The 56,157-nt window shown below is 37.1% G+C and carries 67 protein-coding genes, 1 tRNA gene and 1 other RNA gene (1 of these 69 cut by a window edge); 40 read left to right on the top strand and 29 right to left on the bottom strand.

What is annotated here, in order from left to right:
• Window positions 1-1,154: the 5' portion of a translational GTPase TypA gene (typA, locus tag ACU8DI_RS11530; RefSeq protein WP_447112934.1), read on the bottom strand. Its footprint begins 646 nt before the window's first position; 1,154 of the gene's 1,800 nt are visible here — the first part of the coding sequence; it begins with the start codon at window positions 1,152-1,154; the stop codon falls past the left edge of the window.
• A gap of 311 nt (window positions 1,155-1,465) precedes the next feature.
• On the opposite strand from typA, the gene ACU8DI_RS11525 reads away from it, so the two are divergent.
• The 3 genes from ACU8DI_RS11525 to ACU8DI_RS11515 are packed head-to-tail and all read left to right on the top strand — an operon-like array spanning window position 1,466 to window position 3,159.
• A complete protein-coding gene (locus ACU8DI_RS11525) occupies window positions 1,466-1,825 on the top strand; it encodes a hypothetical protein (RefSeq protein WP_447112933.1) in 360 nt (119 codons plus the stop codon).
• 38 nt (window positions 1,826-1,863) lie between these two features.
• Window positions 1,864-2,682: a 3-deoxy-8-phosphooctulonate synthase gene (gene kdsA / locus ACU8DI_RS11520; protein ID WP_447112932.1), complete on the top strand. Its 819-nt coding sequence runs from the start codon at window positions 1,864-1,866 to the stop codon at window positions 2,680-2,682.
• Window positions 2,683-2,685: 3 nt separating this feature from the next.
• On the top strand, window positions 2,686-3,159 hold the full coding sequence (locus ACU8DI_RS11515) for a GNAT family N-acetyltransferase (protein ID WP_447112931.1): 474 nt from the start codon (window positions 2,686-2,688) through the stop codon (window positions 3,157-3,159).
• Window positions 3,160-3,161: 2 nt separating this feature from the next.
• Here the strand turns inward: ACU8DI_RS11515 and ACU8DI_RS11510 are convergent, their stop codons facing one another.
• Entirely contained in the window at window positions 3,162-3,521 is a 360-nt protein-coding gene (locus ACU8DI_RS11510) for a DUF1801 domain-containing protein (protein WP_447112930.1), read from the bottom strand.
• 90 nt (window positions 3,522-3,611) lie between these two features.
• On the opposite strand from ACU8DI_RS11510, the gene ACU8DI_RS11505 reads away from it, so the two are divergent.
• The 8 genes from ACU8DI_RS11505 to ACU8DI_RS11470 are packed head-to-tail and all read left to right on the top strand — an operon-like array spanning window position 3,612 to window position 8,375.
• On the top strand, window positions 3,612-4,220 hold the full coding sequence (locus tag ACU8DI_RS11505; protein WP_447112929.1) for a hypothetical protein: 609 nt from the start codon (window positions 3,612-3,614) through the stop codon (window positions 4,218-4,220).
• A gap of 50 nt (window positions 4,221-4,270) precedes the next feature.
• Entirely contained in the window at window positions 4,271-4,528 is a 258-nt protein-coding gene (locus ACU8DI_RS11500; RefSeq protein ID WP_447112928.1) for a hypothetical protein, read from the top strand.
• A 59-nt stretch (window positions 4,529-4,587) separates the two neighbouring features.
• Window positions 4,588-4,881, top strand: a complete 294-nt coding sequence (locus ACU8DI_RS11495; RefSeq protein WP_447112927.1) for a winged helix-turn-helix domain-containing protein — start codon at window positions 4,588-4,590, stop codon at window positions 4,879-4,881.
• A 55-nt stretch (window positions 4,882-4,936) separates the two neighbouring features.
• Window positions 4,937-6,343, top strand: coding sequence for a DUF4153 domain-containing protein (locus ACU8DI_RS11490; RefSeq protein ID WP_447112926.1), 1,407 nt, complete (start codon window positions 4,937-4,939; stop codon window positions 6,341-6,343).
• Window positions 6,340-6,723 carry a hypothetical protein gene (locus ACU8DI_RS11485; RefSeq protein WP_447112925.1) on the top strand — a complete coding sequence of 128 codons (384 nt, stop codon included), beginning with the start codon at window positions 6,340-6,342 and terminating at the stop codon, window positions 6,721-6,723. The genes ACU8DI_RS11490 and ACU8DI_RS11485 overlap by 4 nt, the downstream gene beginning before the upstream one ends.
• The gene (locus ACU8DI_RS11480) at window positions 6,710-7,351 is read left to right on the top strand and encodes a SanA/YdcF family protein (protein WP_447112924.1); all 642 of its coding nucleotides are present in this window, start codon (window positions 6,710-6,712) and stop codon (window positions 7,349-7,351) included. The genes ACU8DI_RS11485 and ACU8DI_RS11480 overlap by 14 nt, the downstream gene beginning before the upstream one ends.
• The gene (locus ACU8DI_RS11475; RefSeq protein ID WP_447112923.1) at window positions 7,348-7,731 is read left to right on the top strand and encodes a ribosomal maturation YjgA family protein; all 384 of its coding nucleotides are present in this window, start codon (window positions 7,348-7,350) and stop codon (window positions 7,729-7,731) included. Before ACU8DI_RS11480 ends, ACU8DI_RS11475 begins: the two co-directional genes overlap by 4 nt.
• Window positions 7,719-8,375: a DUF1361 domain-containing protein gene (locus ACU8DI_RS11470; RefSeq protein WP_447112922.1), complete on the top strand. Its 657-nt coding sequence runs from the start codon at window positions 7,719-7,721 to the stop codon at window positions 8,373-8,375. Before ACU8DI_RS11475 ends, ACU8DI_RS11470 begins: the two co-directional genes overlap by 13 nt.
• A gap of 14 nt (window positions 8,376-8,389) precedes the next feature.
• On the opposite strand, the gene ACU8DI_RS11465 is transcribed toward ACU8DI_RS11470, so the two are convergent.
• The gene (locus tag ACU8DI_RS11465; RefSeq protein WP_447112921.1) at window positions 8,390-9,595 is read right to left on the bottom strand and encodes an NAD(P)-dependent oxidoreductase; all 1,206 of its coding nucleotides are present in this window, start codon (window positions 9,593-9,595) and stop codon (window positions 8,390-8,392) included.
• Window positions 9,596-9,656: 61 nt separating this feature from the next.
• Complete coding sequence (locus ACU8DI_RS11460; protein ID WP_447113080.1) at window positions 9,657-9,869, bottom strand: DUF2945 domain-containing protein; 213 nt, start codon at window positions 9,867-9,869, stop codon at window positions 9,657-9,659.
• Between the two features lie 238 nt (window positions 9,870-10,107).
• Between ACU8DI_RS11460 and ssrA the strand changes: the two genes are divergently transcribed.
• Window positions 10,108-10,503, top strand: a transfer-messenger RNA (tmRNA) gene (ssrA, locus tag ACU8DI_RS11455).
• Between the two features lie 164 nt (window positions 10,504-10,667).
• Here ssrA and ACU8DI_RS11450 read toward each other — a convergent pair.
• From ACU8DI_RS11450 to ACU8DI_RS11430, 5 genes are all read right to left on the bottom strand, one after another.
• The gene (locus ACU8DI_RS11450; protein WP_447112920.1) at window positions 10,668-11,195 is read right to left on the bottom strand and encodes a hypothetical protein; all 528 of its coding nucleotides are present in this window, start codon (window positions 11,193-11,195) and stop codon (window positions 10,668-10,670) included.
• 214 nt (window positions 11,196-11,409) lie between these two features.
• Window positions 11,410-12,045, bottom strand: coding sequence for a DUF1444 family protein (locus tag ACU8DI_RS11445; RefSeq protein WP_447112919.1), 636 nt, complete (start codon window positions 12,043-12,045; stop codon window positions 11,410-11,412).
• 119 nt (window positions 12,046-12,164) lie between these two features.
• Window positions 12,165-13,013: a hypothetical protein gene (locus ACU8DI_RS11440; protein WP_447112918.1), complete on the bottom strand. Its 849-nt coding sequence runs from the start codon at window positions 13,011-13,013 to the stop codon at window positions 12,165-12,167.
• Window positions 13,014-13,246: 233 nt separating this feature from the next.
• Window positions 13,247-13,702, bottom strand: a complete 456-nt coding sequence (locus ACU8DI_RS11435) for an SRPBCC family protein (protein WP_447112917.1) — start codon at window positions 13,700-13,702, stop codon at window positions 13,247-13,249.
• The gene (locus tag ACU8DI_RS11430) at window positions 13,699-14,025 is read right to left on the bottom strand and encodes an ArsR/SmtB family transcription factor (RefSeq protein ID WP_447112916.1); all 327 of its coding nucleotides are present in this window, start codon (window positions 14,023-14,025) and stop codon (window positions 13,699-13,701) included. The genes ACU8DI_RS11435 and ACU8DI_RS11430 overlap by 4 nt, the downstream gene beginning before the upstream one ends.
• A gap of 482 nt (window positions 14,026-14,507) precedes the next feature.
• Between ACU8DI_RS11430 and ACU8DI_RS11425 the strand changes: the two genes are divergently transcribed.
• Window positions 14,508-17,402: a zinc-dependent metalloprotease gene (locus tag ACU8DI_RS11425; RefSeq protein WP_447112915.1), complete on the top strand. Its 2,895-nt coding sequence runs from the start codon at window positions 14,508-14,510 to the stop codon at window positions 17,400-17,402.
• Between the two features lie 86 nt (window positions 17,403-17,488).
• On the opposite strand, the gene ACU8DI_RS11420 is transcribed toward ACU8DI_RS11425, so the two are convergent.
• The 3 genes from ACU8DI_RS11420 to ACU8DI_RS11410 all read right to left on the bottom strand — a co-directional run bounded on the left by ACU8DI_RS11420 (window position 17,489) and on the right by ACU8DI_RS11410 (window position 19,793).
• Window positions 17,489-18,361, bottom strand: coding sequence for a mechanosensitive ion channel family protein (locus ACU8DI_RS11420; RefSeq protein ID WP_447112914.1), 873 nt, complete (start codon window positions 18,359-18,361; stop codon window positions 17,489-17,491).
• A gap of 91 nt (window positions 18,362-18,452) precedes the next feature.
• A complete protein-coding gene (locus ACU8DI_RS11415) occupies window positions 18,453-19,169 on the bottom strand; it encodes a DUF6090 family protein (RefSeq protein ID WP_447112913.1) in 717 nt (238 codons plus the stop codon).
• A 192-nt stretch (window positions 19,170-19,361) separates the two neighbouring features.
• Window positions 19,362-19,793 (bottom strand): nuclear transport factor 2 family protein, encoded by a 432-nt coding sequence (locus tag ACU8DI_RS11410; protein WP_447112912.1) that lies wholly within the window; start codon window positions 19,791-19,793, stop codon window positions 19,362-19,364.
• 354 nt (window positions 19,794-20,147) lie between these two features.
• Between ACU8DI_RS11410 and ACU8DI_RS11405 the strand changes: the two genes are divergently transcribed.
• A complete protein-coding gene (locus ACU8DI_RS11405) occupies window positions 20,148-21,596 on the top strand; it encodes a BLUF domain-containing protein (protein ID WP_447112911.1) in 1,449 nt (482 codons plus the stop codon).
• A 54-nt stretch (window positions 21,597-21,650) separates the two neighbouring features.
• Here ACU8DI_RS11405 and ACU8DI_RS11400 read toward each other — a convergent pair whose 3' ends face one another.
• Window positions 21,651-23,957, bottom strand: coding sequence for a transglycosylase domain-containing protein (locus ACU8DI_RS11400; protein WP_447112910.1), 2,307 nt, complete (start codon window positions 23,955-23,957; stop codon window positions 21,651-21,653).
• A gap of 119 nt (window positions 23,958-24,076) precedes the next feature.
• Between ACU8DI_RS11400 and ACU8DI_RS11395 the strand changes: the two genes are divergently transcribed.
• The 3 genes from ACU8DI_RS11395 (at window position 24,077) to msrA (ending at window position 25,405) form a co-directional block, all read left to right on the top strand.
• The gene (locus ACU8DI_RS11395; RefSeq protein ID WP_447112909.1) at window positions 24,077-24,319 is read left to right on the top strand and encodes a DUF7672 family protein; all 243 of its coding nucleotides are present in this window, start codon (window positions 24,077-24,079) and stop codon (window positions 24,317-24,319) included.
• A gap of 66 nt (window positions 24,320-24,385) precedes the next feature.
• Entirely contained in the window at window positions 24,386-24,844 is a 459-nt protein-coding gene (gene msrB, locus ACU8DI_RS11390; RefSeq protein WP_447112908.1) for a peptide-methionine (R)-S-oxide reductase MsrB, read from the top strand.
• 3 nt (window positions 24,845-24,847) lie between these two features.
• Entirely contained in the window at window positions 24,848-25,405 is a 558-nt protein-coding gene (msrA, locus tag ACU8DI_RS11385) for a peptide-methionine (S)-S-oxide reductase MsrA (RefSeq protein ID WP_447112907.1), read from the top strand.
• Window positions 25,406-25,457: 52 nt separating this feature from the next.
• On the opposite strand, the gene ACU8DI_RS11380 is transcribed toward msrA, so the two are convergent.
• The 5 genes from ACU8DI_RS11380 to ACU8DI_RS11360 form a co-directional block, all read right to left on the bottom strand.
• Window positions 25,458-27,869, bottom strand: a complete 2,412-nt coding sequence (locus ACU8DI_RS11380; protein WP_447112906.1) for a cytochrome c biogenesis protein CcdA — start codon at window positions 27,867-27,869, stop codon at window positions 25,458-25,460.
• A 208-nt stretch (window positions 27,870-28,077) separates the two neighbouring features.
• Window positions 28,078-28,476, bottom strand: coding sequence for a rhodanese-like domain-containing protein (locus tag ACU8DI_RS11375; RefSeq protein WP_447112905.1), 399 nt, complete (start codon window positions 28,474-28,476; stop codon window positions 28,078-28,080).
• A 12-nt stretch (window positions 28,477-28,488) separates the two neighbouring features.
• Window positions 28,489-28,803, bottom strand: a complete 315-nt coding sequence (locus tag ACU8DI_RS11370; RefSeq protein ID WP_447112904.1) for a rhodanese-like domain-containing protein — start codon at window positions 28,801-28,803, stop codon at window positions 28,489-28,491.
• A 108-nt stretch (window positions 28,804-28,911) separates the two neighbouring features.
• The gene (locus ACU8DI_RS11365) at window positions 28,912-29,520 is read right to left on the bottom strand and encodes a thioredoxin family protein (RefSeq protein WP_447112903.1); all 609 of its coding nucleotides are present in this window, start codon (window positions 29,518-29,520) and stop codon (window positions 28,912-28,914) included.
• Between the two features lie 7 nt (window positions 29,521-29,527).
• Window positions 29,528-30,052 carry a TlpA family protein disulfide reductase gene (locus ACU8DI_RS11360; protein ID WP_447112902.1) on the bottom strand — a complete coding sequence of 175 codons (525 nt, stop codon included), beginning with the start codon at window positions 30,050-30,052 and terminating at the stop codon, window positions 29,528-29,530.
• Between the two features lie 102 nt (window positions 30,053-30,154).
• On the opposite strand from ACU8DI_RS11360, the gene ACU8DI_RS11355 reads away from it, so the two are divergent.
• The 14 genes from ACU8DI_RS11355 (at window position 30,155) to ACU8DI_RS11290 (ending at window position 40,297) form a co-directional block, all read left to right on the top strand.
• Complete coding sequence (locus ACU8DI_RS11355) at window positions 30,155-30,610, top strand: MarR family winged helix-turn-helix transcriptional regulator (protein WP_447112901.1); 456 nt, start codon at window positions 30,155-30,157, stop codon at window positions 30,608-30,610.
• A gap of 56 nt (window positions 30,611-30,666) precedes the next feature.
• Window positions 30,667-31,299, top strand: coding sequence for an NAD(P)H-dependent oxidoreductase (locus ACU8DI_RS11350; protein ID WP_447112900.1), 633 nt, complete (start codon window positions 30,667-30,669; stop codon window positions 31,297-31,299).
• Between the two features lie 19 nt (window positions 31,300-31,318).
• Window positions 31,319-31,891 (top strand): YceI family protein, encoded by a 573-nt coding sequence (locus tag ACU8DI_RS11345; RefSeq protein ID WP_447112899.1) that lies wholly within the window; start codon window positions 31,319-31,321, stop codon window positions 31,889-31,891.
• A 280-nt stretch (window positions 31,892-32,171) separates the two neighbouring features.
• Complete coding sequence (locus tag ACU8DI_RS11340) at window positions 32,172-33,572, top strand: anthranilate synthase component I family protein (RefSeq protein WP_447112898.1); 1,401 nt, start codon at window positions 32,172-32,174, stop codon at window positions 33,570-33,572.
• Window positions 33,569-34,132: an anthranilate synthase component II gene (locus ACU8DI_RS11335; RefSeq protein ID WP_447112897.1), complete on the top strand. Its 564-nt coding sequence runs from the start codon at window positions 33,569-33,571 to the stop codon at window positions 34,130-34,132. Before ACU8DI_RS11340 ends, ACU8DI_RS11335 begins: the two co-directional genes overlap by 4 nt.
• Window position 34,133: 1 nt before the next feature.
• Entirely contained in the window at window positions 34,134-35,126 is a 993-nt protein-coding gene (gene trpD / locus ACU8DI_RS11330) for an anthranilate phosphoribosyltransferase (protein WP_447112896.1), read from the top strand.
• Window positions 35,126-35,911, top strand: a complete 786-nt coding sequence (gene trpC, locus ACU8DI_RS11325) for an indole-3-glycerol phosphate synthase TrpC (protein ID WP_447112895.1) — start codon at window positions 35,126-35,128, stop codon at window positions 35,909-35,911. The genes trpD and trpC overlap by 1 nt, the downstream gene beginning before the upstream one ends.
• Window positions 35,908-36,522 (top strand): phosphoribosylanthranilate isomerase, encoded by a 615-nt coding sequence (locus tag ACU8DI_RS11320; RefSeq protein WP_447112894.1) that lies wholly within the window; start codon window positions 35,908-35,910, stop codon window positions 36,520-36,522. Before trpC ends, ACU8DI_RS11320 begins: the two co-directional genes overlap by 4 nt.
• Window positions 36,512-37,693: a tryptophan synthase subunit beta gene (gene trpB, locus ACU8DI_RS11315; protein ID WP_447112893.1), complete on the top strand. Its 1,182-nt coding sequence runs from the start codon at window positions 36,512-36,514 to the stop codon at window positions 37,691-37,693. Before ACU8DI_RS11320 ends, trpB begins: the two co-directional genes overlap by 11 nt.
• Before the next feature lie 98 nt (window positions 37,694-37,791).
• Window positions 37,792-38,556, top strand: coding sequence for a tryptophan synthase subunit alpha (trpA, locus tag ACU8DI_RS11310; protein WP_447112892.1), 765 nt, complete (start codon window positions 37,792-37,794; stop codon window positions 38,554-38,556).
• 44 nt (window positions 38,557-38,600) lie between these two features.
• The gene (locus ACU8DI_RS11305) at window positions 38,601-39,011 is read left to right on the top strand and encodes a DUF805 domain-containing protein (protein WP_447112891.1); all 411 of its coding nucleotides are present in this window, start codon (window positions 38,601-38,603) and stop codon (window positions 39,009-39,011) included.
• A 100-nt stretch (window positions 39,012-39,111) separates the two neighbouring features.
• On the top strand, window positions 39,112-39,255 hold the full coding sequence (locus ACU8DI_RS11300) for a hypothetical protein (protein ID WP_447112890.1): 144 nt from the start codon (window positions 39,112-39,114) through the stop codon (window positions 39,253-39,255).
• 78 nt (window positions 39,256-39,333) lie between these two features.
• On the top strand, window positions 39,334-39,840 hold the full coding sequence (locus tag ACU8DI_RS11295) for a hypothetical protein (protein ID WP_447112889.1): 507 nt from the start codon (window positions 39,334-39,336) through the stop codon (window positions 39,838-39,840).
• Between the two features lies 1 nt (window position 39,841).
• The gene (locus ACU8DI_RS11290) at window positions 39,842-40,297 is read left to right on the top strand and encodes a tRNA (cytidine(34)-2'-O)-methyltransferase (RefSeq protein ID WP_447112888.1); all 456 of its coding nucleotides are present in this window, start codon (window positions 39,842-39,844) and stop codon (window positions 40,295-40,297) included.
• On the opposite strand, the gene ACU8DI_RS11285 is transcribed toward ACU8DI_RS11290, so the two are convergent.
• The 3 genes from ACU8DI_RS11285 to ACU8DI_RS11275 form a co-directional block, all read right to left on the bottom strand.
• The gene (locus tag ACU8DI_RS11285; protein ID WP_447112887.1) at window positions 40,294-40,518 is read right to left on the bottom strand and encodes a VF530 family protein; all 225 of its coding nucleotides are present in this window, start codon (window positions 40,516-40,518) and stop codon (window positions 40,294-40,296) included. The two genes, ACU8DI_RS11290 and ACU8DI_RS11285, sit on opposite strands and share 4 nt — an antisense overlap.
• Before the next feature lie 9 nt (window positions 40,519-40,527).
• Window positions 40,528-41,814, bottom strand: a complete 1,287-nt coding sequence (locus ACU8DI_RS11280; RefSeq protein ID WP_447112886.1) for a DEAD/DEAH box helicase — start codon at window positions 41,812-41,814, stop codon at window positions 40,528-40,530.
• Window positions 41,815-41,923: 109 nt separating this feature from the next.
• A complete protein-coding gene (locus tag ACU8DI_RS11275) occupies window positions 41,924-42,604 on the bottom strand; it encodes a M15 family metallopeptidase (RefSeq protein ID WP_447112885.1) in 681 nt (226 codons plus the stop codon).
• A 30-nt stretch (window positions 42,605-42,634) separates the two neighbouring features.
• Between ACU8DI_RS11275 and ACU8DI_RS11270 the strand changes: the two genes are divergently transcribed.
• From ACU8DI_RS11270 to ACU8DI_RS11230, 9 genes are all read left to right on the top strand, one after another.
• Window positions 42,635-43,234, top strand: coding sequence for an alpha-ketoglutarate-dependent dioxygenase AlkB family protein (locus ACU8DI_RS11270; protein ID WP_447112884.1), 600 nt, complete (start codon window positions 42,635-42,637; stop codon window positions 43,232-43,234).
• A 377-nt stretch (window positions 43,235-43,611) separates the two neighbouring features.
• Complete coding sequence (locus ACU8DI_RS11265) at window positions 43,612-44,538, top strand: alpha/beta hydrolase (protein ID WP_447112883.1); 927 nt, start codon at window positions 43,612-43,614, stop codon at window positions 44,536-44,538.
• Window positions 44,539-44,792: 254 nt separating this feature from the next.
• Window positions 44,793-45,653, top strand: coding sequence for an SPFH domain-containing protein (locus ACU8DI_RS11260; RefSeq protein ID WP_447112882.1), 861 nt, complete (start codon window positions 44,793-44,795; stop codon window positions 45,651-45,653).
• Window positions 45,654-45,655: 2 nt separating this feature from the next.
• Window positions 45,656-45,853 (top strand): hypothetical protein, encoded by a 198-nt coding sequence (locus ACU8DI_RS11255; protein ID WP_447112881.1) that lies wholly within the window; start codon window positions 45,656-45,658, stop codon window positions 45,851-45,853.
• Window positions 45,850-46,008, top strand: a complete 159-nt coding sequence (locus tag ACU8DI_RS11250) for a DUF4177 domain-containing protein (RefSeq protein ID WP_447112880.1) — start codon at window positions 45,850-45,852, stop codon at window positions 46,006-46,008. Before ACU8DI_RS11255 ends, ACU8DI_RS11250 begins: the two co-directional genes overlap by 4 nt.
• Before the next feature lie 2 nt (window positions 46,009-46,010).
• On the top strand, window positions 46,011-46,520 hold the full coding sequence (locus ACU8DI_RS11245; protein WP_447112879.1) for a DUF1648 domain-containing protein: 510 nt from the start codon (window positions 46,011-46,013) through the stop codon (window positions 46,518-46,520).
• 66 nt (window positions 46,521-46,586) lie between these two features.
• A complete protein-coding gene (locus ACU8DI_RS11240; protein WP_447112878.1) occupies window positions 46,587-46,766 on the top strand; it encodes an Arc family DNA binding domain-containing protein in 180 nt (59 codons plus the stop codon).
• Window positions 46,767-46,830: 64 nt separating this feature from the next.
• On the top strand, window positions 46,831-48,141 hold the full coding sequence (locus ACU8DI_RS11235; RefSeq protein WP_447112877.1) for a DUF819 family protein: 1,311 nt from the start codon (window positions 46,831-46,833) through the stop codon (window positions 48,139-48,141).
• 50 nt (window positions 48,142-48,191) lie between these two features.
• On the top strand, window positions 48,192-48,887 hold the full coding sequence (locus ACU8DI_RS11230) for a DUF4369 domain-containing protein (protein ID WP_447112876.1): 696 nt from the start codon (window positions 48,192-48,194) through the stop codon (window positions 48,885-48,887).
• A gap of 52 nt (window positions 48,888-48,939) precedes the next feature.
• Here the strand turns inward: ACU8DI_RS11230 and ACU8DI_RS11225 are convergent.
• The 8 genes from ACU8DI_RS11225 to ACU8DI_RS11190 all read right to left on the bottom strand — a co-directional run.
• A tRNA-Thr gene (locus ACU8DI_RS11225) sits at window positions 48,940-49,013 on the bottom strand.
• A gap of 60 nt (window positions 49,014-49,073) precedes the next feature.
• Window positions 49,074-49,343: a hypothetical protein gene (locus ACU8DI_RS11220; protein WP_447112875.1), complete on the bottom strand. Its 270-nt coding sequence runs from the start codon at window positions 49,341-49,343 to the stop codon at window positions 49,074-49,076.
• 27 nt (window positions 49,344-49,370) lie between these two features.
• The gene (locus ACU8DI_RS11215; protein ID WP_447112874.1) at window positions 49,371-50,342 is read right to left on the bottom strand and encodes a type I phosphomannose isomerase catalytic subunit; all 972 of its coding nucleotides are present in this window, start codon (window positions 50,340-50,342) and stop codon (window positions 49,371-49,373) included.
• Window positions 50,343-50,384: 42 nt separating this feature from the next.
• A complete protein-coding gene (locus ACU8DI_RS11210; RefSeq protein WP_447112873.1) occupies window positions 50,385-50,795 on the bottom strand; it encodes a 6-pyruvoyl trahydropterin synthase family protein in 411 nt (136 codons plus the stop codon).
• Entirely contained in the window at window positions 50,786-51,319 is a 534-nt protein-coding gene (idi, locus tag ACU8DI_RS11205) for an isopentenyl-diphosphate Delta-isomerase (RefSeq protein ID WP_447112872.1), read from the bottom strand. The genes ACU8DI_RS11210 and idi overlap by 10 nt, the downstream gene beginning before the upstream one ends.
• Before the next feature lie 107 nt (window positions 51,320-51,426).
• A complete protein-coding gene (locus tag ACU8DI_RS11200) occupies window positions 51,427-53,400 on the bottom strand; it encodes an OmpA family protein (protein ID WP_447112871.1) in 1,974 nt (657 codons plus the stop codon).
• Window positions 53,401-53,410: 10 nt separating this feature from the next.
• A complete protein-coding gene (locus ACU8DI_RS11195) occupies window positions 53,411-54,343 on the bottom strand; it encodes a PorP/SprF family type IX secretion system membrane protein (RefSeq protein WP_447112870.1) in 933 nt (310 codons plus the stop codon).
• Between the two features lie 29 nt (window positions 54,344-54,372).
• On the bottom strand, window positions 54,373-56,157 hold a 1,785-nt coding region (locus tag ACU8DI_RS11190), incomplete at its 5' end, for a DUF7507 domain-containing protein (RefSeq protein WP_447112869.1).

Here is a 56,157-nt window from a genome sequence, read left to right as displayed (position 1 = left end):
ACTTGTGGTTGTCCAATTTGAAGCTCATAACCTTCACGTCTCATGGTTTCAATTAACACCGATAAATGCAAAACACCACGTCCGTACACCATAAATTTATCGGCACTATTGGTGTCTTCAACTCTGAGCGCTAGATTTTTCTCTAATTCTTTAGTCAAACGTTCCTTGATATGTCTCGACGTCACATATTTACCGTCTTTTCCGAAGAACGGTGAATCATTAATTGTAAACAGCATACTCATCGTTGGTTCATCTATGGCAATCGTTTTTAAACCTTCAGGGTTTTCCCAATCCGCCACAGTGTCACCAATTTCGAAACCTTCTAATCCAACAATCGCACAAATATCACCAGCTTGAACTTCGTCCACTTTTAAACGTCCGAGACCTTCAAAAACATGAAGCTCCTTTATTTTCGATTTCACAATCTTGCCATCTCGTTTTACTAACGAAATATTTTGTCCGACTTTCAACTCGCCTCGCGTTAATCTTCCGATAGCAATACGACCCGTAAATGATGAGAAATCTAAGGATGTAATCAACATTTGCGTCGTGCCTTCTTCAATTTTTGGTTCAGGAATATGTTCAATCACCATATCCAAAAGTGGCTCTATATTTTCAGTTTCGTTTTGCCAATCGTCACTCATCCAATTGTTTTTCGCCGAACCATAAACGGTTGGAAAATCCAATTGCCATTCTTCAGCGCCTAATTCAAACATCAAATCAAACACCTTTTCATGAACTTCATCAGGCGTACAATTTTCTTTGTCGACTTTGTTTATCACCACACAAGGTTTTAATCCAAGATCAATTGCTTTTTGCAATACAAATCGTGTTTGAGGCATTGGTCCTTCAAACGCATCTACTAATAATAAAACACCATCAGCCATATTAAGAACACGTTCCACTTCACCTCCAAAATCGGCGTGACCAGGTGTATCGATAATATTAATTTTTGTGTCTTTATAAACCACAGAAACGTTTTTAGACGTGATAGTAATACCGCGTTCTCTTTCCAAATCATTATTATCGAGAATTAAATCTCCTGTGTTTTCGTTTTCACGAAACAACTGACAATGATACATGATTTTATCAACCAAGGTTGTTTTACCGTGGTCTACGTGTGCAATAATTGCAATGTTTTTAATATTAGCCATAATGATGCCTTAATTTAAGCGTGCAAAGGTACGTTAAATTCTGTTTAAATATCGATTCTACTGAAAATAAAACCAGACAGCATTTAAAATTTAAAAATTCTCTGGTTAATTAGCTGGATATCAAGAACTCATTGCCGTTAAAAGAACAAGCTAAATAGCACTAAATTGCAGCAATTAGTTAATTAAATGTTATAACTATAATTCAACATAATTTTGAATCGCCAACAACGTTATCTTTATGATTGATTAATAGTAAATAGCCAAAGAACCAACCTATTTAATAGGCCATTTACATCTGAAACTACAGACAGATGGAACGATTTAACACCTACTCAAAATTTGTGCCTTACCTCTATTTTTTGGTGGTCATAGCCTACTGGTTCACCGACCTCAATAAAAGTGAAGGCATTAAAGCATATCCTATTTTATTATTTGGAATCCCATTTTTGTGGCAACTCATAAAACCCAATAACAAGCTTAATTTCACCTTGGGAATGACCTTTGTATGTCTCTCTTCTTATATGATTTTGGCTTATCTTTCAGATGTGTTTAACATCGTGAACTTGTCAATTCAAACTAAGCAATTTGTGTTTTATGGTGGGCTATTTGTTGTGGCAAATTTCATTATGGCACTTTGGATGATAAGAAATAGTCTTAATAGAAGCTTTTAATATGTATCTTTGCTGCTGAAATTGAAAATTCAAGCCAAATGCAGTTATCAGAGGTTCCTAAATTAAAACACACCAATTCCAACAACTTTTTTCTTTTATGTGGTCCATGTGCTATTGAAAGCGAAGATATGGCTTTGCGTATTGCAGAAAAAGTTATGAGCATTACCGACAAGCTCGAAATTCCCTATGTTTTCAAAGGTAGTTTTAAAAAAGCCAATCGTAGTAGAATTGATAGTTTTACAGGAATTGGTGATGAAAAAGCTTTAAAGATTCTGCAGAAAGTTTCACAGACGTTTGACATTCCAACAGTGACAGATATCCATGAAGTTTCGGATGCTGAAAAAGCCGCGGTATACGTTGATGTCCTTCAAATACCTGCGTTTTTAGTACGTCAAACTGATTTGGTGGTTGCTGCAGCGAAAACACATAAAGTGGTCAACCTAAAAAAAGGACAGTTTATGAGTCCGGAAGCCATGAAACATGCCGTGCAAAAGGTAAAAGATTCAGGTAGTGATAAGGCATGGATTACAGACAGAGGCACGATGTTTGGCTATCAAGATATGATTGTAGATTTCAGAGGTATTCCAACCATGCGTGCATATGCTCCCACTATTTTGGATGTTACCCATTCGTTACAACAGCCAAATCAAAGTGTTGGTGTGACAGGTGGCCGACCAGAAATGATTGAAACGATTGCCAGAGCAGGTGTAGTAAATCATGTAGATGGTTTGTTTATCGAAACGCATTTTGATCCAGCCAATGCGAAAAGTGATGGAGCCAATATGTTACACTTAGATAATCTAGAACGATTATTAACCAATTTGGTGGCTATCAGAAACACCGTAAATCAGTTATAAACAATGTTGGATCACATGGAAATCAGGGAAGCCACTTTAGAGGATATTCCTGAAATAACGGCTTTATTTCGGGACACCATCCGAACGGTGAATAGACAGCACTACTCCGAAAAACAAATAGAAATTTGGTCATCAGGTGCTGACGACATTGACAAATGGAAAGATCGCATCTCAAACTTATATTTTATTGTAGCGGAAGTAGATGGGCAAATTGTGGGATTCGCCTATTTAAAAAATGGCAATTACTTAGATGGTTTGTTTGTACATAAGGATTTCCAGCGTCAAACCATTGCGTCCAAATTACTGCGCATTATGGAATCTCGAGTGTCCATCAATGGATTTGACATGATCAAATCTGATGTTAGTATTACAGCCTTGGATTTCTTCGATTCTCATTTCTATGAAGTAGAAAAAAAGCAGAAAAAATCTTTTAAGGGGATGGTTTTTGAGAACTATATTGTGTACAAAGAATTGTAATTTTATTTTAAAAAGGATGTGTTTGGATGCTTTGCCACCTCTCGCATCACGGCAATAAAAAGCTCGTCATCGATATCTGATAGAGATTTGTAACGTAACGATCTTACTACTTTCCTATTTTCTGACACTAAATGTTCTTCGTAGGCTGTTAGATGAGAGGCATGCCAAATACCAACATCCACGAAATCCTTACTTTGATTGAAATAGCATATAGGTCTGCCCTCTACATAAAAACAAGGAATTCGCCATTTGTATAACATTTCAGCTTGTGGAAACGTATAAGACATCAGCATTTGCAAATGCAACAAAATGGATTTATAGGGTTCCGGTTGCTTTAATATATACGATTCCGCTGGCTTCATAAGAGCGATGTTTAAGAATATAAAATTAACAAAAAATTAGTGGTGAAAATTCAATTAAATTTATTTACTTTGTAATTCAAAGTACTTTTTATGGAATCAAAAAACTATTTAGAAGATATCAACGAGATTAAAAACATGATGAATCGATCGTCACGTTTTATATCTCTAAGTGGTCTATCTGGCATTCTTGCCGGAATTTATGCGCTTATTGGTGCTTTTGTAGCCTATTATTTGGTGACCAATTCCGTGCGAGGTTATCTCATATTAGATGGGAGCATTTTTAGAATTTGTGTCGCTATTCTTATCGGCGTGGCTGTGCTGAGTGTTGGTACGGGAATTTATATGACCACCAAAAAAGCCAAGAAAAACGGTGAAAAAATTTGGGATAGTTCCTCCAAGCGATTGCTCATTAATTTTTTGATACCCTTAGTAACGGGTGGCTTGTATATTCTAATCATTTTAAATCAAGAACGCTATGGGCATACTGCTGCATTGATGTTGATTTTTTACGGATTAGCATTAATCAACGCTTCAAAATATAGTTTAGGTGATATTAGGTATCTTGGCTACACTGAGGTGATATTGGGCTTAATTTGCGCTTTAATTCCTAGCTATGGCTTTTGGTTCTGGGTCCTAGGATTCGGCATCATGCATATTGTGTATGGCAGCATCATGCATTTTAAATATGACGTCAAATAAAACTAAACATCGAAATTATGTACATACAAAATAAACGTTTATACAGTCTCTTGGGAGTCGCAGTATTCGTACTTTTAATACCTTTGGTTGGGATGCAATTTTCTGAAGCTGTCCGTTGGACGCTATCTGATTTTGTCCTAGCCGCAATCTTGTTAATTGGAACCGCCATTAGTGTGGAATTGATATTAAGGACCATTAAAACACGTCAAAGTCGGATCCTTTTGGTACTGAGTCTTTTGACGGTGTTAGCACTGATATGGATCGAACTCGCTGTTGGTATATTTGGCAGCCCATGGGCAGGTAGTTAAAGCATCGAAGATCAACTTATCAAAGTCACCTTTTACCAAGTTAAAACAGAACACGCATTTTGAGCATCATCAACAACATCAATAAAGTATTTGACCATCGTATCCGATTGGGAATCATGTCGATTCTTATGGTGAATGAATATGCCGATTTTAATATGCTCAAAGAATTATTAGGTGCGACTGATGGCAACTTAGCAAGCCATACCAAAGCTCTCGAAAAAGCAGAGTACATCAGCGTTGAAAAACAGTTTATAGGTAGAAAGCCGAATACGCGTTACGCGACGACCAAATCAGGAAGAGCAGCCTTTAAAAGTCATATAGAAGCACTAGAAAAATTAATCAATAAACAATAAATCATTTTTTTTACACGTTTACTTTGAAATACAAAGTACTTTAAAACCATTCATCATGAAACAAGCCATTCTTATTCTTGCCTCCTTTCTCTTTAGTATTTTATTCTTTGAAAAATCTATCGGATTGAACCTATCCATTTTTTCCATCTGTACTATTGGTATTTTAATTGCTCATAATCCCAAAATATTTCGACATAAGTCGCTTATTTTTTTAAGCTTCACTTATGCCCTTACGGCTGTTGTCGTATTTGTGCAAGGTTCGAGCTTGTCTATCATCGCTAACTGCATTGTCTTTTTTACGTTAGTGGGCGCCACTTCACAGCAACACACCTCTGTATATGTGACTTGGCTCAATGGTTTGTACAGTACCATTGCAGGATTTTTCCATAGGAATTTCGAAGTAAATGAGACGGATGAAAAGGTCAAAATAAAAAAAGACATCGATGTTTTGCACTTGGTAAAATTGATTGGCATTCCGCTCATCTTTATAATCACTTTCACTTTGCTCTACAAAAATGGCAACCCTATGTTCAGTGATTTTATCTCTAAGATTGACTTTAGTTTTATCAATCTTCAATGGCTACTATTCACAGTATTAGGCTATTTTCTCTTTCAAAACATTTCCAAACCTGTTCGTGTGGAACCAGCCACCTCACAGGATCAAAACACATCCAACGACTTACGTCCACCAAATCATATTTCAGAAGAAAAGCTAAGAAAAGAAAAACAAATTGGCACCACACTCCTCATGCTTTTAAACACGCTTCTCGTGTTTTATATAGTCACCGACATTACCTATTTATTCACAGCTGAAATTACCCGTGCTTCTGAGCTTTCAAATCAAGTTCACACTGGTATAAACACACTCATTGCCTCGATCGTTATTGCCATTTTAATTATCCTATATTATTTTAGAGGTGACCTGAATTTCTACAGTAAAAATCGGAATTTAAAGCGTTTAACTTACTTATGGATTATCTTAAATATCTCACTTATTGTATTGATAGCCATCAAAAACCACAACTATATTACGGCTTTTGGTCTCACCTATAAACGCATTGGCGTTCATGTTTATTTGTTCTTGGCTTTAGTAGGTTTAGTCACAACATTTTTCAAAGTGCTTCAACTAAAAAACCTCGCTTATTTATTCAGAATGAATACCAAAATAGCATTCGCGGTTCTAGTCATTTCTAGTGCTTTAAATTGGGATAAACTCATAACAGACTATAATATCAATGTCGCTGAGTCTTTCGATATTCATTACCTCCTCAACCTCTCTAATCGCAATGCAAACCTGCTATATCACTATAAAGATAAGATGGACATACCTGAATCTACCAAAAATAGAATCGCCACGAAATATCGAAATAACCTACGTGAACACCTACAGTACGATTGGCAGGAATATTCATTGGAAACCTTTCAACTGGAGTCTCAACAACAAACCACGACCGCGCCATGAATTTTCCTACTGTCATAGCAAAATCATGCTTATTAGCCGCTGTAATTCTTTGGCTCATCATAGCAACCGAAGGCATAGATATACAAACTATCCCAATAATGTTCTTAACATTAATACCTGTATTTATGGTAAGTACGCTTTGTATCTTAACCACTATATGTCCGTTTTTTTGGATGGGCAAAAAGAAAGGATTTGACAAGCGACATATCTTTAAGATCTATTATCCTTTTTATGCGATAATGACTTTCGGGATAAGCGCCTTTGGAATCATTTCGTCAAATTTTGATGTGTATTCTATTGCCTTTTTCACATCAGCCTTTATAACTTCCAATCAAGCCTGGGTTTGGTTGTCAAAAACAAAAGTAAATGAAACGTCTTAAAAAATTAGTGAAAATGTCCCTATTACTTGGCGCATTGCTCCTAGTCGGATTAATCATTACGAATAAAATGATTAGCCATCAGGCCGAAAGCTACGTTTATGATAGAGTCTCTGATATTCCTAAAAACAAGGTAGGATTACTTTTAGGAACCATTAAATATTTGCCCAATGGTCAAATTAACCTTTATTACCGCTATCGTATAGATGCCACAGTCAAACTATTCAATGCGGGAAAAATCGATTATGTATTAGTGAGTGGTGACAACGGTCGTAAGACTTATGATGAGCCTACAACATTCAAAAAGGATCTTATGGCGCATGGCATCCCTGAAGATCGCATCATACTCGATTATGCAGGTTTTAGAACTTTAGATTCTGTGATTCGATCAGAGGCAATTTTCGGACAAGATTCCATTACTATTATCTCACAAAAGTTTCACAATGAACGCGCCGTCTATTTGGCCAAACATCACGATATTAGTGCCATTGCTTATAATGCTCAAGCCATCGTTGGAAGCTATGGATTAAAGGTACAACTTCGAGAATACTTAGCGAGAGCGAAAGCATCTTTAGATGTCTTGTTTGATGTCCAACCAAAATATTTAGGTGATACAATTGATATTCCATGAGTTTAAAGTTTCATAAAACATTTTTCGTAGCGAGCCTTCTCTTATTTCTAGTTGAAGTAGCCATCGCCATTTGGCTTAAAGACGGTTTTATCAGACATACCTTTGGCGATTATCTGGTCGTCATCCTGATGTATTGTGCCATCCGTAGTATAATTGAAACGACACCTATTGTGGTTGCCATCGTGGTTCTAGGTATTGCCTTTGCGATTGAATTTCTACAACTTGCCAACCTATTAGACTATTTACATTTGAGAGATCATCAGCTAGCTGTGCTTCTTTTAGGTAGCACTTTTGAAATTTCCGACCTTATCGCCTACTTCTTAGGCGTCATCACTATTTTCTTAATTGACACAAAAATCAAAATTATATGGACACCATAAAAACACTCATTCTCAACCGGTTTAAGATCTTATCCTTATTAACTGTATCTATGGCTCTAAGCATCATTTTATTGATGGTTAGAATGAAAATTCATCAATCCTTTTACTTATTATTTCTAGTATGGAACCTATTTTTAGCCATCATCCCATTCGCTATTACCACCTTACTTTCTAGCAAAATAAAATTACATAAGCTAACCTTATTCATCAGCTTTGGTGTGTGGTTGCTATTTTTACCGAACGCACCTTACATTGTGACCGACTTATTGCATTTAACACGTACCAATCAACATTTTTTATGGTTAGATATTTTGGTGATTATGTCCTTTGCTTTTAACGGATTACTCCTATTTTTTCTATCCCTTTTTGATATGGAAACGCTATTAAAACAACACCTTCACCCAAAGCTTATGACGCCATTAATGCTAGGTATTTTTGGGCTATCTGCTTTTGGCGTTTACTTAGGACGCTTTTTACGTTACAATTCTTGGGAAATTTTGCATCAACCGTTAGACATTATTGTAGATGCTGTTTTACTTATTATAGAGCCAAACCTTGAAGCCTGGGTTTTCACCTTGACTTTTGCCTCCTTTTTAGCTGTTTCCTACTGGCTCGTCAAGGCCTTATCGCATCGAATTATTTAAACGGAATCTGACATTTACTTGCCATCCACGTAGTCTTGCAGGTATTTAAAACGTTCGGTGAGTTGCCCATTGTTGGTAGTGATTTTTGCACGTTTTAAAATCCCGCGTTCATCGTCATTAAAAAAGGCAGGAATCACGCTTTCTAAAAACATCTCACCAAAACCTTCACTCGCATCTTTGGGAAGCTCACAAGGTAAATTGTCAACAGCCATGACAGTTATGGCCTTATCCGCATCATAAGCCACCTCACTTTCGGTAGTTGGATCATAACCATAAAACGGATCGGCTATGGTGGATGGCCGAATCGTTGAAGCTACGGGTCCGTCGATATCGCAGGAAATATCAGCTACCAAATTAATTCTAAAATCAAGGTGTTTAGCATCGGCTCTCGTAAATAAGTAAGGCGCATTATTACCATAAAAATGGCCAGCTATAAAGTAGTCGGTTTGTTTGGCATACGGCATAAAGTTGCTTTCGTAGCCACTCGGATCTTTATAAAATGCCCACTTATCGCCTACTTTACCGTCTTTTCGTTTATTGTACTCCATAACGTCAATCATGCAATAGACAGGTTCTGAAAATTGCGAGGTCAAATACAAGGCATCACTCACCTCTTTGATCTTAAGATGATCTAATATCTCTTTGGCACCCATGGCGACTTTCCCGGTTCCTGATAATACAATTTTGATATTCGGTATGGTAATTTTATCCAATTCGCGTTTTACCGCTTCTAAATCGGTAAGCGTTTCCACCTTTGGCAATTGAAAGAGTCCGTCTCTTAATCCCAACGCTCGAAACCCATTATAAGCGCCTACCAATCCTGCATAGCGACCAAAACCAATTAATCGCGCACCACTTTTTTTAACGATGGTCTCATGGTCATACATTTCGATATGCTTATCGAGCATGGCCTTGAGTAATTTCCGGTTATAGGGTTGCTTTTTAATGGTATGTGAAAAATAGAAATACTTTTTATTCGGAATCAAGGCGTCGACAGGGACTTCTTTCACACCAATCATGACATCGGCATCCGACACATCATCGGTCACTGTAAATCCCTTTTCGCGATAGGCATCATCTGAAAACACACGAATATCAGAAGACTCCACAACAAATTCTGCCTGAGGAAATGCCAGTTGGGCTTCTACTAGTTTTTCGGGTGAAAAGACCACGCGTCGGTCTGGTGGGTTTTTACGTTCTTTTATAATTGCGAATTTCATGACTGATAATTTTGCACGAAAATAAGCGGATTTTATGGCTTTAGCAAGTGGTGTTTAAGAATCAGTTGGTACGTGTGACTTCACTTTCGCTTTTAAGGACATGCGTCCCATCCTCCTGCTCAATATACAAGGCTTTATTACCTGCTTCGCCGTGCCTCGTCACCTCGTTTCCCTTGATGGTTTTAGTCACTTTTTGCGTATAACTTTCTTTAACTTTTCCCGAGGCTGTGCCGTTGCCCCATTGCCATTGTACTTTTGTCCCTTCTTTGATCATAATGCTTTGTTTTACTTTAAAAATAAGGGTTTGTACTGACATATTTTCTTAAAATACTATTAAAACCAGCTTGGTATGGGTTTTGCACTAGTATTTTTGTAAATTCGCAATCCTTAAAACGTTTGTGCGTTTTTTGGAAGTGTTAGCGTTAAGGATGGAGGCATTGTTGGAGCTCCTCAAAGAGAGCGACTGCCGAGAGCCTGACCTGAAAGGGAACGCCAGCATGATTACCTAAAATGGGGTCGACTGGTTTTGACAGCGAGACTCATTAAACGGTAAGCACGTCGTGTAACGACCATGAGACACGTAAAAGGCTAGGTCAACTTTTTAAACGGCGAGAATAACTACGCTTTAGCTGCGTAATCTGAATTACAGTAAGATTGTGCTAGTTCCTACTAGGTAGGAAGGCTAAATGTCTCCAGAAAGCCTTGGTTAGTGGCGTTCTATTTAGAGGCATCGTAAAAATTAACTAAGATCGTATAGCGCTTTGATGTACGGTCGAGATTTAAAAGCTAAGTGTTAGGTAGGTTGTCTTTTGCCAGCCTGACATCTAAAAAACAAGGAAAGACTAAACGTGTAGAAAGCTCTTTAATAGCTTGTTTGGACGAGAGTTCGATTCTCTCCGACTCCACTTTTCAAAACCTCAACTAATTGTGAATCAATTTTTTGAGGTTTTTTGTTCGTCAAAATTTAGTCAACAAACAGTAAAAAGCGGCTATAATCAGACTAAATGATTCTTTGGGCAATTTAAAATTATCAGCGAAGTAATTAATTATATGCGGTGTTGTACTCAGTTTTTTATTTTTTCAGATACCAAGACCTGTCTTTTAATTCAGTCAAATCATTTGCAGGAATACCATTCAATTCAGTCATCTTATTACAAATCTGTTCGAAGCTCCCTCCGTTAAAAGCAATTTCTCCAATGTGGTCAGTTTCTCCAAATCCGCCTGCACCAATTAATATTTCATCCGATGACCTAAATTCATTACATAATTCCAAAAGAATTTTAAACAACTCTCTTGATACGTTTTTATCATTAATATACAAACTTGAAAATCGTTCTATTGCACCAATACATATTGTTTTATCGTAAATGTCAATACTAAAAATATCTCCTTCTCCTGTAATATATTCAGGATTTCCATTTTCGGCAGGAATAAGACTAATCCACCACTCACTATTTACGTTTTCCTTAAAAGTTCCGTGCTTTTCCAAATGTAAATATTCAGATTTTAGTCTGTCAAAAACACTTTTTAGTTTTTCTTTTACTTCTTCAATCGAATAATTATTTTCTTTCGGAATGAAACAGTCTATATGTGTACCCATAGTTTGTTTTCAAATTAACCTCAACTTAATTGTGTATGAATAGTGGCGTGTTCCAGCACCTATTTTAGCAAATACAAACCAAATAGACACGAGCGAAGCGAACTGTGCGTAGCAAAAATCCGCGAGACACGAGCATGCAGTGTGAACTGTGCGTTGGCAAATTTTAGTAATTAGGCTAGAACGAGCAATTAATCATAGACATTGTTGGGCACAGCTATTTTTTTTCTTCAATAATTCCGTTTTCATAAGTGAATAATTTTTTCGAAAGTAACCTTTCTCCGTCTTTGTGGATTTCCTCAATCATTGATTTTAGTCCCTCAACACTTTGTTCATTACTTGATTCCACAAACACTATTAAGTCTTTTGCTGGTACAGCAAAGACAATAGATTCACCTAATTTTTCATTAATCATACTCCAAATTTCTGGAAGGGTCATAAGGGATGCTTCGTGGTCTCCGCCACAAGAAAATCCAATTCCACCGAATGAAGTATTATGTATCTGTGTTTTGTCGGCAACAAATTTTATCAAATTATCGTGAGCAAATTGGTCAAGTTCTTCAATTCCGATATTTTCGGGCATTTGTCGTTTTTGTAATAGTTCAAAATGACTGCCTTTGTCAATTCCATAAAAACAAAGAAGGTCGCCAGCAATCGTTTTAAAAACAGGTTGGTCATCGCCTATAAATTCAAAATCAGCCTCTTTATGATTTTCGGAAGTTGCTACTTTAATGACAGGGAAAATTTTGGAACTTATGCTTTTAAATTCTTTATCGACTTTTGATTTTTCTTGTCCAAATAGATTAAACATTGTGAAAGTAATTAATGTTAGTGTAATCCATTTAATTTTCATAATTCAGTTTTTTGTAATTACACACTACGGGTTTGTTTATGGATCGTAACGTGCAAATTAGCGATAACTTTTCGGTAAGCAACTGATTAGCTAAGAGCTATATACGTTGTTAGCATTTGTTATTTTATCAGAGTGTAATTGATTAGTTCATTATTTTTTTCGTCAACTAAACTCAAACTTCCATCTTCGCCATAGACATACTTCCAGCCAAATGGTTCGTTTACAATTCTGTATTCTTTCGATGACTTCTTTGTCTTAAGTAGTTCAAGTTTTTGAATTCTCCCGTATTTTTTTAAATATAAATTATTATCAGACATTTTTATAATGGAAAATTCGCCTTCGTCAATTCGTTCTTTGGATGATTGTGGATACCATCTATTAAGGACTGCAATCTCACTCAATTTCCGCAATTCATTTTGGTTTTGAAACGATTTTAGAAGTTCATCAATGATATCTAAAGTTTCTATCTCACTTAATTTACTGACAAGAATTGGATATTTTTTTTCTTGATTGAATAGTGAATAATTGTAAAAAGTTTGCGACACACTTTCAAGTTGATATGCAGGGTATTTTCCACCAAAACTTTCTATAGCTCCTCCAATTTCTGCGCACTTTTCAATTATAGGCCAATAAGCTATTTGACTTTGACCAATGTAGTTATGAGAAAGATTGAGTATTGGTAAAAAACCACTATAACCTTTAGAGTTATATCCTTTAGTTCCATGAATATCGAAAATTAAAGCTGACTTAATCATATTCGATATCGAAATACTGTCAGCAATTTTTAAATCGCTTGTGTTGACCAAAATTTCTTGGTCAATTTTATGCAAGTCATGCCAGTATTCGTTTACTTGTGTATCTGTTTTCAGCTGTTCAATTTCCGCACGATATTCTTGAATTGGGATTTGCGAGAAGCCTAAACTTACTGAAAGCAGAATTGTTAATAAAATGGCAATGCTCTTTTTCATAATAAATGCTAACGTAATTGTGTATGATTAGTTGCGGAATTTCAGCCGAAGCGCTTTGCGCTCGGATGAGCCGTTTACGGCGAAAATTCCGCGGGACAAAAAGTGCGAGGCTGAGCCAGCAATTCTTTCCGAGTTTTAAAGATAGTGAATTATGTGAGAATTTTTCCTCGTCTTAAACACCTACCGCAATTAATTATACACGGTGTTAGCAACAGTTATTTCATTTCAAATTTTTATTCTTTCAAATTCTTTAGCACATTTTCCAATCTTTCGAAAGCCGAACCCCAACCATTATAGAACCCCATTTCTTCTTGTTGTTTACAATATTCAGGTGTTGCGTGAATAACATTAAATGTGAACTTGGTTTTATCTCCATCTGCTTTAAAGTAAGTTTGTAGTTCTACGTTTTCGGTCATAGGTTTAAAGTCCGCAGAAGTAATTATTTTCTTAAATTCTTCAATTTCTTTATATGTCCCCTCTGATATAAATTTGTTTCCGTCTGGCATCGGCATTGAATATTTCCACTTTCCACCAACTTTAAAATCGTGCTGAATTACTTTAATTTCCATTCCGTTTGGAGCCCACCATTTTAGAATGTGTTCAGATTGCGTCCAAGCATTCCAAACTAATTCTACTGGTGCATTAAATGTTTTCTCAATTGTTAGTGTTCTGTTTACTAAATCGCTCATTTTTTATCGGTTTTTGTTTGAATTTGATTAACGTAATTTTCAAAGGAATCTATTCTTTCTTCCCATAGTTTATTGTATTGTTTTATCCATAAAAAAGCAGGAATCAATTTTTGAGGCTGGATTAAACACATACGCTCTCTTCCAATTTGGTTAAATTGGATTATCCCACATTCGTTTAATATTTTCAAGTGTTTAGAAATTGCAGGTCTACTTATCTCAAACTTTTCTGCAACTTCATTTACGCTTAAAGTTTCAGTAGCAAGCAATTCAATAATGTCTCGTCTAACTGGGTCTGCAATTGCTTGAAAAACATCTCTTCTCATAATTTATGTAACTAATCGGTTACAAATATATGTGTAACTATTCGGTTACGCAAATGATTTTAAAAAAATTAGGTATTTAGGTCGTGAGTTTGAGTGGTAATTGTTGCTAACTCCTATTATAGCAACTAAAGATACTGTTATCCCCTTTTATGATCGAATAAGTATATCTTTTTATACATATTGACAACCATAAAGTTACTAATATCTATGAACGTATGTATACGTAGTGCTACGTATTTTTCACTTAAAGTAATGCTATTGAACAGTCTCCACAGCAACCTGTAACAATCGCCTCAAACACTAGGAATATCAGTAGCATGGAACATACCTTATACAATTTGAAACATATGTAGGAGCCGTTGTCAGCGGTCTCTATTAGCTTTGAATACGACGAAAATGTCATCCTAATTGACGCAAGTAGCAAGTGATGGGTTAATTAGGTGACCATTCGAAATGTTTAACCAACCTAAGTTCTTTTTATTATGAAAACTATTATTTTACGACTGGCCATTGTGCTAGTCACCATCTCATCCCTTGGTCAGGGCAAACAACCGCTGCCGGAATCAGCATTTAATTTATTTCCAGAATCTTCAGTGACGGCTGCTGAAAAAACCTATACGCAAGTGACTGATGGAGACCTCCTCTCTATTGATCTTTCAGAACTTGCAGCCTTACGAGGAGCCGCTCCAAATCAGTTTCAATTAACCATTCCAATGAGCGACGGACAGCCGATGGCCTTGGAACTAGAAAAAATTAAGATATTCACCGATGAGTTTAAGGTGGAAACAAGTACCGGAAGAAGCATGCAGAATGTTGATCTGGGTGTGCATTATAAAGGAACCATTCCAGGTCAGTCTAGATCTTATGTTTCCTTTAGCGTGTATAAAGATGAAGTTGTTGGACTGTTCAGCGATAGCCAATATAACTACGAACTCGTTAAATTAAAAAACAATGCCAGCCGTTATATCTTTTATAAAACGGCCAATCTACAGGAAGACATCAAAAAGGATCTCTTCAAATTTGAATGCCATATGGAAGCTGGCGGCAAAGACATGCCTGTATACACAGATGCTGAACTCAATAATGCCAACAGAGCTCTCGACTGTCAAGTCGTACAAGTCTATCTCGTTGCAGATTATTCTTATTACCTTTTAAACGGTTCAGATGCCGACGAAACCACTAATAAAATGACCTCTGCCTTCGCTCAAACCATCAATGCGTATAACGCAGAAGATATCTATATGGTGCTTTCTGGCGTATTTGTATGGGATTCACAGGATACCTTTATTGAATCTGACGACACTGGCGATCAGAGGGATGATTTTAGAGCTTATTATAACGGTGATGGCGCTGGATGGCCTGGCGACTTGGCGGCATTAATCTCTGGACAGACAGGTAGTTGGGGAGGCGGAATCGCCTATTTCGATGGGCTTTGCACCAATGATTCCTATTCTTTAACCAGAATTGGTATTGACGCACCAATATTACCATGGACTTCTTACACGAGATATGTGAAAGTACTGACCCATGAAATTGGTCACAATCTTAACTCGCGACACACACATGCTTGTGTTTGGAATGGCGATAGTACGCAAATTGATGATTATGGTAATACAACTTCCGCAGGTGTCGCCACAGATGATGCAGAAGGTGGATCTTGCCTTAGCGAACCTTACTTGCTGGATGTGTTTCCAACCATAATGAGTTATTTTGACAGCTATGGTCATGGTACGTTTCCAATTTCCAATGGTATGGGAACCCAACCAGGAAACGTGATGCGTAACTATGTCTCCAATGCCTCTTGCTTGACGAATGGTAATGCTATCGACCCAATCGTTGTTTGTCGGGATATTACCATCCAATTGGACTCGAACGGTAATGCCTCCATAACAGCGGCTGCCATAGATAACGGTTCTTACGATGCCTGTGGTGGAACTCCATCGCTGTCGCTGAGCCAGACGAACTTTAATTGTAGTGATTTAGGTACTAATGTTGTGACCCTCACTGCAACCGATAGTTCTGGCAATGATAGTAGCTGTACGGCTACCGTCATTGTTGAAGATAATATCAACCCTATCATCACCTGTCCTTCGAGCCGAAGCATTAAATGTGATGAAAGTACCTTACCTGCTAATACCGGACTTGCAACGGCTACAGACAATTGCGATGTAAATCCAGATATCACGTATACAGATGTCGCGAATTTGACAGGTTGCGGTGGAACAGGAACGATTACGCGTACCTGGCGAGCCACAGATGCCTCTGGTAATACCACGAGTTGTGTACAGACCATTACACTGGTAGATAATGAAGGTCCAGACATTACGTGTCCTGCTGATTTAGAGGTTGAATGTGGTAGTGATTACAGTCCTGCCGCGACAGGTATTGCTACCGCTACTGACAAATGCGATCTTAATCCGACAGTGAGTTACAGCGATGTCACGAACTTAGATGGATGTGGCGATACAGGAACCATCACTAGAACTTGGACGGCTACAGATGCCTGTAATAATGAAACCACATGCGTGCAAGTGATTACCATTATTGACACCACAGCACCAACGGCCATTTGCCAAGATATTACCATACAATTGGGCGATAATGAGTCTGTATCTATAACGCCTAGTCAAATAGACAATGGTTCTAATGATATTTGTGGCAATGTGACGCTAGCCATTGATCAATCGGTCTTTACCTGCTATATGTTAGGTGAGCATATTGTAAAACTCACAGTTACCGACGAGTGCAATAACGCCAGTACTTGTAGCGCCATCGTCACTCTTGAAGGTCCGGATGAAGATTGTGATACTGTAGCAGACCAATGTGATGAATGTCCAGGTGGTGATGACACGATTGACAATAATGGTGATGGTTTACCAGACTGTGCTTATTTTCCAGGTTTTGACAACCTCATTGATGAATGGGTTTGTGGTAACAAAGAGAAAAAAGTAGTACTTTGTCATAGACCTAAAGGAAGTCTTGATGGCCCTCAAACCATTTGCGTAGCAGAATCAGCTGTGGAAGCGCATCTTGCACACGGTGATTATCTCGGTCCATGTGATGATGCCAATTGTGATGATATCGAAGCCAAACTTGAGAGCAGTTCGCTAATGCAACTCACTGTATTGCCGAACCCTGTGAAAGATAAAGCAACAATCAGCATCAAGCTGCCACCAAACAGTTCTGCTCAAGTTGACATCTATAATCTCGTAGGACAGCGTGTCTATGGCATCCAAACAGGAACCATAGCATCTGGCAGCACTGAAATAGCATGGGATGGCACCTCTGCAAATGGCAAACCGCTACCAAGTGGTATTTACTATGTCATTATGAAATCCAATGGCAAGATTATTACTGAAAAGATAATTTTGAAATAAGCCATTGTGCATAACCAACCAATGATAAGAGAGGCCAAAAGGCCTCTCTTTTTTTTTAAATTAGTTTACCTCTAAATGCGCCTAACTCATGAGGTCGATGACGCGTCATTTTCTTTGGTTTCTTTAATAATGACGTTCTGATAGTTATAAGGTATTTCTATGTTTTCTTGGTCGAAACGTTCTTTTATGGAGCGCAGTAAATCGCAATACATGATAAACCCATTTGCGGTATTATCGGAGTAAGCCCACACTTTTAAAGTCACAGATGAATTGCCCAATGCAATCACCCTTGAAATTACTTCAGGTACGTTGTTTTCGATATCTTCAGCCGTTCTATTATCGATATGAAGCGGATGTTTCAGCACCTCTTCTTCCATGATTTTTAAAGCCTTGCCGATATCTGAATTATAACCGATACCAATTTCAATCATTTTACAAATCTTGGTATCGTTTAAGTTGGAGTTAACAATCACATTAGAGCTAATCACGGAGTTGGGTACAACGATTCTATTATTTTCAAAATCTCTTAGCACCACTTGTCGCAAATTAATTTCTTCTACCGTTCCTGTATAGGTTTGGTTAAAGGTAATTCTATCGTTGATTTTAAAAGGTTTGAAGATCACGATCAGAAACCCACTCATAATATTACTCAACGCCTGTTGCGATGCCAATCCTGCGACGAGGGATAAGATGCCTGCACCTGCCAATAAGGAATGGCCCAAGGTTTTCATTTCAGGAATTTGAATTAAGGCAAACGAAATCCCGATAATAAAAATAAGGGCTGTGATCAGTTTTGTCGCAAACACATAGCTGGTTGGATCAATATGTCTTGTTTTGACGAGGGCATTTATTTTCCGCTTTGATAGGTATTTAAAAACCAAAGCAACACAAATGGTTAAAGCAATAATGATCCCAATAATGATAAGGGTTTTAAAGTCGGAAAAAAAAGACGTGGTCATGACGCTAATTCTAGGAGTTTAGAATTTTAAATATAAGAATTAAAACGGTAGCGCAACTTGCCCATGAATTATTAAATTTCCTAGGTCAAGGCTAGCGCTGTAATTCTCTTTCAATGGCTGATTTCAAATCTAGCAATGAGGTTCTTATTTGTCTGATGCGTAGGGTATCTTCGTCGTACTTGTTCATTTCCAATTGCAGTGCCCACAAAAAATCGTCGTTGTGAAGCACGTCATCGGTTTTTAAACGTTCGACAAGCTGACTCGTACCATCGGGATGCATCTCACGTTTGATTGCTATGAGCTTATAATAGAGCTCATCCACTTTGAGTTTGTTCTCATAGTAGAAATCATTTCCGAGCAGCACCGCAATTGGGACATCGGATGTATAGGTATTATTGATATGGGTTCTCAGGGAATCATTTCTGATGAGTTCTAAACCACTTGATTTGAGTGCTTCAAAGGGACCATTACCAAAACGAAAATGGACATCCTGTTTCGCCATCTTATAAAATTCAATAAAAAGCGGTTCTGTAATGGTTTTGTTTGCTGACGCATAGTCCTGAAGGCTATCGATGCCACGTTTCTTGGTCGTAAGATTTTGGCTGACATAGGTGTCGTATTCCCATATATCGTTGTCTATAGAATTCACCAGCGACTTTAAAACAGAGGTTTCTTTTTCACGGGCTTTTTGCGCTTCGTTCCAATTATTGATTTGCAAGGCGATTAAAATCCCAATCACCACTAGAACAATTTCGCCCATCGCATATTTTAAATACTTACCGGTTTTTCCTTGCGAAAGTAACTGCATTCTTATGTTTCTGAAAAACTTGATCATTGGCTAGTGCTTGGAAGCGTTGAAGCATCACCACTTTTTAAACGCGTTGTGCCAATGCCTTGGAACTAAGGTAGTAAAAGAAAACGGACTGAAGAGACATCGGTGAGGATTTTATGAGTAACAGACTAGGAATTCGCTTTGTGGGTTGTTGTGAATAGTTTTGCCCTACATTCTAATTGGAGTCATAGATCTACTTTGGAGTTGCCAAATACCATTATCTTTAAAAAACACACTATGGTATCTTATTTTTCCAGGAATCGGTCTTCCCATTATTGTGCCTTTCATGTCCAAAACACCAATAACAATTCCTAGATTATCTCTTTCAATAATGTTATCCACAGTGACATTTACACTTGAAAGACTCAAATTATTCACTCCTTTAATGGCTTGTTCTTTTGTTTCAATCATACCAGGTGCTGCGATTAAAACAAAATCTTCAGTAGCTACTGTGTTTAACGGCTCAGTATTTTTATTTAAGGTATATTCGATGAACAAATATTCATTGAGTTCGGACAAGCTCATTTTTTCTAAATTGACTTTGTCCTGAGAAAATCCGAATATCGGGACTAATAGTACTATTAAAAGAATACTTTTCATAACAATGGGTTTTAGAATGACTCACAACTCCTTATATGACCACCAAACACACGACCCTCTCATTTTAAAGTTGGATCACCGTATATTTAGTCATTTATCAATTCCTAAAGTTACAAATATCCACTTACAAATAGCTACGTAGTTCTACGTATATTTTTGTCGCTTTGCATGTTTAATCTTATAGCCATTACCCGTATGGAACCCACCACATCTTTAAAAAACAGATTTTAAATAGCAAATCTGTAACCTTAAAACCTACGTAATTTATTTTTAAAAATTACGGAAAATAATTATTTTTACTGTTCGATGCGATTCAGTTGGAAGGCATTTGTCGCCACTGCGAATTAATAGTGAATGATATATTTAAAAGAGAATAGTCCCATTGAAATGTTGCGGCAAATGGCAGTGTATTTGGGAGCAGATCTTAAGGAGGATCACGGCGCAGCCATTCTTCTATTGGATAACAAAAACGGGAAAGGTTCCATATCTTTATATGAAGTTTTTCCAGGCTTAACAGCTTGGGTTTACCGCATTACATTTAGCTCCGATTTTAAATTTGATTTCATATTTCAAGACGAGCAGCAATACTATTTTGGATACCATCATTCAGGCTATCAGTTGCAAAAATTTTCGAATGAAGAGCAACCTACAATATTACTTAAAAATCAAAATTTTATTATTGTTGGTGAACCAGGGATGACTTCCGATTTCACCATTCCTAAGGATATAACCTATGAATGTTGCTATCTGATTATAAATCCAGATGACTTTTTAAGTTATAGTTCGCAACTTCGTAAAGATTTGACGTCACGATTGGAAGAGGTGTTTGCCTTTCAAGTGAAACAAAAGACCTATCGCTACCTCGGAGATATTGATGCCAAAACAGATGCCTATGTCTCTTTAATTATCGACAATGAACGTACGGATTTAATTGGTAGACTTGCCATTGAAGGATCCATTCTGAATATGCTATCGTCGCAATTAGAATCCTACAATGAAGATATGTCTAGTGAGTTATTAACGATAGGCCTCACCAAAGCTGAATTATCTAAAATTACGGAGATTGGAGATTTTATCCGAGCAAATTTAGAGTCTCATTTCACCATGGATACACTTGTGAAGGAATTTGGAATGGGCCCTAAAAAACTTCAAAAAGGCATCAAGCATCTGTATGGTTGTACGGTAAACGAATTGACCATCAACATTAAAATGGCACACGCTAAAGAATTGATAGAAACCACGGATATGACCATTTCTGAAATTTGTTATTCGGTTGGCTATTCTAGTAGAAGTTATTTCTCTAAAGTATTTCAAAAACGATATCATATTTTACCAAGTGATTTTAAAGCGGCACATTACAAAAATGATTCCTTATTTGAAGTCAGTTATCGTTCCATCGCTAAACCAAAATTAAGCGATTTAGATATAAAAACAATCTTGAATCACTCTGTAAAAGAAAATAGAAAACATCAAATCACGGGAAGTCTCATATATCACAACAATGTTTTTTTTCAGCTCATTGAAGGTCCAAAACGCCATGTATTACAGCTTTATGAAAATATTCAAAAGGATAATAGGCATTACGACATCGTTACCATGTGGCAAGGTCCCAAGGCAAAACGGGAATTTAAAAATTGGGATATGGCTATGATTACTGATGACGCTGAAATTACTGATGCGGTTTCTAGTGAAATCAAAGGCTTGAATTTAGAATATCTGATGGGAGATATTAAAAACCAGAGCTTGTTATCGGAACGTTTATGGCGAAAAGTGAGAAATACCTTAAAATTAGAGAAGCATTAAGGCTTCATTAAAAAAATTGCGTCTGTAGGATTTGAAATTTTTAGAAAGCCGCTGTTAGTCATCCTTTTTTTTCTTCAAAAAACCAAAGAACCCCTTTTTATCTTTTTTCTCCTCAGGATCTTCAGACTCAAATTCGCGCGACTTGCGATCTTTTTTAAATAAACGCTTTAAAAAGCCATCTCGTTTTTCAGGCTCACAATCCATCATTTCCACAACCGACTCCGATGGTTTTTCAAATTTGGCTTGCGTTATCGTATGGAATTCTTTATCCTGATTTAATTGCTTTAAAAACAAGGCAACGGTAGGCAATGCAGAATTGGCGCCTTGACCTATAGCCGTATTACTAAACCCAATTCTATGATCGTCATTCCCTACCCAAGACAACATGACTAATTTCGGACTGATTCCAACAAACCATCCATCTTTATTATTCTGGGTAGTTCCTGTTTTTCCTGCCAAATCATTAGGTAGGCCATATACCGAACGTATACGAGTGGCTGTGCCTTTGTTAATCGTAGATTTCATCATTTCAATCATGACTTGTCTCGTGTCATCTGAAAAGGCTTGAGGCTGCTCTTTCTGCACAGGTGCTTCATAGATCAGTTGACCGTGCTTATCTTCTATCTTCGTAATAAAAAACGGTTGCGACCTGTGTCCTTCATTCACATAACTGGTATAAGCACCGATGAGTTCCATCATCGATAACTCTGCTGTGCCGAGTGCTAAGGAAGGTACTTCAGGTAGTTCAGAATGTACACCCATTTTTTGAGCTTGATCTATCACTGTTTGGATCCCTACATCTTCCAAGACTTTAACAGCGACGGTATTCACCGATTCACTCAAGGCTTTTTCCATAGAATAATTAAGATGTCTGTCTTGCTCATCTTTACTACCATTAGTTGGTGTCCAGTCCTTTTCGTTGGTATAGGTTATCGTCTTAATGGGATAATAATTACAAGGAGAGATACCTTGCTCTAAAGCAGCTGTATAGACAAATGGTTTGAATGTAGAACCAACTTGACGCTTAGAATTGGATACATGGTCATACTTAAAATGCTCAAAATTAATTCCTCCTACATAGGCTTTTACAGCTCCTGAAGCAGGATCAACGGCGACAAAACCCGTGTTTAGAAATTTCATGGTATGCTTCAGACTGTCTATTACAGAAACTGCTTCGATAAGTTCACCGTCCCAAGAAAACAAAGCATATTGTCCTTTGGCATTCAGGCTGTCCATAATAGCGTCATGACTCCAATCTTTCTTTTTTAATTGCTGATACAACTTTAAACCTTTGATACGACTCTCAATCAAGCGCTTATTGTTAAGCCATGGTGCGTTATTCCCATAGGAATTTTCAAAGCTCTTTTGCAGTGATTGCAAATGTTGTTTCATCGCGTTTTCGGCATAACGCTGCATTTGAATATCAAGCGTCGTATGGATTTTTAATCCGTCTTTATACAGATCATAATCCGTGTCATGATGTTTGTTGAGGCTATCAATGATTGTTTTTACTTCTAATCGCACCTTTTCCCTGAAGTAAGGAGCGATACCATCAGTATGGCTGAATTTTCGGTAATCCACTTCTAAAGGGAGTTCGTTGGTCGCCTTTTGAGTAGCCTCATCAATGTAACCATATTTTTGCATTTGTTGCAATACCACATCTCTTCGCAACTGACTTCGCTCCGGAAATAACCGCGGATTAAAACTATGAGAGGCTTTTAAAGTTCCAACAAGGGTCGCAGCTTGCGATAAATTAAGGTCTTTCGTAGAGGTATTGAAAAATTTCTGAGAAGCACTCTCAATACCGAAGGTGTTTTCACTAAATGGCACCGTATTTAAATATAAGGCGATAATGTCCTGTTTTGAATATATGGACTCGAACCGCTTGGCCACAATCATTTCACGTATTTTGTTAACAGGCATCGAAAACCAACCATGGTCTTGTCTTCCGTAAATATTCTTAACAAGTTGCTGGCTAATGGTACTACCGCCTCCTGAGGCATTGTCCTGCAAAAGAATGGATTTAAAGAAGACACGCATCAAACTCTTATAATCCACACCTGAATGCTCATAAAACCGAGAGTCTTCCGTGGCGACTAAGGCGTTTACAAGATCTGTTGGAAGGTCTTCGTATTTGACAATCTGACGGTCAAAAATGAAATACTTTCCCAATAAGGCTTCATTGGCATCCAATAACACCGTGGCCTCCGCTTGCTTGATATCGGATAACGCTTCTTTAGATGGCAATTTTCCCCAAAGACCTGCATACACTGAGAACCAAAATAGTGCGAAACAGACTAACCCAATCAGAAAAGCTTTTAAGAGACGTTTGAGCCAAACTGATTTCCAAGTAAGTGTCATAAAATAGGGTTTTAAGGGAATACGTTGTTTTATATACGGTCTTAAGAGAATTGTAGATGTCTACATCAGAAATATAAGTCTTTTAATTATCTTTATAGGAATTCTTTATTGAAACATCTATGCTGAAAATTTACATCGTTGGTATCTGTATTTTAATCATTGCTATTATAGCGAATGCGATCATTGTGAAAGTGGGATTAAAATCTTGGTATGATTTTATAGAACTCCTCAATGAACATGGTAGCGATGCCTTTTCAAAAATAGGATTACTAGATTATATATGGCTGTTTATTGGGTATCCGCTCATTCTAGGACTGGGATACGTGATAGGCGATAAACTTTATGCCCTACTACCGTTTTAAAATGTAAGATATTGGCTCCCTAACCGACTACTTATCAAAACAAAAATTAAACTGAAAGGATTTTATATGATCAATTGGAAAGATATTATTCATTTTGCCGTAAACGGCAATCCAACACCAGATCGCAGAGTTGAAAAAACAGAGGCGGAATGGCGAGAACAATTAACGCCTGAACAATTTCGAATCACTAGACAGAAAGGCACTGAAAGACCTCATAGTGGTGAACTATGTAGTATTCATGAAGCCGGTTTATACAATTGTGTCTGCTGCGACAGTCCCTTATTTGATTCAACGATTAAATTTGAGTCTGGTACTGGCTGGCCAAGTTTTACACAACCTATTAAGCTGAATGCCATCAAATATGAAAAAGATGATTCCTTTGGTATGGTACGAGTTGAAGTGATGTGCAATACTTGTGATGCGCACTTAGGACACGTATTCCCGGATGGTCCAGAACCTAGCGGATTGCGATATTGTATCAATTCAGAGTCCATGACATTGGATTCTAAAGTAACAGAAAGCTAAAGTATGACAACGAAGAACTTAGAATTATTAACGGTTGGAGCTGGCTGCTTTTGGTGTATTGAAGCTGTTTTCCAAGAAGTAAATGGTGTTCATGAGGTTATCTCAGGCTATAGTGGTGGTAATGTCCCAGGCAAACCAACTTATAGAGAAGTCTGTTCTGGACTTACAGGTCACGCCGAAGTCGTGCAAGTAAGTTTTGATCCAAAGGTGGTGTCGTATGAGGATTTACTCATCATTTTTATGACAAGTCATGATCCAACAACCTTGAATCGTCAAGGTGCCGATGTGGGTACACAATATAGATCGGTGATTTTTTACCATTCGGAAGATCAAAAACTGAAAGCCGAAACGGTTCTTAAAGACATGGCTAATTATTTCGATCAGCCTATTGTGACTGAATTAAGCCCTTTAAAAAACTTTTTTGAAGCTGAAAGCATACACCAAAACTATTATGCCAATAATCCAACACAAGGCTATTGCAGTTTTGTGATTGCACCAAAATTAGCAAAGTTGCGAATGCTTCATGCTGATAAATTGAAATCGGCCATTAAAACCTCATAAAAAAAAGCTCTCAATAATTTGGGAGCTTTTTCTTTTTGATGGATGCCTGCCATCAGTTCTTAAAGTTTTGTATGCCCTTAGATAGCCAATTGTTATAAGTTTCCACATCTGGCGTGTAACCAACAGGCGCTATGAGATTTTCTTCATCATGATCCATGAGTACATAATAAGGCTGTGTATTGGTTTTATACTTAATGGTTTGAAGTTCACTCCATTTTTGGCCAATATTACGCAGTTCTTTTCCTGGTTTCAGTTGAGATGCCACAGCTTCTCCCTCTGGCAGATCTCGTTTATCATCAACGTATAGGGAAATAAGGACGACCTCATTTTTTAATTTCGACAATACCTCTGGTTCCACCCATACGTTTTGTTCCATTTTACGACAATTCACGCAAGCCCAACCCGTAAAGTCAATCATGACCGGTTTTCCAACTTTTTTAGCATAAGCTAATCCTTTGTCGTAATCATTAAAAGCCAAAATATCATGTGGTGGTAATAAATGTGCACCATCTGGTAATTCATCATGTGCGCTACTAGAGCCGCCTCCTGTTTTAGAGTAACCAACACCGTATGGAGATTCACTATAATCTAATGGTGGCGGAAAAGCACTAATCAGATTTAATGGTGCTCCCCAAAGTCCAGGTATCATGTAAATGGTAAAGGACAAGGTCAGTAAACCTAATAGGAGTCGTCCAACCGAAATATGTTTTAACGCTGAGTCATGAGGTAATTGTATTTTTCCAAATAAATACAAGGATAATGCGCCAAATATGGCAATCCAAATAGCAATAAATGTTTCTCGCTCTAAAATATGCCATTGCGAAACCAAATCGGCGTTCGATAAAAATTTAAAGGCTAATGCTAATTCGAGAAATCCTAAAACGACTTTAACAGTATTTAGCCATCCTCCCGATTTCGGCAAAGAATTCAACCATCCTGGAAATGCAGCAAACAAGGCAAATGGGAGTGCCAAGGCCAAAGCAAATCCGAACATCCCTACTACAGGTGCTAAACCACCTTCAGAAGCGGACAACACAATAATATTTCCTACGAAAGGACCTGTACAAGAAAATGACACGATAGCTAAAGCCAAGGCCATAAAAAAGATGCCTGTATAACCGCCTTTATCAGCTTTTCTATCAATTTTATTGGCCCATGAATTCGGCAACATGATTTCAAAAGCCCCTAAAAATGACATCGCAAAAATGATAAGTATGGCAAAAAATATGAGGTTAAAAGTAACACCAGTGGAGAATTCATTAATAGCACTTGCACCAAAAATAGCAACCACACCTGTACCTAAAATTACATAGATGACTATGATTGACAATCCGTAAATAATGGCATTTCTAATCCCTTCAGCCTTATTTTCACTTTGTTTGGTAAAAAAGCTCACCGTCATTGGGATTAAAGGAAATACACATGGTGTAAATAATGCAATAAAACCTGCACCTAATCCCAAAATAAATATGGTCCATAAACCTTCTTTACCACCTTCATCTTTTGTATCATCAGTCGTAGATTCGGACACGTTAGAACCTTCTTTTGCTGGCGTGCTTTGGGTCAAATCAAACTGTAAATCTTCATAGGTAGGCGCTGTACAACGAGAATCATCGCAGGCCATAAAACTGACTTCTGCAGTTACCGATTCGAGTTGTTGATTAGAAAGTTTGATGTGTTGTCTAAACGCCGTAGTTTCTTCAAAATACTTGATTTTCATTTCAAATACTGGATCGTCTACAGTGACGCCTTTTTGTTCCTTTGTTTCACCTAATAAGGTAGCTCCTTCAGTTAATTCATATTGAAATTCTGTAGGAATCGGACCATTTTCAGGCACTTCTTGTGCGTACAAATGCCAGCCCTTATCAATCGTCGCATGTGAGATTAAAATATATTCTTCATCCGAAACTTTCTCAACAGAGGTGTGCCATTTTACAGGATTGATTATTTGGGAAGTTTCGGCAGGACTGTCAAAACTAACTGATGCATCTTTGGAAGCTTCAGACTCATCACTTTTTAAATTGAATTGAAGATCTATATAATTTGGAGGCAAACATTTTTCATCATCACATACCATAAACTCCACTTCACCATTCACCATCGACAATTCCTTATTTAAGACTTTAATCCGTTGCTTGAATTCAGCCTTATTCTCAAAGAATGTAATTTCCATCTGAAAAACGGGATCATCAACGGTATGACCTTCTTCTTCAGAAGTTTTACCCAAGAGTTGATATCCAGAATCTTCTTTATAGACAAAGGTGGTTGGTATTGGTCCGTTATCAGGCACATTTTGAGAATATAAATGCCAGCCAGCATCTATCGTTACCGTGGCGATGAGATCATACGCTGTTTCCGAAATTTTTTCTACTGAAGTTTCCCATTTAACAGGTTCAAAAACCTGTGCTTTGGCAACATTTGAAAAAAGGACTATACAAGATAGGGCAATTAATAAGTTCTTCATCAGAAATAGTGGTTCTTTGCGCTTCTTGTAGCATAGTAATCGGATGATCTCCTAAACACTCACAAAAAGAACACAATATAGTTTAGTTTTTGAAAGTTGCTAATTTAAAAAAACTAAAGGATTAATTGAGGAGATTTAGCGTTGATTAACATATATCAACAATGAAGAAAGCGCACAAAAAAACCGAACGTTAAGTTCGGTTCTTGTATTAGTCTTGTATTTTTATGGCATTGCCTTTAAATTTCCAGTGGGTAATACCACCTTCAAGGTCGTAAATTTTTTCAAAACCTGCCTTTATGAGTTTTTCACCACATTTGGCGCTGCGTCCACCAGATTTACAATATAAAATCACCGGTTTCGATTTATCGAGCTTTTTGATGTCGTCATCAAAGGTTGGTGACCTAAAATCAATATTTTGAGATTGTTCAATATAGCCATCCTCATACTCCTCTGGTGTTCGTACATCCACTAATTGCACATCATCCATTTCAAGTAGTGATTGCATTTCTTCTGGTGAAACCATTTTTACTTCTGCCTGCGACTGTTGCTCACAGCTAAATGTTAAGGCAAAAAGCGCAAAACATAAAATAAGTGCCTTGTTTTTCATTTTGATTGATTTTTACATGGAAGCTACCTCACCTTTCCATTCGATGAAGCCTCCAATTAGATTATTTGTATTTTCAAAACCCAACTGATTCATAATTTGACATGCTTGAGCGCTTCTAGTACCAGATCTACAGTAGACATAATAGTTTTTGGTCTTATCAAGTTCTTCTAATTTGTAGATGAATCCTTGGCCTTTATATATGTCAATAAGCAAGGCCTTTGGAATAATTCCCAAAGCCGCTTCCTCAGATGTTCTTACATCCAAAACCACTGCATCGTAATCTTCTGCTAATCGAGATGCCCATTCATGTTGTGTTAAATCAGCCATATATTTATACATCAATAATCATGCTAATTTAACATTTCCTTATGATAAAGACGAAAAAAAATCCGAAGTGTTACACATCGGATTAAAAAAATTTACTTTTTAGTGGATTTATACCTTGATAGAGCATCCAATAGCTCTTGTTGTTTTTTCTGGAACCTCTTTTCCCTCCAACAAAGCATTAACCGCGTCCTCTACATACGTTTTAGTGACAGCACTCGCATCTTGATAGTTATCATCAATGGCTCCAATATACTTTACTTGAGGTCCTTTTTTCGTTTTTTGCAATACATAGACGTGTGGTGTTTTAGTAGCACCATATTGCGGGTAAATCTTCTGACCTTTATCCATTAAATAAGGAAACGTAAACCCTTTCGCCTTTGCTCTGGCTTTCATCGCTTGCATATTATCACCTGGCTTCACATCCGTATTATTAGGCATGATAGCAATTACAGGATAACCCTTATCAGCATACTTTTTGTTCAGTGCTTCTACGCGGTCCTCATAAGCCACGGCATACGGACAGGTATTACAAGTAAATACGACAATAAAACCTTTAGCATCCTTAAAGTCTGCCATTGAGACCATATTTCCATCAATATTCTCTAGTTCGAAATCTGTGGCTATATCACCTACTTCATAACCTGGGTTAACCGATGTAAATGCAGACGTTGCAAGAACAATCGTAAAAACCAATAGCATTTTAAACGTGTTTTTCATAATCGTGTTATTTTAAAAATGGTTGTAGTTCTGTTTCTAATTCTTTATAGGTAAAAGACTGTTCAAAAAACAACCTCTTATGCTTATTATATATGATGGTGGCAGGAATCGCACCAGACCAATTTTCATCTACTTTAGGTATCCACGAATTTGAATCCACATCGTTCAACACAAGTACCTCACTTTCCAATTGATGCTTTTCTAAAAACGGTTTAAGCTTACTCTCAATTTGTCTGGGAAAATCCAAACTCACAAGAATGACCTCAACATCTGCCACGTTGTAGGTTGCTTGTAACTTTTCGAAATAGGGTAATTCCTTAACACATGGAGCGCACCATGTCGCCCAAAAGTTAATGACATAAGTTTTACTATCGTCTTTTGTAGCCAAGTAATTCTGAAGTTCCTCAAAATTCAGAACTTTTAAGTCATCCACTTTAGCTGGTACCTCAAAAGTATGAACATCCCTCGGAACATCACTCTTTGACCAAAGCATTGTCACGCACAATAAGCCTATGTAAATCAAATATTTCATAGGATAAAGTTATAAATGAAACCGACTGAATTTAAAACTTTAACAAAAAATTAATCTAATAATTCAAGAATCTGATTACATTTGTATATACAATAGTTGTATATGAAAGATATAACCGATATATTGAAAACAACAACCGAAATAGCTTTACCTAAAAAGACGGTATTGAATATATCCTATACGAGTATTTGCTTTAAAGATGGCATTATGTGCATCCTTAAACCTTATGACATTTCGATTGAACAATTTAATGTCCTGCGTATTTTACGTGGTAAAAAAGGGACGGCTGCAAATTTGAAAGATATTCAAGATCGTATGATTAGCAAAATGAGTAATACCACACGTTTGGTCGACAAACTCATATCAAAAGGTTATGTTGAAAGATTCATCTGTGAAAAAAACAGACGTAAAGTTGATATATTCATTACATCTGCTGGTTTGGAACTCTTAAAAGAACTAGACCCACTCATTGAAAACAAAGAACAAGAACTTACAAAAAACTTGAATGAGACAGAGCTAGAAACCTTGAACCTTCTACTCTCAAAACTCAGAGATTAATTTTTTACTAAACTATTGTATATACAAATATAGTAACCACAAGAAAACAAAAATTTATGAATACCGTAATTGAAAATCTAAATTGGCGCTATGCCACAAAAAAATTCGACAAAAGTAAAAAGATCAGTCCTGAGAATCTCGAGACTTTGAAAGAAGCTATGCAATTAACCGCATCTTCGTATGGACTCCAACCGTATGAGATTTTATTAATAGAAAATCCGGAGCTACGTACAAAATTAAAGGCAGCCTCTTGGGATCAGCCTCAAATTACGGATGCCTCTCACATGGTTGTACTAGCTAACAAAACAAATTTTGGAGAGGAGCTTGTTGACGATTACATCGATAATGTTGTGGAAACGAGAGACATGGATAAAGCCGATTTAAAAGATTATGCCGACATGATGAAATCCACCGTAGTCAGTTTAAGCCAAGAGCAAAAAGCACAATGGACTGCCAAGCAAGCATACATTGTTGTGGGTAATTTGCTCGCAGCTGCCGCAACCATGAAAATTGATGCTTGTCCGATGGAAGGCTTTAGCAATGAGGACTACAATGACATTCTAGAATTAAAGAACAAAAACTTGAATGCCGCTGTCGTGATCACTTTAGGTTATCGATCAGAAGACGATGAAACCCAGCATTACAAAAAAGTTAGAAAATCAAAATCAGAATTAATAACAACTATTTAAATTTAAACACATCAAAACCATGAAAACAAACACATTAAAAACAGCAGCAGCTATCGTACTAGCGCTATCTTTTGCCTCATTTACATCACTCATGAAAAAGGAAATTAAGGTAAAAGACTCTAAAGTCACTTGGAAAGGTCATAAGGTAACAGGCTCTCATGAAGGTACGATTAACTTGTCTGAAGGAACGCTCCTATTTGAAGACGATTATTTAGCAGGAGGTAGTTTTACCATAGATATGACTTCTATCAACGTAACCGATTTAGAAGCAGGTAGCGGTAAAGAAAAATTAGAAGGTCATTTAAAATCTGATGATTTTTTTGGAACAAGTAATCATCCTACTGCTACTTTAAACATTACAAATGTTGATGGCAAAGATGGCAATTACAAGGTAACTGGCGACTTAACTATTAAAGGCATCACACATCCAATCACTTTTGACATGATGGTTGAAGATGAAACTGCTATGGCTAATTTAAAGGTTGATAGAACAAAATATGATATCAAATATGGTTCTGCTAGTTTTTTCGACAATTTAAAGGATAAAGCGATTTATGATGAATTTGATTTGAACGTCACCCTACAATTTTAAGGTTCCCTAAAAGACCTGCAAAATTAGATTAATAGCAACATTAGTAGAAGAGATTCTTGTAGTTTTCAAGAATCTCTTTTTTTTTATCCCCTATAAATTTGAAATCTAGAATTTGATTTCTATATTTGAACTTTATAAATAACAATGAACACAATTTTAAATCATACTTGGTGGTGGGCAACTCGAAACTCAAAATTCGTGAGCTAATCCTATCGTATATTTAAATCTAAAATATTCAAAAGGCTTGTCATTCACGACAAGCCTTTTTTAATTGCAATAAATGAAAACATTCAGTTTATACACACACTACAAAAAAATCCTCGCAGACACCATTACACCTGTGAGCATTTATCTTAAAATAAGGGATAAATATCCCAACAGTATCTTATTAGAAAGTAGCGACTATCACGCCAACGATAATAGTTTCTCTTACATTTGCTTCAACCCTATCGCCTCTATTAAAGTTGAAAAAAACACGATAGAGCAACAATTCCCTGATGGAAGTACCAAGTCTAATAATGCACGTAATATTTCAGTAACGGAAGAAATCCACAAGTTTACCAAACGATTTAAAGTGAATTCTGAAGAAGAATTTAAATTTATAAATAATGGTATCTTCGGATATACGGCTTATGATGCTGTCACGTATTTTGAAGACGTTGAGATTTCTAAAAAGCCTGATTCTTTGGATATTCCCGATATCTTTTATGCGGTTTATCAAAACATCATAGCCATCAATCATTTTAAGAATGAAGCGTATATTTTTGCGCATTGCTTTGAAGCCGACAATAATATTGATGAAGTATTGCAACTGATCAATTCCAAAAATTTCGCCTCTTATAATTTTAAAACGAATTCTGAGATTACTTCAAACCTCAGCGATGATGCCTATAAAGAACATGTAGAATTAGCAAAAAAACACTGTGCTCGTGGTGATGTTTTCCAATTGGTCCTTTCCAAAAAATTTGCACAGGAATTTAAAGGTGACGAATTTAACGTGTATCGCGCTTTAAGAAGTATCAATCCGTCACCCTATCTTTTTTATTTTGACTACGGAAATTTTAAAATCTTTGGTAGCTCTCCAGAGGCACAATTAGTCATAAATAACGGTCAGGCAGAAATACATCCCATTGCAGGAACATTTAAAAGAACTGGTAATGATGAAGAGGATCAGAAACTTGCTAAAAGATTATCAGAAGATGAGAAGGAAAACGCAGAGCATGTCATGTTAGTCGATTTAGCTCGTAATGACCTTAGTCGCCATGGAAGTAATGTCACAGTAGATACCTACAGGGAGGCACAGTTTTTTTCACACGTGATTCACTTAGTGAGCAAAGTTTCAGGTAATGTTCACTGCAATACGCCAACAATGCAAGTGGTAGCCGATACATTTCCTGCTGGAACCTTAAGTGGTGCGCCAAAACATAAGGCCATGCAACTCATTGAAAAATACGAAAAAACGAACCGTGCTTTTTATGGTGGTGCCATAGGATTTATGGACTTTAATGGAAATTACAATCATGCCATCATGATTCGAACATTTGTGAGCAAGAACCACGAATTACATTGGCAAGCTGGTGCCGGAATTGTTTCTAAATCGCAACCAGAAAATGAATTACAAGAAGTATATAATAAACTTGGAGCTTTAACCAAAGCCATTGAATTAGCTGAAAAAATATGAAAGTATTAGTCATCGATAACTATGATAGTTTCACATACAATTTGGTCCATTATTTAGAAGACTTAAATTGTGAGGTCACTGTGAAACGGAATGACAAACTCCATCTTGAAGAGGTCCAAGAATTCCATAAAATTGTCCTCTCTCCTGGACCAGGCATACCTGAAGAAGCCGGCTTATTGAAAGCCATTATTGAGACCTATGCACCTACCAAAAGTATTTTTGGTGTTTGCTTAGGGCTTCAGGCTATTGGCGAAGTCTTTGGCGGATCACTCATTAATCTGGAAGATGTGTATCACGGAGTCGCGACCAAAGTACATATTACTGTAGATGATGAACCCCTATTTTCAGATATGGATAAAACTATTGAAGTAGGTCGCTACCATTCATGGGTGGTCGATTCAAATTTACCAGATGCCTTGGAAGCAACCTCCTTTGACGAAAACGGTCAAATTATGTCTTTAAGACATCGTGTTTACGATGTTAAAGCTGTACAATATCACCCAGAAAGCGTCCTAACGCCCAACGGAAAACAAATTTTAAAAAATTGGATCAATAGCTAATATGAAACAGATACTCAACCGACTGATCAATCACGAAAGCATCACTGCGGAAGAAGCGAAGCACGTATTAGTCAAAATTTCAGAAGGTCAATACAACCAAAGCCAAATAGCCTCCTTTCTCACCATTTACATGATGAGAAGTATTACCCTCGAAGAACTTCAAGGGTTTAGAGATGCACTTTTAGAGCTTTGCATACCTGTAGACTTATCTGACTTTAACACCATAGATCTTTGTGGTACAGGTGGTGACGGAAAGGATACTTTTAATATCTCTACCCTGTCTTCGTTTGTTACGGCAGGTGCTGGAGTGAAAGTAGCAAAACACGGTAATTATGGTGTGTCTTCGGCATCCGGATCCTCAAATGTCTTGGAAGCGCTTGGTGTGAAATTCACGAATAATACAGACTTGTTAAAAAAACAAATTGAGGGTGCTGGAATTTGTGTAATGCATGCACCACTGTTTCATCCAGCCATGAAAAAAGTAGCGCCTATCCGCCGTGGATTAGGTGTTAAAACTTTTTTCAACATGCTCGGACCAATGGTAAATCCGTCATTTCCAAAGAATCAAATGGTAGGCGTGTTTAACCTCGAACTACAACGAATTTACGGCTACCTTTATCAGCATACAGATAAGAATTACAGCATTATTCACGCTTTAGATGGTTACGATGAAATCGCTTTAACAGGTCCTACAAAAATTATTACAAATGCCTCCGAAAGGATTATGAAAGCTTCTGATTTGGGAATCAAACAAATAGAACCATCAGAAATTTTTGGTGGCAATACTATAAAAAAAGCTGCAAAGACATTCCAAAATATTATTAATGGGAAAGGCACTACAGCACAAAATAATGTGGTCTGTGCGAATGCAGGTTTAGCCATTGCCACCGTGAACCAAGTATCACATCAAGAAGGATTTGCTCTAGCTAAGGAAAGCTTAGAAAGCGGGAAAGCCAAAGCCAGTTTAGAACAACTCATAGCATTAAGCAAGTAATGGATATTTTAACTAAAATTGCCAACGACAAGCGTGTTGAAGTGAAGCTTCGGAAAATGCTTATACCAACATCTCAACTAGAGCGAATGGCCTTGTTTGAACGTAAGACTAGGTCTTTAGCTCAACCATTACAAAACAGCAAAACAGGAATTATCGCAGAACATAAACGCAGGTCGCCATCCAAAAAAGTGATCAATCAAAACCTCAATGTGTTTGACGTGGCAAAAGGTTACGAACTGGCAGGTGTTTGTGGCATGTCCGTTCTTACCGACGGGAAATACTTTGGAGGCAGTTTGGATGATTTAATATTGGCTAGAGCGAGCTGCCAGTTGCCCATACTTCGCAAAGAATTTATTATTGATGAATATCAAATACTAGAAGCTAAAGCCCATGGCGCCGACGTTATTTTACTCATCGCAGCACTACTAAGCAACGCTGAAATTAAACAGTTTTCAGAATTGGCACAAAGCTTAAACTTAGAGGTATTACTTGAAGTTCACAATGAAGAAGAACTGCAAAAATCGCTCATGCCGAGTTTGGATATGCTGGGTGTCAACAACAGAAACCTCAAAACATTTGAAGTCAATTTAGAGACCAGTAAACTTTTAAGTGCGTTAATTCCAAATGACTTTGTAAAAGTTTCAGAAAGCGGTATTAGTAGCATCGAAGCTATTACATCGTTACAACCCTATGGGTTTAAGGGTTATTTAATTGGAGAAAACTTTATGAAAACGGAAGATGCAGGTAAAAGTGCCGCAGAATTTATAAAAGGGTTGTCATCATGAAGCTAAAAGTCTGTGGCATGAAGTATCCGGATAACATGATGGATGTAGGAATGTTAAAACCTGATTACATGGGATTTATTTTCTATGAACAATCACATCGCTATTTTAATGGTGAAATTCCTGATCTCCCAAAACAAATTAAAAAAATAGGCGTATTTGTAGATGCTCCTTTTACTGATATCACAAAGACCATAGAAAAACACAGGTTACACGGTATTCAATTACACGGTCATGAATCACCAGCATTTTGCAAGGCTTTTTCTGAATTCAATGTACCTATTATTAAAGTCTTTAATGTGGATCGTGATTTCGATTTTTCTGTAATCAAAGCATACGAAGATGTTTGTGACTATTTTTTATTTGACACTAAAGGCAAACTGCCTGGAGGCAATGGCTATACATTCGATTGGCATATTCTAGAGACATATCCATCGAGCAAACCTTATTTTTTAAGTGGTGGTATCGGACTTAAAGACCTTGAGAAGCTTAAAGCATTTCTGGCTTCAAAAAGTGCCAAGTTTTGCCATGCTATTGATGTTAACAGTCAATTTGAAACAAAGCCAGGATTAAAGAATTTAACAGATTTAGAACAATTTATTCATGAGTTATAATATAGACAACAACGGTTATTACGGAGCATTTGGTGGTGCGTATATTCCAGAAATGCTCTATCCTAATGTCGAGGAACTGCGTCAAAACTACCTCAAAGTTATGGCAGAGCCTGCATTCAAAAAAGAATTTGACCAATTGCTTAAGGATTATGTTGGAAGGCCTTCGCCACTGTATTTCGCCAAACGATTAAGCGAAAAGTATCAGACTAAAATATACCTGAAACGCGAAGATCTAAATCATACAGGAGCTCATAAGGTGAATAATACCATAGGTCAAATATTGATGGCTCAGCGACTTGGAAAAAAACGTATCATCGCTGAAACAGGTGCCGGACAACACGGTGTTGCCACGGCTACGGTGTGTGCACTAATGGGCATGACATGTATTGTTTATATGGGAGCCATTGATATGGAACGGCAAGCACCCAATGTCGCGCGCATGAAAATGTTAGGTGCCGAAGTACGTCCAGCACTATCCGGTAGTCGCACATTAAAAGACGCTACTAATGAAGCTATTCGCGATTGGATCAACAATCCTGTCGACACCCATTACATTATTGGCAGTGTGGTCGGACCACATCCATATCCAGATATGGTGGCTCGTTTTCAAGCGGTAGTTTCAGAAGAAATACAATGGCAACTTCAAGAGAAAGAAGGGACAAGTAAACCAGATTATGTTTTAGCCTGTGTTGGAGGTGGCAGTAATGCCGCAGGTGCCTTTTACCATTACCTCAACGATACGGATGTGAATCTCATTGCTGTTGAGGCTGCAGGCAAAGGTGTTCATAGCGGTGAAAGTGCGGCCACATCGGCCTTAGGTCGGGAAGGAATTATTCATGGTAGCAAGACCCTACTCATGCAAACTGATGATGGTCAAATTACAGAGCCTTACTCGATTTCTGCAGGTCTCGATTATCCAGGAGTTGGACCCATGCATGCACATCTATACACCTCAAAACGTGCAGAATTTATCGCCATAACCGATGATGAAGCCATGGCAGCCGGATTAGAATTGAGTCAGTTAGAGGGTATTATTCCAGCGATTGAGAGCGCTCATGCATTTGCTGTTTTTAAGCGTAAAACATTCAAAACAGATGATCTTGTGGTGATTAATTTGTCTGGTCGTGGTGATAAGGATTTACAAAATTATATCGATTATTTTAACTATTAAACAATGGGGCGTTACCCAAGGGTCAGGCTTTCAAGGCTCGCTATCAGAGATGAGCTCATACAAACCTTTCAATCCTTAACGCAACCAAAAATTAAGATATGAACCGAATTAATGCAAAACTTCAGGAAGACAACAAACTGCTGTCTATTTATTTTTCCGCTGGCTATCCAAATTTAGAAGATACCGTACCCATCATTCAAAACTTGGAAAAAAGTGGTGTAGATATGATTGAGATTGGTTTGCCATTTAGCGACCCGTTGGCAGACGGACCAACCATTCAGGCAAGTTCAACACAGGCCTTAAAAAATGGTATGACCACCCAAGTGCTTTTTGACCAGCTAAAAACAATCCGTGAAACGGTGTCTATTCCACTTATTATTATGGGATATTTCAATCCCATATTACAATTTGGAGTAGACAATTTCTGTAAAAATTGTCAAGACATTGGAATCGATGGTTTAATCATTCCAGATTTACCCATCGATGTTTATGATCGCGAATACAAGCACCTATTTAACACCTACGGTCTTGTAAATATCTTCTTAATCACACCTCAGACTTCGGAAGATAGGATCACCTATATTGATGCTATTTCCAACGGATTTATTTACATGGTGAGTAGTGCGAGCATTACGGGTAGCCAATCCGGTTTTGGCGATGCACAAACTTCCTATTTCGATCGAATTGCTAAGATGCAGCTTAAAAACCCACAAATTGTTGGATTCGGTATTTCAAATCCTGAAACCTTTCAACAGGCCACAAAATTTGCAAAAGGCGCTATTATAGGTAGTGCGTTTATTAAGTTTTTAAGTGCCAATCCCGTAAGCCATATTGGTAAATTCATCGCTTCCATAAAACACTAAAAATTCTATATTTACGGTAGCATTAACCTTAACTAATCGACACTATGGAATGGTACTTTACCGTGATCAGAGATAACTATGCGAATTTTTCAGGAAGAGCCCGAAGAAAAGAATACTGGTTATTCGTATTAATACAAATAGGTATTTTTGTAGTCTTATTGACCATCAACTCTTTTTTGGATGAACTCATGGACATCCAATTAGGGAACATTATCTTTTTTATTTATATTCTCGGAACGCTAATACCATGGCTGGCACTCAATGTGCGAAGACTACATGATACTGGTAAAAGTGGTGCTTTTATCTTTATTAATTTAATCCCTCTTATTGGTAGGATTTGGTACATAGTCCTCATGGCAACCAATGGTGATCATGGTCATAATGACTATGGTGCCGATCCCAAAGGCGATCCTTTCGAAGAAATTGAAGAGATTGGAACTCATACAGCTCAGTAAGAGTCACCATTAACAAAATTCCAACATAATCTTAGCAAAGCTTTAATAGAGATTTCACCATGATTTTGCTATATTAAAATGAATCAAAAACGTAAGAATTATGGGAATTATAAAAGATAAAAGGAAATTCGAAAGAACTAAAGAACAAAAGAATCCAACAAATCCAACTGGTAATATCAACCAAAAGACCAACAAGTTTGATATTGATGAGGCCACCATTAAAAAACAACAAAACAAACAATAAAGAGTCACATAAATAATTTAAAAACCTATCTGTTTCAGATAGGTTTTATTAATTTTATGACAAGAAATAATTTTTCAAATGAAACACCTACGAACCTATGGTCTAGCGACACTCTTAGTTTTTAGCTTAAGTTGTAAGGAGCATAGTGAACCAAAAAATAAAACGCTTCACAAGGAAGTTAAAGAACAATCATCCAAAGTGTCTAACAGCGATTTAGCTTGTTATTTATTTACAAATTCCAACAACGACAGTATTCAATTGGTGGTTAAAAGAGGCATGTCTCAGGTTACTGGAAGGTTGATATATAATTTTTATGAGAAAGACGCTAATTTCGGAAGCATCAAAGGACAGTTTTATGGCGATACTCTGAAGGCTAATTATGTATTCCAAGCGGAAGGCACAACCTCTGAAAGAGAAGTCATGTTTCTTAAACAAGGAGACCGCTATATTCCGGGATATGGTGAACTCGTAACAAATGGTAATAAATCTGTTTTTAAAAAAGATGCCGTTATCAATTTTGACACAAACACCATGTTTGAAACTATCGATTGTAAAGTTTTGAGAAAGTCATCTGCTCAACGTTAATATGTGTTTAAATATCGTTTTAATCGAGCCTGAAATTCCAAATAATACTGGAAATATTGGTCGACTAGCATTAGCTTCTGGATCAAAATTACATTTAGTAAAACCATTTGGTTTTGAGCTTAGCGACCGCAGATTAAAACGTGCAGGACTGGATTATTGGCAACACTTAGACGTCACTATATATGAATCTAAGGAAGTCTTCTTTGAAAAACATCGTCATGCAAATTTTGCTTTTTTCTCTAGTCATGGAACCGAAGAACATTGGAATATTCCATTTGAAGAGCATCTGTTTTTAGTCTTTGGAAAAGAATCAGTGGGACTATCAGAAGCGATCATTAAAAGTCGCGCACAACCGTTGTATAAAATTCCGCTCTACAGCGAACATATCAGAAGTTTAAACTTAGCGAATGCCGTGGCTATTGTTGTCTACGAAGGTTTAAGACAGCTGAATAACTAGGAATTCTTTTTTAAATAGTTTAAATACATCTGCTCAACTTTCGCACGCGCCCAAGGCGTTCGCCTTAGAAATTTCAAACTAGACTTGACGGAAGGATTATCTGTAAAACACTTTATCTTTATTTGATAACCCATATATTCCCATCCATAGTGTGCCTGTAAATCAGTAACGATTTGTTCAAGTTTGATACCATGAAGTGGATTGTTTTTTTGGGTTTCCATGAGCTTTGATTAGCCTCGGTTATTGGAGTTTCTTTTAGATCTTTGTCTTGAAGAATTTCTTCTATTACTACGTTGACCTCCAGCTGATTTCTGATGAGAGTTCCGAGATCTCCCTCGTGGCTGACGGTTTTGACCAGGTTTTATAGGTTCTGTCGAAGCATTCGGATCGGGTTCAAAACCTTCAACAATTTCAACGTCGATGGCTTCTCCAATGAGTTTTTCAATGTCTTTTAAATAGGTGGTTTCATCGGCACTTACTAATGATAATGCTTGTCCGTCTGCACCTGCTCTACCAGTCCTACCAATACGATGCACATAATCTTCAGAAATATTCGGTAACTCAAAATTTACCACGTGTGGAAGCAATGGAATATCCAAACCACGAGCCGCAATATCTGTTGCTACCATGACTCTTACACTGCCATTTTTAAAACCCGCTAAAGCTTTAGTTCGTGCTCCTTGACTTTTATTCCCATGTATAGCAGCGGCACTGATACCTGCTGAAACCATCTTTTTTGTAAGTCGGTTAGCACCATGCTTTGTTCTTGTAAACACCAACACTTGTTTCCAATTTCCATCAGAAATCAATTTGATGATCAAATCGGTTTTTTTGGTTTTAGCAACACGATAGACCTTTTGGGAAATTGCGTCAACTGTTGAGTTTTCAGGTGTTGCTTCTACTTGCACTGGATTATTCAGAATCGAATTGGCGAGTTTTCGGATATCCTTAGAAAACGTTGCTGAAAACATTAAATTTTGACGTTTCTCTGGCATCAACTTCATGACGCGTTCAATGTCACGTAAAAATCCCATGTCCAGCATACGATCGGCTTCATCTAGCACAAAAACCTCAACCCGCTTAATAGACAACAAATTTTGATTTTGTAAATCTAATAATCTCCCTGGAGTCGCTACAAGCACATCAATGCCCTGTCGCAATTTTGCCACTTGCGGCTTTTGATTAACACCTCCAAAAATAACAGCACTTTTTATATTTAGAAATTCGCTATATTCCTTCACACTCTCATACACTTGTGCTGCAAGTTCGCGCGTTGGCGTTAAAATTAAGGCTCTAATCGGACGAAATTTTTCCTTTGGATTTTCCGATAAATAGTGTAATAATGGTAAGGTAAAGCCAGCTGTTTTTCCGGTTCCAGTTTGTGCTGAAGCTAAGACATCCCTTCCGTTTAAAACTGGAGGAATGGCTTTTTCTTGAATTGGACTTGGTTGGGTATACCCTTTTTTGCTGACAGCTTTAAGTAAGGCTTCAGATAAGCCTAAGGATTGAAATGACATAAAAATTATTTGGTAAATGACCTTCTAATTTTTTAGCGTCATTCATGAATTAGCGCCAAAGGTACAGCTAATTTATTTGGTAAGTTCATTTTAATTTTAATCATTCGTGTTATTCCACTTCAAAATCAAAATAAGTTTTAGGAAAAGGTTCCCGTCGCAAGGTAAAGTGCCACCATTCTTTTGGGTAGTTTCTAAATTGATGTTTTAACATGACTTTCTGAAGTAATGCTCTGTTGAACTTCTGAGTTTCTGTAAGATTCGGATGATCAACCCAAGATGATTTTCCAAAGAAATCATAAGGACTTCCCATATCTAAAGGAACATTGGTATTGCCATCTATAATGGTAAGGTCAACCGTACTTCCTCTACTATGACCAGAACGTGTAGCGATATACTCTTCTCTGAATAAATGTCGCTTTTCAACATCGGGATAAAACTCTTGCTTATTAATCGTATCATTAAGGTTCTTTGCCCAACTCATAAAATGATTTACAGCCCGTTGTGGACGGTAACCATCATAAACCAATAAACACAAATTTTGCTGTTGTAATTCGTCTTGCACCTTTTTTAAAGCTTCAGCAGCCTGATGTGTCAATATTAAGGTATTGGCTTTGTAACCGGTAATGGTATCGCCTACAAAATTATGATCGGAAAAATACCGAAGCTCCACTTGAATGTCTGGTATAATGTCTCTTACATAGACAAATCCTTCAGGTAGTTCATCTGTACCTTGTAATGGCAACAAACAAACCAGAACATAAACTGATAAAACGATTTTGAGAATCTTCATGATATAGCTAATTTAGATAAAATTTAAGTGATGGACTTATTTTCAAGCGAAAAAACGGTTTTAAAATTACCAAATGCGGAGTTAGTTTATATCGATCAATTCTATGATTCTGAAGTTGCCAACACTTACTTTAAAGTCTTAAAAGAGACTATCAAATGGCAGCAAGATACCATTACAGTATTCGGAAAAACCTACGAGCAGCCGCGATTAACAGCATTGTATGCGAATAACAATAAGCCTTATGCGTATTCTAATATTCAGTTAAAGCCTCATGATTTTACAGCTGAATTAAGACAGATTAAAAAAAATGTAGAAGATGAAAGCCAACATAGCTTTACAAGTGTCTTACTGAATTTATATCGCCATGGCAATGATAGTAATGGCTGGCATGCCGATAATGAAAAAGAACTTGGTGAAAATCCTATGATTGCGTCTGTTAGTTTTGGTGCCACTAGAAGATTTCATTTCAAACATCGGCATCTAAAAAACGAAAGGTATAAAATGGATTTACAACACGGAAGTTTGCTCATTATGAAAGGGGAAATGCAACATTACTGGTTACATCAAATTTCTAAAACTCAAAAGGACATTGGCGAACGCATCAATCTTACTTTTAGAACCATACGATAACCAAGGGTATCAAAAGAAAAAACCAAGGTCCCTCAACCTTGGTTTTCCTAATTTGCTTTTTATATATGTGGTAGATTTAGGGTCTCTAATTCTGCACATATGCAAATATTAATTAATTAATCCATTGAACTAAAAACTAAATTTTAGTACACTTCAAATATAGAACTCTATTTTAATTTACAAGTTTAAATACCTAATTAATCGATGAAATACATTTAATTTTAACATTTTAAGATGAAATATTGCATTTCATCGATGAAATGCAATATGTGATTTTACGCACTTTATGATATTAATGCTTGCTATTGGCTTAAATTTTCAATTATAATTTTGTGTAACTTTGGTATGGTCGTTGCAACTTCAATTTAAAAACAGTTATGAAATATATTATTCCTTTATTCTTAGTTTTATTGGGCACTCAGATAAATGCGCAAGAACGCCACTTTGAATCGCAAGATTTAAGTATTAATGAACACATTGATGGTACTTTATTGATTCCAAAAGGCGTTGAACAACCTAAGCTAGCAATCATTATTGCTGGTTCAGGCCCCACAGATAGAAACGGTAATCAAAACTTTCTAAAAAATAACTCCTTAAAAAAATTAGCAGAATCACTGTCTAATCAAGGTATTGCTACTTTCAGATATGACAAACGCATCGTAAAACAAATTCGTGAGCACAAAGTAGATCCCAATATCACCTTTGATGATTTTGTAACAGATGCCATTTCGGTAGTGACTCATTTTAAAGAAGAGTCGCAATTTGGCGACCTCATAGTTATAGGGCATAGTCAAGGAAGTTTAATTGGAATGTTGGCTGCCAAAGACAGAGCAGATGGTTTTATTTCCTTGGCAGGTGCTGGACAACCCATTGACGAAGTCATCACAGAACAAATCACAGCCATGGATCCTTCATTGGAAGCAGGTACTAAAAAGGCCTTTGCACAATTAAAAAAGGGCGAACTTGTTACTGATTATCCACCAGCTTTAGCTTCAGTTTTTAGCGCAGACGTGCAGCCGTTTATAATGAATTGGATGCAATACCAACCTCAAGAAGTACTAGCTTCATTAGATATGCCTACTTTAATTGTTAATGGTACTAAAGATTTACAAGTTTCAGTAGATGAAGCCAAACTATTGAAAGCAGCAGCACCAAACTCTGAACTAGAAATTATTACTAATATGAATCATGTATTGTTTATAATTGAAGGCGATCAACTAGAAAATTCAAAATCTTATAATGAGTCTTCTCGGAAAATTTCAGAAGCGCTTATTTCGGCCATAGTACAATTTATGAAGTCTTAAGTTTAGAAATAACATATACTTTAAATTAAAAACGCATCTCAAAAAAGAGATGCGTTTTTACTAACTAACCAACCAAATCATAAATGTTACTCCGTTATACGAGGTAATCACTCCTCTACTAACATCTTTATAAGCATTTACATTATATAATAAGCAAATGGCGTGCCAAACTCGATTTGGACTATAAAATTATTTGATGTATATTTGATATCAAAATAATATCATATTGAATTATTTAACTTAAACCTAATCAAATGAAAGAAGAGAAAATTATAGTGCCCGCCAATGGCTACTTTATGCTGTTAGTTTTTATTGTATTGTTCTTTGGAAGCATCGCCGCTATGATTGTTCTAAAGAACCCGATTTTCATCATATCCATAATATTGGCCATATTAACAGCGCCCGGTTTTATTATGGTACAACCCAATGGATCTCGTGTCTTGTTGCTCTTTGGAAAATATATTGGCACAGTAAAGCGAAATGGTTTCTATTGGGTCAATCCGTTTTACACCAAGAAGAAAATTTCTTTGCGTGCTAGAAACTTTGATAGTGAGCGTCTCAAAGTAAATGATAAACTTGGTAACCCAGTCATGATTAGTACCATTTTGGTTTGGCGTGTTCAAAACACCTACAAAGCAGCTTTTGACGTGGACATCTATGAAAATTTCGTTCGTGTTCAAACAGATGCAGCGGTCCGAAAACTTGCCAGCATGTATCCTTATGATAATTTCGCTGATGAAGGTCATGACGAAGACATTACCTTGCGTTCTAGTGTCAATGAGGTGAGTAATGCCTTGGAAAAAGAAATTGACGAACGTTTATCTATTGCAGGTATTGAAGTTTTGGAAGCACGCATCGGTTATCTAGCTTATGCACAGGAGATAGCCAATGCCATGCTTAAGAGGCAACAAGCTACAGCTATTGTTGCTGCCAGACACAAAATTGTGGAAGGCGCTGTGAGCATGGTAGAAATGGCATTGGAAGAACTTGGTAAAAAGCAAATTGTGGATTTGGACGAAGAACGAAAAGCAGCGATGGTCAGCAATCTTATGGTCATTCTTTGTGGTGACAAGGATGCGTCTCCTGTACTAAACACAGGCACCTTAAATCATTAATTATGACAAAACATAAAGTAATGAGTATTGCTTTGGGAAGTGCCTTCGGTACAAGTTTCGGTACTGTGATCGGTGCCGTTACAGATAATATCCCTATGAGTATCGTGTATGGCACCTCCATCGGAACAGTGATTGGAACCGTCTTAGCACTCACTATTTTCAATACTAAAAATGATAATTCTGATAATACTAAATTATGAAAGAATATAAAGTAATCAATTGGAAAATGGGCCTTGCCAATAACAACCAAAAATTAGAAACTACGCTTAACACCCATGCTTCAACCGGCTGGAGAGTTATCCACGTAGCGGAGCATTCCGCAAGAATTCTTTTTGAGCGCGATAAAAATCGGTAACTATGAAAACCAATAGACCCAAAATAGCCGTACCAAAAACACCTTTGGATATCGTCATCGATCTTATAACAGCGACCATCATTTTGCTAATGTTCGTGTACACGGCTATCAACTATTCTGAATTACCAGAAATTGTACCTTCCCATTTCAATGGAAAAGGGGAAGTTGACGGACGTAGTGACAAGTATATTTTGTGGTTACTACCATGTATCGGATTGGTAACATTTGTAGGATTATATATATTGAATAAATATCCTCACATGCACAATTATATGGTCAATATTACCGAAGACAATGCCTTGAAAAATTATAGGCTAAGTACGAGAATTGTAAGATTTACAAATCTTTTTGTGGCTGTCGTGTTTTCAGTGGTGTTATTTACAATCATTCAAACAGCTCAAGGTCATACATTAAGATTAGGTTCATGGTTTATACCCGTTATTATAGGACTGAGTATACTACTGCCAATCATTATTTTAATTTATAATCAAAAAATCAATAAATCGGAATGATACAGTTAGCCTACATCGTTTTAATTTTTATATTACGAATCATACTATTTGTTATAGCACATTAATATGTCGAAGAAAAAAGCATTTGCATTACGAATCAACGAAGATATGCTCAAAGCCATTGAGAAATGGGCTTCTGATGAATTCAGGAGTACCAATGGCCAGATTGAGTGGATGCTGATGCAATACTTAAAAGAAAAAGACAGACAGCCTAAAGTGAAAAAATCTAAAGACAGCGACTCCTAAAAAAAGTCGCTTTTTTTATGCGCTTTAATTTTGGTATTTTGCAGCTTATTAAGCTCAACTTACTATGGACAATACACCTCTATTTACAAACGACACCATTGTGTTTGGAATCCTGATGCTCAGCTTAGGATTTGTGTTTTTAACAGAATCTCTTAAAACAGGATTTTGGTCAAAATTTTATAAAATTGTTCCAGGTTTGTTCATGGCCTATATGATTCCTGCCATTTTAACCACTGCAGGTCTTATTTCACCTGAATGGAAGACTGTTTCTGAATCGGGCGACGTTACTGAACACAGCTCTAATTTATACTATGTTGCCAGTCGTTATTTATTACCTGCTGCCTTGGTATTAATGACCTTGAGCATCGACTTAAAAGCCGTATTTAATTTAGGATGGAAAGCCTTGGTAATGTTTTTTACCGGAACTTTAGGCATTGTTATTGGTGGCCCAATAGCGATATTATTGATTGCAACGTTCTCACCTGACACCGTTGGTGGTGTTGGTCCAGATGCTGTATGGCGCGGTTTATCTACTTTGGCAGGAAGCTGGATTGGTGGTGGTGCCAATCAAACGGCCATGTTGGAAATTTACGGCTATAATCAAGCAAAATATGGTGGTATGGTATTCGTGGATATCGTGGTTGCCAATATATGGATGGCCATTATTTTAATAGGTATTGGAAAGCGAAACCGCATCAACAAATGGTTAAAAGCAGATACATCGTCTATTGAAGAACTCAAGGAAAAAGTTTCTTCTTTCTCTGAAAAGGTAAAACGGAATCCGTCGCTCACGGATATCATGATTATTGGTGCCATAGCCTTCGGAACAGTGAGTATGGCGCATTTAGGTGCTGGTTTCTTAGCGCCTTATTTTGAGGAATTGGTGGCTGGGATTGCTTCACCTACCACGAGAAACATCTTTACGTTTCTAGGATCACAATTCTTTTGGATGATTAGTATCGCTACACTTATTGCTATTTTATTATCATTTACAAAAGCTAAAAACTATGAAGGTGCTGGCGCTAGTAAATTTGGAAGTGTCTTTATCTACATCCTAGTAGCCACTATTGGAATGAAAATGGACTTAGCGCTTATTTTTGACAACTTAGGCTTGATTGTTATTGGCGTCGTTTGGATGTCCATTCATGCCCTTCTATTAATCGGTATGGCCAAATTGATAAAAGCACCGTATTTCTTCTTGGCAGTAGGTAGTCAGGCTAATGTTGGTGGTGCAGCCTCTGCGCCTATCGTTGCCTCTGCTTTTCATCCGTCTTTAGCAACAGTTGGCGTATTATTGGCTGTATTTGGATATGCCATTGGTACCATCGCAGCAATTGGTTGTACTATTTTAATGGAATTAGCTGCCGTGAGTTAGTATTTCAGCATTTTTTATAAGATATTTGCCTCCATAAAAATTAAAACTAAATGAAGTATTGTATTGCACTGGTTTTAGGACTAATGCTCATATCCTGCGGTAAAGAGGAACAGCACGATTTTACACTCAAAGGTCATGTGAAAGGCTTAAAAAAAGGAACGGTCTATCTGCAGAAACAGCAAGACAGTTTAATGATTACCTTAGATTCTTTAGCAATTAATGGTACTCCCGATTTTGAACTGCATGCTCCCTTGGAAGAACCAGAGATTTTGTTTTTAAAACTCCATAAAAACGACAATCAAGATGGTACTATCGTATTTTTTGCTGATAAAGGTATCACAACCATTCAGTCGACATTAAAGAATTTCAATTACGACGCTAAAATCCAAGGTTCGGAACAGCAAGCCACACTAGACGAATATCTTGTTATGATGTCTAAGTTTAATGATAAGAACTTAGATATGATTAAGGAAAGTTTGGAGTCACAAAAAGAAAATGACACGGCTCGAACAGCTACCTTAGAAAAGGACTTCGATAATCTGATTAAACGAAAGTACTTATATACTATCAATTTTGCTGTCAATCATCCAGATAGCGAGGTATCTCCTTATTTAGCGATTAGTGAGGTTGCCAATACCAGTCTAAAATTTTTAGAGGAAATTTATAATGCACTCGATGAAGATATCCAAGTGTCAAAATATGGTGTACAGTTAAAGGAACTTATTGAGAAGCGAAAACTCAACTGATAACTTCAGTCAAATAAAAAATCCCAAACAATGAAGTTTGGGATTTTTTTTGAGCCGATGGAGGGACTCGAACCCACGACCTGCTGATTACAAATCAGCTGCTCTAGCCAGCTGAGCTACATCGGCTTTTAAAAGAGCTGCAAATATAATATTGAAATCCATATTTGCAAATACTCCTTCATCTTTTTAACCTAATTTATTCAATTTTTCGATTAAGGTACGCCCTCTTTCTTCTAGTTCTTGATTAATTTTCTTAAAGTGCGCTTTTTTATTTTCAACACTTCTATCATTTACTTTTGCAATTAACTCATCAAAAGTATCGATAGCCTCATCGATAATTGCTTCACTTTTCTTGGTGTCTTCGTCTGGATGATCATTCTGCCATGCATCTACCACTTCTATAATGTCACCTAAAACAAAATTGATATCTTTTTTTAAGTCTCTAACATTTGCCATAATTATAATTATTTAGTTGCTACAAAATTACACATAAACTTCTAATAGTTTTGCGTTCGTAGCACTTATTTTAAACGCCTGTAAATCTGCAGGGATTAAGATTGTATCACCTAATTTCAATTGCTCAGAACCAGCATCAGTAGCAATGGTTGCTTCGCCTTCAACACAGATATAAATTATAAAAGAGTCCTTCATATTTACTTTTTCCAGTGTACTAGAAACATGCACATAATTTGTAGTAAAATAAGGGCATGACACCATAGGATTCGCTTGATTCTTAATACTCGCATAAGACACTCTAAAATCATCTTTCATATTAAAATCAAAAGCATCGATAGCTAAATCATTATGGAGTTCACGTTCATTACCATGATCATCTACACGATCCCAATCATAAACACGATAGGTAATATCACTGGTTTGTTGGATTTCAGCAAGCATCACGCCTGCACCAATAGCATGCACACGTCCAACCTCAATAAAGTACGTATCTCCTGCTTTCACCGTATCGAAATTCAGAATATCAGTGAGCGTCTTATCATGCAAATGCTTTAAATAAGTCTCTGGATTCATTTTTTGATTAAAACCAACAATGAGTTTGGCGTCTTCATCGGCTTGCATCACGTACCACATTTCAGTTTTACCGAATGAATTATGTCTTTTCGCCGCTAATTCGTCATTAGGATGTAATTGAATGGATAAGTCTTGCTTGGCATCGATAAACTTGATAAGTAGCGGGAATTTATTTCCAAATGTTGCGTAATTCTTTTTTCCAACGAGTCGCTCCTTAAAAGTATTCAAAAGCGTTTTCAAAGATTTACCTTTATGAATGCCATTTTTAACAACCGATGTATCACCTTCAACATCACTAATTTCCCAGCTTTCTCCAGTAGTATCAGAAACGGTATCTTTCTGAAGAATGGCTTGCAATTTTTGTCCACCCCAGATTTTGTCTTTTAGGATGGGATGAAATTTTAAGGGATATAGTTCGCTTTTCATTTAATTAAAGGAATCAACTTCAGTATTTTAAAAGGAAAGGTGTTATGTTCCAGAATACGTCACAAAATTACGAGGTGTCTCATAGAGTGTAATTTCAAGATCAAAACTCGATTTTAATTTCGGTTTGATCTTTTGATAAATAACAACAACAATATTTTCTGCTGTTGGATTGAGATCCTTGAACTCTGGGACTTCCACATTCAAGTTTTTATGGTCGAATGCATCTTCCACTTCTAACTTAATGATCTCTTTGAGTTCTTTCATATCAATAACATAGCCAGTGTCTTTATCAATCTCTCCTGTAACACTTACAATAAGCTCATAATTGTGTCCATGAAAATTCGGATTATTACACTTTCCAAAGACAGCATCATTCTTCTCAAAACTCCAGTCTTTGCGATACAAACGATGTGCTGCATTAAAATGTGCTCTTCTACTAACCGTTACTCGCATGACTTAGAGATATTTATATGTTCATAAAATTTATCAAAAATAATTTTAAACCAGGCTGTATAAATTTCCGGGTGTTGCTCCATGTCAGATTTTACCGCTTCGAGTGACATCCATTTCCAGGCTTCTACTTCATTAGGATTGATATGAGGAGCCTCATTGAATTGTCCTACCATAATGTGATCGAACTCATGCTCTGTCAAACCATTATCGAAAGGCGCTTTATAAATAAAAGACGTCGTTTCTTTTAGTTCGGTGACAAAGCCCATCTCCTCCATCAATCGTCGTTTACCTGCCTCAATATTGGATTCACCAACTCTTTGGTGACTACAGCAGGTATTCGTCCATAGCAAAGGTGAATGGTATTTATGCTTCGCTCGTTGCTGAAGCATCAATTCATTTTTATTATTGAAAACAAACACTGAAAACGCACGATGCAACAATGCCTTCTCATGAGCTTCCATCTTTGGCATTGTACCAATGGGCTCATCGTGTTCATTTACTAGAATTACGCGTTCTTCTGTCATAGCCAACAAAAATAACAACTAAATTTCAGAAATGCGACAGAAATAGAAAAGCTGCCTTAAAAAAGACAGCTTTTAACTATAATTTAATACTTAATTCGCTGTATAACCTAGTTCTGTTCATCACATTTCTTACCATTGATGCTCGTCACAATAAATTCACTACGACGGTTCAATTGGTGTTCAGCTTCAGAACATGAGGACTCATTTGAAGGTTCACAACCACAGTCATTTACCAATCGTGATTCGCCATAACCTTTAGCTGTGAGACGTTCAGCTTCAACACCTTTATTGATTAAATACTGTCGCGTTGATTGCGCTCTTCTATCAGACAGTTTTTCATTATAAGCTGCTGTCCCTCTACAATCCGTATGACTTCTAACGTCAATGGTTATAGTTGGGTACTTATTCATCACTGCGAGTACTTTCTGCAATTCTACTTCGGCATCACTTCTAATATTAGACTTATCGAAGTCAAAATAGATGATTGGAATATCCAGTATTTTAGCTAAATCTGCGCAAGGCTCTAACTCCACTTCATCACGCTCCATCTCTAATTCTATCATTAATTCTTGCTTCTTTTTAGGTGTTGTAAAGCGTTCTTCCACGGTAGCAAATTGGTCCATTTCTACACGAATCAGATATTCCTTTTCACATTCTAAATTTTCAAATTTATAAGTGGCATCCGCACCAACTGTTTGCTGATCTAAAGGTCGTCCTTCAGCATCTAGCAAAGTCACCTTTGCTCCTACCAATAATTCTTGAGTTTCTTTGTCTTTAACAGTTCCTTCAAGTACTTGAGTACATTCAGGGATGATAAAACTATAAATATCATCGTCTCCTTTTCCACCATCTCTATTTGACGTAAAAAATCCCTCTTTGGTCCCTAAATTTTCATAATAGGCAAAATCATCCATCGGACTATTAATAGGTCGTCCAACATTTTCAAGAGCCATAGGTTGATTGAGTTCGCGTTTATTCTCAAAATCACGAATAACAAAAACATCTAAACCTCCCAATCCATTGAAACCATTAGAAGAGAAGTAAAGATCACCATCAGAATTTACAAAAGGAAAGGATTCATGACCTTCCGTATTGACTGAAGGACCAAGATTGATTGGCTCACCTAAGGTGCCATCAGCATTGATATCTACCTCAAAAATATCCGACTTTCCCAATGTCCCATTCATATCTGAAGCAAAATACATTTTCGTACCTTTCACATTAATGGCAGGATGCGCCACACTGTAGGCATCATTATTGAAATGAACTGGCTCAATATCATCCCATTCATCATCGTCGTTTAATGTGGCTTTAAAAATTTTTAATCGATTGGTGCCATCTTCATCATTCCCATATTTCTTTTTGTAATAATTATTTCTTGTGAAATACATCACTTGATCATCTGGCGTAAATGCCACAGTTGATTCGTGATATTGCGTGTTGATGTCACTATCCAATTGCTCTACATTTGTGTAAGATCCATCGTCTTGCTTTTCCGCTGAAAAGAGATCCAAGAAAGGTTGTTCGTTCCATTTATATTTTTTGCCGCCACCTCTGGTAGATGCAAATATGAGTTGATTCTTATATTGCGTGGATCCAAAATCTGAAACCTCCGTATTAATTGCCATATTATTGACTTCGAAATCACGACTCGCTTCATCAATCATTGCTAAATAGTCAACAGTAGATGAGAACGCACGACCTCTTAAATCACTTCGATCGGCCTGAGCAAATTTTTTCATCCAGATATCAGATTCTGAATAGTTCTCGATGGACTTCAATGATTGGGCATATCTAAAATAATATTCAGGATCCAAATCATCTGTCATAGTCATTAATTCCCCATACCATTTTGCAGCCTCTTCCATTTGATTATTGAAATAAAATGAATTGGCAAGTTTCTGTAGCAAATCAACCGACTTATAGCCATTATTAGCTACTTCTAAAAGAATCTCACTAGTTTTTAAGTACGCTAAATTATCATACTCTTTATTCGCTTGTCTGATCTTTCCTTTTTGCGCGTTTCCTATTGAAAAAACAAGACTAAAAGCCAGAATGCATATAATTTTATGTGTTTTCATAATCATTTGTTTAGAAGAATCTTGGTGATAATATTCTACCTACTTTTTGTAATTCGAATCGTAACATGATTTCATGTGAACCACTGTTATAATTATTTAAATTGGTGGTTGTGGCATCATACGCATAACCAATGTATAAACCATCAGTCACTTGAAAACCAGCTAATCCACTTATAGAATCGTCCCATCTATACGATGCACCAAGTGTAAATTTATCATTAAATAGAAAATTCGCGGAAACATCAGCTATGATAGGTGCTCCAGAAATAGCCTTAACTAAAGCCGCAGGTTTTAGCTTGATATTATCATTTAAATTAAAAACATAACCCGCTATCAAATAATAACTCATACGTTCTTTTGCCACAGAAACTTGACTGTCGTCAAAATGTTCGGTTTGCAAAAAGTTTGGTACCGATAAGCCCACATACCATTTTCTGTTATGTAAGTATAAACCTGCACCAATGGTTGGTGAGAACACACTGAGATTATCGGCAAATGTCGGATCACCAATTTGCTGGATGACACCTTCACTCCAATCGGAAGTTAATCCATGAATTCCAGCTTTGGCACCAAAAGACAATTTAGTATTATTATCATCTACCTGAATCGTGTATGAAAAATTGGCATCGATATAATACTCGTTCACAGGTCCTAAAGCATCATTGACAATAGACAAACCTAATCCGATTTTATTATTTCTCAATGGTGCATGTATACCGAGCGTTTGTGTTTGAGGAGCGCCATCGATACCGACCCACTGGGTGCGATGTAAGCCTGTGACACTTAAAACCTCTCTTTGACCCGCATAAGCTGGGTTCACACTCATTGTATTATACATGTATTGTGTGTATTGAGGATCTTGCTGTGCAAAACTGATATTTGAAGTCAGTATGCAAAAAACAAAGAGTACCAATCCTTTTAATAATGATGATTTTTGTATCATTTTAATATTGTTTTTAATCTTGCTTTTATTTATCTATTTAGGTATAACCATCCAACTCTAGGTTCAGAACCGTCACCTAAATCTATCACGTAATAATATGTTCCCACTGGTAGCTGATCACCTTCACTTAAAACTGCTCTACCATTAGAAGTCCCTTCCCAATCGTTTCTATATCCTCGAGCTTCGAACACGATATTACCCCATCTATTATAAACTTCTAGTTTATTATTAGGGAATGTTTCAATACAATCTATATTGAAGAAATCATTAATTCCGTCGCCATTTGGAGAGAATTCGTTGTAGATGGTTAAACAGATTGGATCCACACCAATCGAATCAGAATTATTATTTTCATTCTGATCATCACCTCCTGCATATTGATCGACACTAGCAGTATTGAGATAGTCTCCAAAACCTAAAACTTCTACGACTATTTCAAGAACTTCCACCTGTCCAGGGTTTAATTGACCAACGGTCCATTCACCATCGGCTTCAGAGTATACTCCCGCTGTAGAAATAGCTGAAACAAACACATAACCACTTGGAATAACTTCAGTCACCACAACACCTGTAGCAGTTACAAAACCTTCATTAGATAAGGTAATTGTAAAGGTTACTTCATCACCAATCACTGGTTCTAAAATATCTAATTCCTTAGTTATCGCTAGATCAAAATCTGAATCCGTGAGTGTCTCCGTTGGATCATCTTCAACGTTGCCATCAGAATCATCACCATCGTCACTGGTATCGTTAACAACATTACCTCCTGGGTCATTTCCTGTTCCAAGTACACTATTTATAACACCTCCAGCATCTACATCATCCTGTGTAATGGTGTAGGTTGCAGAGTATGTTGCCGTTTCTCCGACTAATAAATCACCTTCTACACTACCCAAATCAGAACTCACATAGTCTGGTCCAGAATCAAGTGTAAGAGGAATACCATTGACATCCGTAAAAGTATCAGTTATTGCAATACTGTTTAAAGTGACATTACCACTGTTCGTTACTGTTATGGTGTAAGTAATGATATCATCAACGCCTATGACGCCATCACCATTATCTAAAATAGCTGCTACTTTAACTATATCTAATCCAGGTTCTTGAAGTAATGTTGTAATCGTTGTGTCATCTGGTTCACCATCTCCGTTATTATCATTATCTGTTGGATCACTTGGATCATCACTATCATCTGTGATACTATTGCCCGCTGGATCATTACCACTAGCAGTCGCTTGGTTGGTAACCACACCTGCATCAATATCAGCCTGTGTAATAGCATAGGTAGCTGTGTAAACAATCGTACCTGCACCTACAGCTAAGTCCTCAAGATCTCCATCTCCATCTAAGTCTGCTCCACCACTAACATACACTGGTGTTGGTAAGGTTCCTGTTCCGGTAAAATCTGCTGCGTCTTCAGTGACACTTAGGTCAAATAAGGTCACATCGCCTGTATTACTAATCGTATAAGTATAAGTAATGATATCACCAACACTTACCACACCATCAGCTCCTAAGTCTAGATTGCTTGTCTTGGTAAGCGACATTGATGGGTTTTGTGGAATAACCGTATCTGTTGGATCATCATCACTGGTTGGATCACTTGGATCATCACTATCATCTGTGATACTGTTACCCGCTGGATCATTACCATTAGCAGTCGCTTGGTTGGTAACCACACCTGCATCAATATCAGCTTGTGTAATAGCATAGGTAGCTGTGTAAACAATCGTACCTGCACCTACAGCTAAGTCCTCAAGATCAGCATCACCATCTAGGTCTGCTCCACCACTTACATACACTGGTGTTGGTAA

It is taken from the genome of Psychroserpens sp. BH13MA-6, from assembly GCF_052983595.1.
The sequence above is the reverse complement of the archived record's forward strand: the minus strand, read 5'-3'. Positions and strand labels throughout refer to the sequence as shown.

Coding starts and splice junctions, on each gene's coding strand:
- ACU8DI_RS11515 (WP_447112931.1), top strand. CDS start 2,686: ATGTTGGATCACATGGAAATCAGGGAAGCCACTTTAGAGGATATTCCT.
- ACU8DI_RS11220 (WP_447112875.1), bottom strand. CDS start 49,343: ATGGCAAATGTTAGAGACTTAAAAAAAGATATCAATTTTGTTTTAGGT.
- ACU8DI_RS11265 (WP_447112883.1), top strand. CDS start 43,612: ATGAAATATATTATTCCTTTATTCTTAGTTTTATTGGGCACTCAGATA.
- ACU8DI_RS11210 (WP_447112873.1), bottom strand. CDS start 50,795: ATGCGAGTAACGGTTAGTAGAAGAGCACATTTTAATGCAGCACATCGT.
- ACU8DI_RS11195 (WP_447112870.1), bottom strand. CDS start 54,343: ATGATACAAAAATCATCATTATTAAAAGGATTGGTACTCTTTGTTTTT.
- ACU8DI_RS11430 (WP_447112916.1), bottom strand. CDS start 14,025: ATGAGAAGAGATGTTTTTCAAGCAATTGCAGACCCAGTTAGACGAGAC.
- ACU8DI_RS11345 (WP_447112899.1), top strand. CDS start 31,319: ATGAAAACAAACACATTAAAAACAGCAGCAGCTATCGTACTAGCGCTA.
- msrA (WP_447112907.1), top strand. CDS start 24,848: ATGACAACGAAGAACTTAGAATTATTAACGGTTGGAGCTGGCTGCTTT.
- trpA (WP_447112892.1), top strand. CDS start 37,792: ATGAACCGAATTAATGCAAAACTTCAGGAAGACAACAAACTGCTGTCT.
- ACU8DI_RS11410 (WP_447112912.1), bottom strand. CDS start 19,793: ATGAAAAGTATTCTTTTAATAGTACTATTAGTCCCGATATTCGGATTT.
- ACU8DI_RS11470 (WP_447112922.1), top strand. CDS start 7,719: ATGGACACCATAAAAACACTCATTCTCAACCGGTTTAAGATCTTATCC.
- ACU8DI_RS11240 (WP_447112878.1), top strand. CDS start 46,587: ATGTCGAAGAAAAAAGCATTTGCATTACGAATCAACGAAGATATGCTC.
- ACU8DI_RS11465 (WP_447112921.1), bottom strand. CDS start 9,595: ATGAAATTCGCAATTATAAAAGAACGTAAAAACCCACCAGACCGACGC.
- kdsA (WP_447112932.1), top strand. CDS start 1,864: ATGCAGTTATCAGAGGTTCCTAAATTAAAACACACCAATTCCAACAAC.
- ACU8DI_RS11475 (WP_447112923.1), top strand. CDS start 7,348: ATGAGTTTAAAGTTTCATAAAACATTTTTCGTAGCGAGCCTTCTCTTA.
- ACU8DI_RS11445 (WP_447112919.1), bottom strand. CDS start 12,045: ATGAAAATTAAATGGATTACACTAACATTAATTACTTTCACAATGTTT.
- ACU8DI_RS11480 (WP_447112924.1), top strand. CDS start 6,710: ATGAAACGTCTTAAAAAATTAGTGAAAATGTCCCTATTACTTGGCGCA.
- ACU8DI_RS11435 (WP_447112917.1), bottom strand. CDS start 13,702: ATGAGCGATTTAGTAAACAGAACACTAACAATTGAGAAAACATTTAAT.
- ACU8DI_RS11215 (WP_447112874.1), bottom strand. CDS start 50,342: ATGAAAAGCGAACTATATCCCTTAAAATTTCATCCCATCCTAAAAGAC.
- ACU8DI_RS11380 (WP_447112906.1), bottom strand. CDS start 27,869: ATGAAGAACTTATTAATTGCCCTATCTTGTATAGTCCTTTTTTCAAAT.
- ACU8DI_RS11360 (WP_447112902.1), bottom strand. CDS start 30,052: ATGAAATATTTGATTTACATAGGCTTATTGTGCGTGACAATGCTTTGG.
- ACU8DI_RS11275 (WP_447112885.1), bottom strand. CDS start 42,604: ATGAAGATTCTCAAAATCGTTTTATCAGTTTATGTTCTGGTTTGTTTG.
- ACU8DI_RS11415 (WP_447112913.1), bottom strand. CDS start 19,169: ATGCAGTTACTTTCGCAAGGAAAAACCGGTAAGTATTTAAAATATGCG.
- ACU8DI_RS11335 (WP_447112897.1), top strand. CDS start 33,569: ATGAAAGTATTAGTCATCGATAACTATGATAGTTTCACATACAATTTG.
- ACU8DI_RS11340 (WP_447112898.1), top strand. CDS start 32,172: ATGAAAACATTCAGTTTATACACACACTACAAAAAAATCCTCGCAGAC.
- ACU8DI_RS11505 (WP_447112929.1), top strand. CDS start 3,612: ATGGAATCAAAAAACTATTTAGAAGATATCAACGAGATTAAAAACATG.
- ACU8DI_RS11235 (WP_447112877.1), top strand. CDS start 46,831: ATGGACAATACACCTCTATTTACAAACGACACCATTGTGTTTGGAATC.
- ACU8DI_RS11350 (WP_447112900.1), top strand. CDS start 30,667: ATGAATACCGTAATTGAAAATCTAAATTGGCGCTATGCCACAAAAAAA.
- ACU8DI_RS11230 (WP_447112876.1), top strand. CDS start 48,192: ATGAAGTATTGTATTGCACTGGTTTTAGGACTAATGCTCATATCCTGC.
- ACU8DI_RS11405 (WP_447112911.1), top strand. CDS start 20,148: ATGATATATTTAAAAGAGAATAGTCCCATTGAAATGTTGCGGCAAATG.
- ACU8DI_RS11460 (WP_447113080.1), bottom strand. CDS start 9,869: ATGATCAAAGAAGGGACAAAAGTACAATGGCAATGGGGCAACGGCACA.
- ACU8DI_RS11270 (WP_447112884.1), top strand. CDS start 42,635: ATGGACTTATTTTCAAGCGAAAAAACGGTTTTAAAATTACCAAATGCG.
- ACU8DI_RS11400 (WP_447112910.1), bottom strand. CDS start 23,957: ATGACACTTACTTGGAAATCAGTTTGGCTCAAACGTCTCTTAAAAGCT.
- ACU8DI_RS11320 (WP_447112894.1), top strand. CDS start 35,908: ATGAAGCTAAAAGTCTGTGGCATGAAGTATCCGGATAACATGATGGAT.
- ACU8DI_RS11260 (WP_447112882.1), top strand. CDS start 44,793: ATGAAAGAAGAGAAAATTATAGTGCCCGCCAATGGCTACTTTATGCTG.
- ACU8DI_RS11255 (WP_447112881.1), top strand. CDS start 45,656: ATGACAAAACATAAAGTAATGAGTATTGCTTTGGGAAGTGCCTTCGGT.
- ACU8DI_RS11250 (WP_447112880.1), top strand. CDS start 45,850: ATGAAAGAATATAAAGTAATCAATTGGAAAATGGGCCTTGCCAATAAC.
- trpB (WP_447112893.1), top strand. CDS start 36,512: ATGAGTTATAATATAGACAACAACGGTTATTACGGAGCATTTGGTGGT.
- ACU8DI_RS11485 (WP_447112925.1), top strand. CDS start 6,340: ATGAATTTTCCTACTGTCATAGCAAAATCATGCTTATTAGCCGCTGTA.
- ACU8DI_RS11525 (WP_447112933.1), top strand. CDS start 1,466: ATGGAACGATTTAACACCTACTCAAAATTTGTGCCTTACCTCTATTTT.
- ACU8DI_RS11420 (WP_447112914.1), bottom strand. CDS start 18,361: ATGACCACGTCTTTTTTTTCCGACTTTAAAACCCTTATCATTATTGGG.
- msrB (WP_447112908.1), top strand. CDS start 24,386: ATGATCAATTGGAAAGATATTATTCATTTTGCCGTAAACGGCAATCCA.
- ACU8DI_RS11490 (WP_447112926.1), top strand. CDS start 4,937: ATGAAACAAGCCATTCTTATTCTTGCCTCCTTTCTCTTTAGTATTTTA.
- ACU8DI_RS11370 (WP_447112904.1), bottom strand. CDS start 28,803: ATGGCTGATTTAACACAACATGAATGGGCATCTCGATTAGCAGAAGAT.
- ACU8DI_RS11245 (WP_447112879.1), top strand. CDS start 46,011: ATGAAAACCAATAGACCCAAAATAGCCGTACCAAAAACACCTTTGGAT.
- ACU8DI_RS11510 (WP_447112930.1), bottom strand. CDS start 3,521: ATGAAGCCAGCGGAATCGTATATATTAAAGCAACCGGAACCCTATAAA.
- ACU8DI_RS11305 (WP_447112891.1), top strand. CDS start 38,601: ATGGAATGGTACTTTACCGTGATCAGAGATAACTATGCGAATTTTTCA.
- ACU8DI_RS11355 (WP_447112901.1), top strand. CDS start 30,155: ATGAAAGATATAACCGATATATTGAAAACAACAACCGAAATAGCTTTA.
- ACU8DI_RS11375 (WP_447112905.1), bottom strand. CDS start 28,476: ATGAAAAACAAGGCACTTATTTTATGTTTTGCGCTTTTTGCCTTAACA.
- trpD (WP_447112896.1), top strand. CDS start 34,134: ATGAAACAGATACTCAACCGACTGATCAATCACGAAAGCATCACTGCG.
- ACU8DI_RS11290 (WP_447112888.1), top strand. CDS start 39,842: ATGTGTTTAAATATCGTTTTAATCGAGCCTGAAATTCCAAATAATACT.
- ACU8DI_RS11395 (WP_447112909.1), top strand. CDS start 24,077: ATGCTGAAAATTTACATCGTTGGTATCTGTATTTTAATCATTGCTATT.
- ACU8DI_RS11450 (WP_447112920.1), bottom strand. CDS start 11,195: ATGGGTACACATATAGACTGTTTCATTCCGAAAGAAAATAATTATTCG.
- ACU8DI_RS11440 (WP_447112918.1), bottom strand. CDS start 13,013: ATGAAAAAGAGCATTGCCATTTTATTAACAATTCTGCTTTCAGTAAGT.
- idi (WP_447112872.1), bottom strand. CDS start 51,319: ATGACAGAAGAACGCGTAATTCTAGTAAATGAACACGATGAGCCCATT.
- ACU8DI_RS11295 (WP_447112889.1), top strand. CDS start 39,334: ATGAAACACCTACGAACCTATGGTCTAGCGACACTCTTAGTTTTTAGC.
- ACU8DI_RS11365 (WP_447112903.1), bottom strand. CDS start 29,520: ATGAAAAACACGTTTAAAATGCTATTGGTTTTTACGATTGTTCTTGCA.
- ACU8DI_RS11200 (WP_447112871.1), bottom strand. CDS start 53,400: ATGAAAACACATAAAATTATATGCATTCTGGCTTTTAGTCTTGTTTTT.
- ACU8DI_RS11280 (WP_447112886.1), bottom strand. CDS start 41,814: ATGTCATTTCAATCCTTAGGCTTATCTGAAGCCTTACTTAAAGCTGTC.
- ACU8DI_RS11300 (WP_447112890.1), top strand. CDS start 39,112: ATGGGAATTATAAAAGATAAAAGGAAATTCGAAAGAACTAAAGAACAA.
- ACU8DI_RS11425 (WP_447112915.1), top strand. CDS start 14,508: ATGAAAACTATTATTTTACGACTGGCCATTGTGCTAGTCACCATCTCA.
- ACU8DI_RS11285 (WP_447112887.1), bottom strand. CDS start 40,518: ATGGAAACCCAAAAAAACAATCCACTTCATGGTATCAAACTTGAACAA.
- trpC (WP_447112895.1), top strand. CDS start 35,126: ATGGATATTTTAACTAAAATTGCCAACGACAAGCGTGTTGAAGTGAAG.